At 52.4% G+C, this 56433-nt stretch carries 59 protein-coding genes and 2 tRNA genes (2 of these 61 cut by a window edge); 41 read left to right on the top strand and 20 right to left on the bottom strand.

The annotated features are described in order from the left end of the window. The 16 genes from BH714_RS08910 to BH714_RS08840 all read left to right on the top strand — a co-directional run. Window positions 1-794, top strand: the 3' portion of a protein-coding gene (locus BH714_RS08910) for a NarK family nitrate/nitrite MFS transporter (protein WP_020882361.1). 604 nt of this gene lie to the left of the window's left edge; only the last 794 of its 1398 coding nucleotides appear in the window; the start codon falls outside the window, past its left edge; it ends in the stop codon at window positions 792-794. Between the two features lie 381 nt (window positions 795-1175). Beyond that, window positions 1176-4919, top strand: a complete 3744-nt coding sequence (locus BH714_RS08905) for a nitrate reductase subunit alpha (protein WP_020882362.1) — start codon at window positions 1176-1178, stop codon at window positions 4917-4919. Continuing rightward, entirely contained in the window at window positions 4916-6451 is a 1536-nt protein-coding gene (narH, locus tag BH714_RS08900; RefSeq protein WP_040017699.1) for a nitrate reductase subunit beta, read from the top strand. Before BH714_RS08905 ends, narH begins: the two co-directional genes overlap by 4 nt. Beyond that, window positions 6448-7158: a nitrate reductase molybdenum cofactor assembly chaperone gene (gene narJ, locus BH714_RS08895; RefSeq protein WP_040017698.1), complete on the top strand. Its 711-nt coding sequence runs from the start codon at window positions 6448-6450 to the stop codon at window positions 7156-7158. The genes narH and narJ overlap by 4 nt, the downstream gene beginning before the upstream one ends. Then, a complete protein-coding gene (gene narI / locus BH714_RS08890; RefSeq protein WP_014170469.1) occupies window positions 7158-7835 on the top strand; it encodes a respiratory nitrate reductase subunit gamma in 678 nt (225 codons plus the stop codon). The genes narJ and narI overlap by 1 nt, the downstream gene beginning before the upstream one ends. 110 nt (window positions 7836-7945) lie before the next feature. Next, a complete protein-coding gene (locus BH714_RS08885; RefSeq protein WP_047356811.1) occupies window positions 7946-8953 on the top strand; it encodes a 3-oxoacyl-[acyl-carrier-protein] synthase III C-terminal domain-containing protein in 1008 nt (335 codons plus the stop codon). After that, complete coding sequence (locus tag BH714_RS08880; protein ID WP_040017697.1) at window positions 8950-9966, top strand: NAD-dependent epimerase/dehydratase family protein; 1017 nt, start codon at window positions 8950-8952, stop codon at window positions 9964-9966. The genes BH714_RS08885 and BH714_RS08880 overlap by 4 nt, the downstream gene beginning before the upstream one ends. Continuing rightward, entirely contained in the window at window positions 9944-10750 is an 807-nt protein-coding gene (locus BH714_RS08875; RefSeq protein ID WP_040017696.1) for an MBL fold metallo-hydrolase, read from the top strand. The genes BH714_RS08880 and BH714_RS08875 overlap by 23 nt, the downstream gene beginning before the upstream one ends. A gap of 8 nt (window positions 10751-10758) precedes the next feature. Next, entirely contained in the window at window positions 10759-12033 is a 1275-nt protein-coding gene (locus BH714_RS08870; protein WP_040019042.1) for a F390 synthetase-related protein, read from the top strand. Further along, window positions 12030-12647, top strand: a complete 618-nt coding sequence (locus tag BH714_RS08865; RefSeq protein WP_040017693.1) for a phosphatase PAP2 family protein — start codon at window positions 12030-12032, stop codon at window positions 12645-12647. The genes BH714_RS08870 and BH714_RS08865 overlap by 4 nt, the downstream gene beginning before the upstream one ends. Next, a complete protein-coding gene (locus BH714_RS08860; protein WP_040017692.1) occupies window positions 12640-13767 on the top strand; it encodes a sterol desaturase family protein in 1128 nt (375 codons plus the stop codon). Before BH714_RS08865 ends, BH714_RS08860 begins: the two co-directional genes overlap by 8 nt. After that, the gene (locus BH714_RS08855) at window positions 13754-14866 is read left to right on the top strand and encodes a fatty acid desaturase family protein (RefSeq protein ID WP_040017691.1); all 1113 of its coding nucleotides are present in this window, start codon (window positions 13754-13756) and stop codon (window positions 14864-14866) included. The genes BH714_RS08860 and BH714_RS08855 overlap by 14 nt, the downstream gene beginning before the upstream one ends. Beyond that, window positions 14857-15831, top strand: coding sequence for an NAD-dependent epimerase/dehydratase family protein (locus BH714_RS08850; protein ID WP_040017690.1), 975 nt, complete (start codon window positions 14857-14859; stop codon window positions 15829-15831). Before BH714_RS08855 ends, BH714_RS08850 begins: the two co-directional genes overlap by 10 nt. Further along, the gene (locus tag BH714_RS08845) at window positions 15825-16949 is read left to right on the top strand and encodes a glycosyltransferase (RefSeq protein ID WP_040017689.1); all 1125 of its coding nucleotides are present in this window, start codon (window positions 15825-15827) and stop codon (window positions 16947-16949) included. Before BH714_RS08850 ends, BH714_RS08845 begins: the two co-directional genes overlap by 7 nt. Next, the gene (locus BH714_RS23575; protein ID WP_165602356.1) at window positions 16946-17506 is read left to right on the top strand and encodes a hypothetical protein; all 561 of its coding nucleotides are present in this window, start codon (window positions 16946-16948) and stop codon (window positions 17504-17506) included. Before BH714_RS08845 ends, BH714_RS23575 begins: the two co-directional genes overlap by 4 nt. Window positions 17507-17514: 8 nt before the next feature. Then, window positions 17515-18705, top strand: a complete 1191-nt coding sequence (locus tag BH714_RS08840) for a glycosyltransferase family protein (protein WP_040019041.1) — start codon at window positions 17515-17517, stop codon at window positions 18703-18705. A gap of 17 nt (window positions 18706-18722) precedes the next feature. Here BH714_RS08840 and BH714_RS08835 read toward each other — a convergent pair whose 3' ends face one another. Next, the gene (locus BH714_RS08835; RefSeq protein ID WP_040017688.1) at window positions 18723-19619 is read right to left on the bottom strand and encodes a DMT family transporter; all 897 of its coding nucleotides are present in this window, start codon (window positions 19617-19619) and stop codon (window positions 18723-18725) included. Between the two features lie 107 nt (window positions 19620-19726). Between BH714_RS08835 and BH714_RS08830 the strand changes: the two genes are divergently transcribed. Next, window positions 19727-20170, top strand: coding sequence for an Lrp/AsnC family transcriptional regulator (locus tag BH714_RS08830; protein ID WP_014170457.1), 444 nt, complete (start codon window positions 19727-19729; stop codon window positions 20168-20170). Between the two features lie 61 nt (window positions 20171-20231). Here the strand turns inward: BH714_RS08830 and BH714_RS08825 are convergent. The 4 genes from BH714_RS08825 to BH714_RS08810 all read right to left on the bottom strand — a co-directional run bounded on the left by BH714_RS08825 (window position 20232) and on the right by BH714_RS08810 (window position 21943). After that, a tRNA-Tyr gene (locus BH714_RS08825) sits at window positions 20232-20316 on the bottom strand. A gap of 35 nt (window positions 20317-20351) precedes the next feature. Further along, window positions 20352-20436, bottom strand: a tRNA-Tyr gene (locus tag BH714_RS08820). Window positions 20437-20593: 157 nt separating this feature from the next. Further along, a complete protein-coding gene (purU, locus tag BH714_RS08815) occupies window positions 20594-21436 on the bottom strand; it encodes a formyltetrahydrofolate deformylase (RefSeq protein WP_014170456.1) in 843 nt (280 codons plus the stop codon). A 48-nt stretch (window positions 21437-21484) separates the two neighbouring features. Next, a complete protein-coding gene (locus BH714_RS08810) occupies window positions 21485-21943 on the bottom strand; it encodes a YchJ family protein (RefSeq protein WP_025203926.1) in 459 nt (152 codons plus the stop codon). 114 nt (window positions 21944-22057) lie between these two features. Between BH714_RS08810 and rssA the strand changes: the two genes are divergently transcribed. The 3 genes from rssA (at window position 22058) to galU (ending at window position 25174) form a co-directional block, all read left to right on the top strand. Next, on the top strand, window positions 22058-22960 hold the full coding sequence (gene rssA / locus BH714_RS08805; RefSeq protein ID WP_032669742.1) for a patatin-like phospholipase RssA: 903 nt from the start codon (window positions 22058-22060) through the stop codon (window positions 22958-22960). A 91-nt stretch (window positions 22961-23051) separates the two neighbouring features. Further along, window positions 23052-24065 (top strand): two-component system response regulator RssB, encoded by a 1014-nt coding sequence (gene rssB / locus BH714_RS08800; RefSeq protein ID WP_014170453.1) that lies wholly within the window; start codon window positions 23052-23054, stop codon window positions 24063-24065. A 200-nt stretch (window positions 24066-24265) separates the two neighbouring features. Then, complete coding sequence (gene galU / locus BH714_RS08795; RefSeq protein WP_014170452.1) at window positions 24266-25174, top strand: UTP--glucose-1-phosphate uridylyltransferase GalU; 909 nt, start codon at window positions 24266-24268, stop codon at window positions 25172-25174. A 200-nt stretch (window positions 25175-25374) separates the two neighbouring features. Here the strand turns inward: galU and hns are convergent, their stop codons facing one another. Beyond that, window positions 25375-25788 (bottom strand): histone-like nucleoid-structuring protein H-NS, encoded by a 414-nt coding sequence (hns, locus tag BH714_RS08790; protein ID WP_008502781.1) that lies wholly within the window; start codon window positions 25786-25788, stop codon window positions 25375-25377. A gap of 549 nt (window positions 25789-26337) precedes the next feature. Between hns and tdk the strand changes: the two genes are divergently transcribed. Beyond that, window positions 26338-26952 (top strand): thymidine kinase, encoded by a 615-nt coding sequence (tdk, locus tag BH714_RS08785; protein WP_032669745.1) that lies wholly within the window; start codon window positions 26338-26340, stop codon window positions 26950-26952. 65 nt (window positions 26953-27017) lie between these two features. Here the strand turns inward: tdk and adhE are convergent, their stop codons facing one another. After that, window positions 27018-29696, bottom strand: a complete 2679-nt coding sequence (adhE, locus tag BH714_RS08780) for a bifunctional acetaldehyde-CoA/alcohol dehydrogenase (protein WP_025203929.1) — start codon at window positions 29694-29696, stop codon at window positions 27018-27020. A gap of 479 nt (window positions 29697-30175) precedes the next feature. On the opposite strand from adhE, the gene BH714_RS08775 reads away from it, so the two are divergent. The 7 genes from BH714_RS08775 to BH714_RS08745 all read left to right on the top strand — a co-directional run bounded on the left by BH714_RS08775 (window position 30176) and on the right by BH714_RS08745 (window position 38064). Continuing rightward, window positions 30176-30823 carry a YchE family NAAT transporter gene (locus tag BH714_RS08775; RefSeq protein WP_014170449.1) on the top strand — a complete coding sequence of 216 codons (648 nt, stop codon included), beginning with the start codon at window positions 30176-30178 and terminating at the stop codon, window positions 30821-30823. A gap of 772 nt (window positions 30824-31595) precedes the next feature. After that, window positions 31596-33227 (top strand): oligopeptide ABC transporter substrate-binding protein OppA, encoded by a 1632-nt coding sequence (oppA, locus tag BH714_RS08770; RefSeq protein ID WP_020882381.1) that lies wholly within the window; start codon window positions 31596-31598, stop codon window positions 33225-33227. A gap of 83 nt (window positions 33228-33310) precedes the next feature. Next, window positions 33311-34231 (top strand): oligopeptide ABC transporter permease OppB, encoded by a 921-nt coding sequence (gene oppB, locus BH714_RS08765; protein WP_014170447.1) that lies wholly within the window; start codon window positions 33311-33313, stop codon window positions 34229-34231. Between the two features lie 14 nt (window positions 34232-34245). Then, entirely contained in the window at window positions 34246-35154 is a 909-nt protein-coding gene (gene oppC / locus BH714_RS08760; protein WP_014170446.1) for an oligopeptide ABC transporter permease OppC, read from the top strand. 11 nt (window positions 35155-35165) lie between these two features. Further along, on the top strand, window positions 35166-36179 hold the full coding sequence (oppD, locus tag BH714_RS08755) for an ABC transporter ATP-binding protein (RefSeq protein WP_014170445.1): 1014 nt from the start codon (window positions 35166-35168) through the stop codon (window positions 36177-36179). Beyond that, on the top strand, window positions 36176-37180 hold the full coding sequence (gene oppF, locus BH714_RS08750; protein WP_014170444.1) for a murein tripeptide/oligopeptide ABC transporter ATP-binding protein OppF: 1005 nt from the start codon (window positions 36176-36178) through the stop codon (window positions 37178-37180). The genes oppD and oppF overlap by 4 nt, the downstream gene beginning before the upstream one ends. A gap of 14 nt (window positions 37181-37194) precedes the next feature. Continuing rightward, window positions 37195-38064 (top strand): ion transporter, encoded by an 870-nt coding sequence (locus BH714_RS08745; RefSeq protein WP_044866074.1) that lies wholly within the window; start codon window positions 37195-37197, stop codon window positions 38062-38064. A gap of 31 nt (window positions 38065-38095) precedes the next feature. On the opposite strand, the gene BH714_RS08740 is transcribed toward BH714_RS08745, so the two are convergent. Together BH714_RS08740 and cls are read right to left on the bottom strand one after the other, a co-directional pair. Continuing rightward, window positions 38096-38425: an HI1450 family dsDNA-mimic protein gene (locus tag BH714_RS08740; protein WP_006810881.1), complete on the bottom strand. Its 330-nt coding sequence runs from the start codon at window positions 38423-38425 to the stop codon at window positions 38096-38098. A gap of 33 nt (window positions 38426-38458) precedes the next feature. Beyond that, entirely contained in the window at window positions 38459-39919 is a 1461-nt protein-coding gene (cls, locus tag BH714_RS08735; protein WP_014170441.1) for a cardiolipin synthase, read from the bottom strand. Between the two features lie 144 nt (window positions 39920-40063). On the opposite strand from cls, the gene BH714_RS24055 reads away from it, so the two are divergent. The 4 genes from BH714_RS24055 (at window position 40064) to leuE (ending at window position 41610) form a co-directional block, all read left to right on the top strand. Then, on the top strand, window positions 40064-40237 hold the full coding sequence (locus BH714_RS24055) for a YciY family protein (RefSeq protein WP_086463573.1): 174 nt from the start codon (window positions 40064-40066) through the stop codon (window positions 40235-40237). A 116-nt stretch (window positions 40238-40353) separates the two neighbouring features. Next, window positions 40354-40482: a KPN_01571 family protein gene (locus BH714_RS24490; RefSeq protein WP_014170440.1), complete on the top strand. Its 129-nt coding sequence runs from the start codon at window positions 40354-40356 to the stop codon at window positions 40480-40482. Window positions 40483-40494: 12 nt separating this feature from the next. Next, window positions 40495-40905 carry an Exc2 family lipoprotein gene (locus BH714_RS08730; RefSeq protein WP_025203932.1) on the top strand — a complete coding sequence of 137 codons (411 nt, stop codon included), beginning with the start codon at window positions 40495-40497 and terminating at the stop codon, window positions 40903-40905. Window positions 40906-40974: 69 nt separating this feature from the next. Beyond that, on the top strand, window positions 40975-41610 hold the full coding sequence (gene leuE / locus BH714_RS08725) for a leucine efflux protein LeuE (RefSeq protein ID WP_020882385.1): 636 nt from the start codon (window positions 40975-40977) through the stop codon (window positions 41608-41610). 35 nt (window positions 41611-41645) lie between these two features. Here leuE and BH714_RS08720 read toward each other — a convergent pair whose 3' ends face one another. After that, window positions 41646-41942, bottom strand: a complete 297-nt coding sequence (locus tag BH714_RS08720; protein ID WP_014170437.1) for a YciI family protein — start codon at window positions 41940-41942, stop codon at window positions 41646-41648. A 221-nt stretch (window positions 41943-42163) separates the two neighbouring features. On the opposite strand from BH714_RS08720, the gene tonB reads away from it, so the two are divergent. After that, entirely contained in the window at window positions 42164-42886 is a 723-nt protein-coding gene (gene tonB / locus BH714_RS08715; RefSeq protein ID WP_025203933.1) for a TonB system transport protein TonB, read from the top strand. A gap of 37 nt (window positions 42887-42923) precedes the next feature. On the opposite strand, the gene yciA is transcribed toward tonB, so the two are convergent. From yciA to BH714_RS08695, 4 genes are all read right to left on the bottom strand, one after another. Further along, complete coding sequence (gene yciA / locus BH714_RS08710) at window positions 42924-43319, bottom strand: acyl-CoA thioester hydrolase YciA (RefSeq protein WP_014170435.1); 396 nt, start codon at window positions 43317-43319, stop codon at window positions 42924-42926. Between the two features lie 104 nt (window positions 43320-43423). Beyond that, the gene (locus tag BH714_RS08705; RefSeq protein ID WP_020882387.1) at window positions 43424-43963 is read right to left on the bottom strand and encodes a septation protein A; all 540 of its coding nucleotides are present in this window, start codon (window positions 43961-43963) and stop codon (window positions 43424-43426) included. Window positions 43964-44015: 52 nt separating this feature from the next. Beyond that, window positions 44016-44759 (bottom strand): YciC family protein, encoded by a 744-nt coding sequence (locus BH714_RS08700; protein ID WP_020882388.1) that lies wholly within the window; start codon window positions 44757-44759, stop codon window positions 44016-44018. 25 nt (window positions 44760-44784) lie between these two features. Then, entirely contained in the window at window positions 44785-45189 is a 405-nt protein-coding gene (locus BH714_RS08695) for a YkgJ family cysteine cluster protein (protein WP_032680849.1), read from the bottom strand. Window positions 45190-45471: 282 nt separating this feature from the next. On the opposite strand from BH714_RS08695, the gene ompW reads away from it, so the two are divergent. After that, on the top strand, window positions 45472-46104 hold the full coding sequence (gene ompW / locus BH714_RS08690; protein WP_014170432.1) for an outer membrane protein OmpW: 633 nt from the start codon (window positions 45472-45474) through the stop codon (window positions 46102-46104). A gap of 541 nt (window positions 46105-46645) precedes the next feature. Next, window positions 46646-46984, top strand: a complete 339-nt coding sequence (locus tag BH714_RS23570) for an energy transducer TonB (protein WP_080765204.1) — start codon at window positions 46646-46648, stop codon at window positions 46982-46984. A gap of 29 nt (window positions 46985-47013) precedes the next feature. On the opposite strand, the gene uspF is transcribed toward BH714_RS23570, so the two are convergent. The 4 genes from uspF to BH714_RS08660 all read right to left on the bottom strand — a co-directional run bounded on the left by uspF (window position 47014) and on the right by BH714_RS08660 (window position 49758). Then, window positions 47014-47448, bottom strand: a complete 435-nt coding sequence (gene uspF, locus BH714_RS08675; RefSeq protein WP_014170429.1) for a universal stress protein UspF — start codon at window positions 47446-47448, stop codon at window positions 47014-47016. Window positions 47449-47590: 142 nt separating this feature from the next. Then, window positions 47591-47824 (bottom strand): sulfurtransferase-like selenium metabolism protein YedF, encoded by a 234-nt coding sequence (gene yedF, locus BH714_RS08670; RefSeq protein WP_014170428.1) that lies wholly within the window; start codon window positions 47822-47824, stop codon window positions 47591-47593. Then, entirely contained in the window at window positions 47821-49032 is a 1212-nt protein-coding gene (yedE, locus tag BH714_RS08665; RefSeq protein WP_014170427.1) for a selenium metabolism membrane protein YedE/FdhT, read from the bottom strand. The genes yedF and yedE overlap by 4 nt, the downstream gene beginning before the upstream one ends. A gap of 177 nt (window positions 49033-49209) precedes the next feature. Continuing rightward, the gene (locus BH714_RS08660) at window positions 49210-49758 is read right to left on the bottom strand and encodes a TetR/AcrR family transcriptional regulator (protein WP_032681991.1); all 549 of its coding nucleotides are present in this window, start codon (window positions 49756-49758) and stop codon (window positions 49210-49212) included. A 240-nt stretch (window positions 49759-49998) separates the two neighbouring features. Here BH714_RS08660 and BH714_RS08655 point away from each other — a divergent pair, with 240 nt between their 5' ends. The 4 genes from BH714_RS08655 (at window position 49999) to BH714_RS08640 (ending at window position 53126) form a co-directional block, all read left to right on the top strand. Next, on the top strand, window positions 49999-50778 hold the full coding sequence (locus BH714_RS08655) for an SDR family NAD(P)-dependent oxidoreductase (protein ID WP_040017685.1): 780 nt from the start codon (window positions 49999-50001) through the stop codon (window positions 50776-50778). Window positions 50779-50876: 98 nt separating this feature from the next. Beyond that, window positions 50877-51695, top strand: coding sequence for an oxidoreductase (locus tag BH714_RS08650; RefSeq protein WP_040017684.1), 819 nt, complete (start codon window positions 50877-50879; stop codon window positions 51693-51695). A gap of 4 nt (window positions 51696-51699) precedes the next feature. Continuing rightward, complete coding sequence (locus tag BH714_RS08645) at window positions 51700-52110, top strand: hypothetical protein (RefSeq protein WP_040017679.1); 411 nt, start codon at window positions 51700-51702, stop codon at window positions 52108-52110. After that, window positions 52107-53126, top strand: a complete 1020-nt coding sequence (locus tag BH714_RS08640; RefSeq protein WP_040017677.1) for an NADP-dependent oxidoreductase — start codon at window positions 52107-52109, stop codon at window positions 53124-53126. Before BH714_RS08645 ends, BH714_RS08640 begins: the two co-directional genes overlap by 4 nt. 87 nt (window positions 53127-53213) lie before the next feature. On the opposite strand, the gene attM is transcribed toward BH714_RS08640, so the two are convergent. Continuing rightward, window positions 53214-54005, bottom strand: a complete 792-nt coding sequence (attM, locus tag BH714_RS08635; protein WP_040017676.1) for an AttM family quorum-quenching N-acyl homoserine lactonase — start codon at window positions 54003-54005, stop codon at window positions 53214-53216. Window positions 54006-54166: 161 nt separating this feature from the next. On the opposite strand from attM, the gene BH714_RS08630 reads away from it, so the two are divergent. After that, window positions 54167-55066, top strand: a complete 900-nt coding sequence (locus BH714_RS08630; protein WP_040017675.1) for a LysR family transcriptional regulator — start codon at window positions 54167-54169, stop codon at window positions 55064-55066. 160 nt (window positions 55067-55226) lie between these two features. Here the strand turns inward: BH714_RS08630 and BH714_RS08625 are convergent, their stop codons facing one another. Continuing rightward, window positions 55227-56129 carry a LysR family transcriptional regulator gene (locus BH714_RS08625; RefSeq protein WP_040017674.1) on the bottom strand — a complete coding sequence of 301 codons (903 nt, stop codon included), beginning with the start codon at window positions 56127-56129 and terminating at the stop codon, window positions 55227-55229. 98 nt (window positions 56130-56227) lie between these two features. On the opposite strand from BH714_RS08625, the gene BH714_RS08620 reads away from it, so the two are divergent. Continuing rightward, on the top strand, window positions 56228-56433 hold the start of the coding sequence (locus BH714_RS08620; RefSeq protein ID WP_025203946.1) for an SDR family oxidoreductase. Its footprint extends 517 nt past the window's final position; 206 of the gene's 723 nt are visible here — the first part of the coding sequence; its start codon is at window positions 56228-56230; its stop codon lies beyond the right edge, outside the window.

Genomic DNA, 56433 nt, shown 5'->3' with positions numbered 1-56433 from the left:
TCGAGCAGGCGGATGGTTCTTCCCTGTACCTGCAGAATGCGGCGTGGATTTGGGTTCCGTTCCTGGTGGTCTTCACCCTGGCGGCATGGTTCTTTATGAACGATCTGTCGGCATCTAAGGCTTCGCTGAGCGAGCAGTTGCCGGTGCTGAAACGCGGGCACCTGTGGGTCATGGCGCTGCTTTATCTGGCAACCTTCGGGTCGTTTATCGGTTTCTCCGCAGGCTTTGCCATGCTGTCCAAAACACAGTTCCCGGAAGTGCAGATCCTGCAGTTTGCCTTCTTTGGTCCGTTCATCGGTGCCCTGGCGCGTTCACTGGGCGGGATGGTGTCTGACCGTCTGGGCGGAACACGCGTGACGCTGGTGAACTTTGTGATCATGGCTGTTTTCTGTGCGCTGCTGTTCCTGACGCTGCCCGCCAATGGCCAGGGTGGCAACTTTACCGCCTTCTTCGGCGTGTTTATGGTGCTGTTCCTGACGGCCGGTCTGGGTAGCGCATCGACCTTCCAGATGATTTCCGTTATCTTCCGTAAACTGACGATGGATCGCGTTAAAGCGCAGGGCGGAAGCGAAGAGCAGGCCATGCGTGAAGCCGCGACGGATACGGCTGCTGCACTGGGCTTTATCTCTGCCATCGGCGCAATTGGCGGTTTCTTTATTCCGAAAGCGTTCGGTATCTCTCTGGACCTGACCGGCTCTCCGGCAGGAGCAATGAAAGTCTTCCTCGTTTTCTATATCGCCTGCGTAGTGATTACGTGGCTGGTATATGGCCGTAATACCAAAAAAAATAAGTAAGTGTGATTATCCGTTTGCGCGGCCTTCGGGCCGCGTTTTTTTATTACTACAGTAGTTACAACATACTGATGGCGTTTGAGGAACAATGCCTGCGGGTAACACTGTGATCGCCATCGCTTTACAGGGCGTTCTACCCCTTAATACCTGAGATGTTAAATTTAGCCCTGCTTTTTGTACGATAAATTATAAATATCATTATAAATCAATAGATTATAAAAATTAAAAATCTACCGCTTTGGTGGTATCCGATCTAATACCCCACCTGAAACTCCCTCTCCGCCTTGATCGTTATCAATTCTCGCCATCTATCAGAGCGTTACCTTCGCTGCAAATCAGCAATGTCGATTTAGAGAGCCACAGGCTCCACACAGGAGATACCCGATGAGCAAATTTTTGGACCGGTTTCGCTACTTCAAACAGAAGGGTGAAACTTTTGCCGATGGGCACGGCCAGGTTCTGGAGACCAACCGGGACTGGGAAGACGGTTACCGTCAGCGCTGGCAGCATGACAAAGTCGTCCGTTCGACCCACGGCGTGAACTGCACTGGCTCATGTAGCTGGAAGATTTTCGTTAAAAACGGCCTGGTGACATGGGAAATGCAGCAGACCGACTATCCGCGTACCCGTCCGGATATGCCAAACCACGAACCTCGTGGCTGCCCGCGTGGTGCAAGCTACTCCTGGTATCTGTACAGCGCCAACCGTCTGAAATACCCTCTGATGCGCAAACGCCTGATGAAAATGTGGCGTGAGGCGAAAGTGCTGCACAGCGATCCGGTTGATGCCTGGGCATCCATTATCGAAGATGCCGACAAAGCAAAAAGCTTTAAGCAGGCGCGCGGTCGCGGTGGTTTTGTTCGTTCTTCCTGGAAAGAGGTCAACGAACTGATTGCCGCTTCAAACGTTTATACTGTCAAAACCTACGGACCGGACCGCGTCGCGGGCTTCTCGCCTATCCCGGCGATGTCGATGGTCTCTTACGCCTCAGGTGCTCGTTATCTGTCGCTTATCGGCGGAACCTGTCTGAGCTTCTACGACTGGTACTGCGACCTGCCGCCAGCCTCTCCGCAGACCTGGGGCGAGCAGACCGACGTGCCGGAATCCGCTGACTGGTACAACTCCAGCTACATTATTGCCTGGGGCTCTAACGTTCCACAGACCCGTACGCCGGATGCCCACTTCTTCACGGAAGTGCGTTACAAAGGCACCAAAACCGTTGCGGTGACCCCGGACTATGCGGAAATTGCCAAGCTGTGCGACCTGTGGCTGGCCCCTAAACAGGGTACCGACTCCGCGATGGCGCTGGCGATGGGCCACGTGATGCTGCGTGAGTTCCACCTCGATAAACCCAGCCAGTACTTTACTGACTATGTCCGTCGCTATACCGACATGCCGATGCTGGTCATGCTGGAAGAGCGTGATGGCTACTATGCAGCGGGCCGCACACTGCGTGCCGCCGATCTGGTGGATGCGCTGGGTCAGGAAAACAATCCTGAGTGGAAAACGGTCGCCTATAACAATAACGGCGAGCTGGTGGCACCCAACGGCTCTATCGGTTTCCGCTGGGGCGAGAAGGGCAAGTGGAACCTCGAGCAGCGTAACGGTACCACCGGTGAAGAGACTGAACTGCGTCTGAGCATGCTGGGTAGCCAGGACGAAATTGCTGATGTGGGCTTCCCGTACTTCGGCGGCGAAGGGTCCGAGCATTTCAACAAAGTTGAGCTGCAGAACATCCTGATGCATAAGCTGCCGGTCAAACGTCTGCAGCTGGCGGATGGGTCGACGGCGCTGGTGACCACCGTGTATGACCTGACGCTGGCCAACTACGGCCTGGAGCGCGGCCTGAATGATGAAAACTGCGCAACCAGCTACGACGACATCAAAGCGTATACCCCGGCCTGGGCAGAGCAGATCACCGGCGTGCCGCGTGGACACATCACCCGTATCGCCCGTGAATTCGCTGAAAATGCTGACAAGACGCATGGCCGTTCAATGATCATTGTTGGTGCCGGTCTGAACCACTGGTATCACCTTGATATGAACTATCGTGGCCTGATCAACATGCTGATCTTCTGCGGTTGTGTGGGTCAAAGCGGCGGCGGCTGGGCGCACTATGTCGGCCAGGAAAAACTGCGTCCGCAGACGGGCTGGCAGCCACTGGCGTTTGCCCTCGACTGGCAGCGTCCGGCGCGTCATATGAACAGTACGTCTTACTTCTACAACCACTCCAGCCAGTGGCGCTATGAGACGGTAACGGCCCAGGAACTGCTGTCGCCAATGGCGGATAAATCCCGCTACAGCGGCCACCTGATCGACTTCAACGTCCGCGCTGAACGCATGGGCTGGCTGCCGTCTGCACCTCAGTTAGGGACTAACCCGCTGCGCATTGCCGACGAGGCGAAGAAAGCGGGCATGACCCCGGCGGATTACACCGTCAAGGCACTGAAAGAAGGCACCATTCGCTTTGCGGCCGAGCAGCCTGAAAACGGCAAAAACCATCCGCGTAACCTGTTTATCTGGCGCTCTAACCTGCTGGGCTCCTCCGGTAAAGGCCACGAGTACATGCTGAAATATCTGCTGGGTACTGAAAACGGTATTCAGGGGAAAGATCTGGGCAAGCAGGGCGGCGTGAAACCAGAAGAAGTGGAGTGGAAAGACAACGGTCTGGACGGCAAGCTGGATCTGGTGGTGACGCTGGACTTCCGTTTGTCCAGTACCTGCCTGTATTCCGATATCGTGCTGCCAACCGCTACCTGGTATGAAAAAGACGACATGAATACCTCGGATATGCATCCGTTTATTCATCCGCTGTCTGCAGCCGTTGACCCGGCGTGGGAATCCAAAAGCGACTGGGATATCTACAAAGATATCGCGAAGAAATTCTCCGAAGTGTGCGTAGGACATCTGGGCAAAGAGACCGATGTGGTGACCCTGCCGATTCAGCACGACTCTGCAGCCGAACTGGCGCAGCCGCTGGACGTGAAGGACTGGAAAAAAGGCGAGTGTGACCTGATCCCGGGCGTGACAGCGCCGCACATTATTCCCGTTGAACGTGACTACCCGGCAACGTACGAACGCTTTACCTCTATCGGCCCGCTGATGGAAAAAATCGGTAACGGGGGTAAAGGGATTGCGTGGAATACCCAGAGCGAAATGGACCTGCTGCGTAAGCTCAATTACACCAAAGCGGACGGCCCGGCCAAAGGCCAGCCAATGCTGAACACGGCCATTGATGCTGCAGAAATGATCCTGACTCTGGCACCGGAAACCAACGGTCACGTGGCGGTGAAAGCATGGGCGGCACTGAGTGAGTTTACCGGTCGCGATCATACCCATCTGGCGACGAATAAAGAGGAAGAGAAGATCCGCTTCCGCGATATTCAGGCTCAACCGCGCAAAATTATCTCCAGCCCGACCTGGTCTGGCCTGGAAGATGAACACGTCTCCTACAATGCTGGCTACACCAACGTTCACGAACTGATCCCATGGCGTACCCTGTCCGGTCGTCAGTCCCTGTATCAGGATCACCAGTGGATGCGCGACTTCGGTGAGAGCCTGCTGGTTTATCGTCCGCCAATCGATACCCGCTCCGTGAAAGCGGTAATGGGTACGAAATCGAACGGTAACCCGGAGAAGGCGCTGAACTTCCTGACGCCGCACCAGAAGTGGGGCATTCACTCCACCTACAGCGACAACCTGCTGATGCTGACGTTGTCCCGCGGTGGCCCGATTGTGTGGATGAGCGAGACGGACGCCAAAGATCTGGGCATTGAAGATAACGACTGGATCGAAGTGTTCAACAGCAACGGTGCGCTGACGGCGCGTGCGGTTGTCAGTCAGCGTGTCCCGGCCGGGATGACCATGATGTACCACGCGCAGGAACGTATCGTTAACCTGCCGGGTTCTGAAATCACCGAGCAGCGCGGCGGCATTCACAACTCCGTGACCCGTATTACGCCAAAACCGACGCACATGATCGGCGGCTATGCGCAGCTAGCCTACGGCTTTAACTACTACGGCACGGTAGGATCTAACCGCGATGAGTTCGTGGTGGTACGTAAGATGAAGAATATTAACTGGTTAGACGGCGAAGGTAATGACCAGGTACAGGAGAGCGTAAAATGAAAATTCGTTCACAAGTCGGCATGGTGCTGAATCTGGATAAATGCATCGGCTGTCATACCTGCTCAGTCACCTGTAAAAACGTCTGGACCAGCCGCGAAGGGATGGAGTACGCGTGGTTCAATAACGTGGAAAGTAAACCCGGCACCGGCTTCCCGACCGACTGGGAAAACCAGGAGAAATGGAAGGGCGGCTGGATCCGTAAAATCAACGGTAAACTGCAGCCGCGCATGGGTAACCGTGCGATGCTGCTCGGTAAAATCTTCGCCAACCCGCATCTGCCTGGCATCGATGATTACTACGAGCCGTTTGATTACGACTACCAGAACCTGCACAACGCGCCGGAAAGCAAACATCAGCCGATCGCACGTCCACGCTCGCTCATTACCGGACAGCGTATGGATAAGATCACCAGCGGTCCAAACTGGGAAGAGATTCTGGGCGGCGAGTTCGAAAAACGCGCCAAAGACCAGAACTTCGAGAACATGCAGAAGGCGATGTACGGCCAGTTCGAAAACACCTTCATGATGTATTTGCCGCGTCTGTGCGAGCACTGCCTTAACCCGGCGTGCGTGGCGACCTGTCCGAGCGGAGCCATCTATAAGCGTGAAGAAGATGGCATTGTGCTGATCGACCAGGACAAGTGCCGCGGCTGGCGTATGTGTATTACCGGTTGCCCGTACAAAAAAATCTACTTCAACTGGAAGAGCGGCAAGTCTGAGAAGTGCATCTTCTGCTATCCGCGTATTGAAGCCGGTATGCCAACCGTCTGCTCTGAGAGCTGCGTGGGCCGTATTCGTTACCTCGGCGTGCTGCTGTACGACGCGGACGCGATTGAAAATGCAGCCAGCACCGAGAACGAGAAAGATCTCTATCAGCGTCAGCTGGACGTCTTCCTCGATCCTAACGATCCGAAAGTGATTGAGCAGGCGCTGAAAGACGGCGTTCCGCAGAGCGTGATTGACGCTGCGCAGCAGTCTCCGGTGTACAAAATGGCGATGGACTGGAAGCTGGCGCTGCCGCTGCATCCGGAATACCGCACGCTGCCGATGGTCTGGTACGTGCCGCCGCTGTCTCCGATCCAGTCTGCTGCGGATGCGGGTGAGCTGGGCAGCAACGGCATTCTGCCAGACGTGGAAAGCCTGCGTATCCCGGTTCAGTATCTGGCAAACCTGTTAACCGCAGGGGATACCCAGCCGGTCCTGCTGGCGCTGAAACGTATGCTGGCGATGCGCCACTACAAACGCGCTGAAACCGTTGACGGTGTTAACGATACCCGTGCACTGGAAGCGGTAGGTCTGACCGAAGCCCAGGCGCAGGAGATGTACCGTTACCTGGCGATTGCCAATTACGAAGACCGTTTCGTGGTGCCGAGCAGCCACCGAGAACTGGCTCGCGAAGCCTTCCCGGAGAAAAATGGCTGTGGCTTTACCTTTGGCGATGGATGCCACGGTTCAGACACGAAATTCAATCTCTTCAACAGCCGCCGCATTGATGCCCTGGATGTGACGAGCAAAACGGAGCCGCACCAATGATTGAACTTGTCATTGTTTCGCGTCTGCTCGAGTACCCGGATGCTGCGCTTGCGCAGCATCAGCAGGAGCTCTTTGATGCACTCGCGTCATCTGAAAATCTTGAGAAAGAGGATGCCCAGACACTGGCCGTTTTCCTCCGGGACCTGTTAGCGCGCGATTTACTGGATGCGCAGGCGGATTACAGCCAGCTGTTTGACCGCGGACGCGCGACGTCGCTGCTGCTGTTCGAACATGTTCACGGTGAGTCACGTGACCGCGGTCAGGCGATGGTTGACCTGATGGGACAGTACGAGCAACACGGCCTGCAGCTCGACAGCCGCGAGCTGCCGGACCACCTGCCGCTCTATCTTGAGTATCTGGCGCAGTTGCCTAAAGAGGAGGCGCTGGGGGGGCTGCAGGACATCGCGCCGATCCTGGCGCTGCTCGGCGCACGACTTCAGCAGCGCGAGAGCCGTTACGCGGTGCTGTTCGACCTGCTGGTGAAGCTCGCCAACGCATCGGTCGACAGTGAAAAAGTTGCGGAGAAGATCGCCGATGAAGCCCGCGATGATACGCCACAGGCGCTGGATGCGGTCTGGGAGGAGGAGCAGGTGAAATTCATGGCTGACCAGAACTGCGGTGAGTCTGAAATCTCCGCTCACCAACGTCGTTTTGCCGGAGCCGTTGCCCCGCAATATTTGAATATCTCTAACGGAGGACAGCAATAATGCACTTCCTGAACATGTTCTTCTTTGACATTTACCCGTATATCGCGGGCACCGTGTTCCTGGTGGGAAGCTGGCTGCGTTATGACTACGGCCAGTACACCTGGCGTGCTGCCTCCAGCCAGATGCTCGATCGCAAAGGGATGAACCTGGCTTCTAACCTGTTCCACATCGGGATCCTGGGGATTTTTGCGGGTCACTTCCTCGGAATGCTGACGCCGCACTGGATGTATGAGTCATTCCTGCCGATTGAGGTGAAGCAGAAAATGGCGATGATTGCCGGCGGTGCCTGCGGCGTGATGACGCTGGTGGGCGGTTTACTGCTGCTCAAACGCCGTCTGTTCAGCCCGCGTGTTCGCGCGACTACCACCGGCGCGGACATTCTGATTTTGTCCCTGCTGATGGTGCAGTGTGCGCTGGGTCTGCTGACCATTCCGTTCTCGGCTCAGCATATGGATGGCAGCGAAATGATGAAGCTGGTCGGCTGGGCGCAGTCTGTGGTGACTTTCCACGGTGGTGCGTCTGAGCACCTTGACGGTGTGGCGTTTATCTTCCGCGTGCACCTGGTGCTCGGGATGACGCTGTTTGTGCTGTTCCCGTTCTCTCGTCTGGTGCATATCTGGAGTGCACCGGTGGAGTATCTGACGCGCAAATATCAGATTGTTCGCGCCCGTCGCTAATTCACTGAAAACCGACACGGGAGCAGGACGCTCCCGTTAATTTCAGATTGTGTAAAGAAGGGGCTCCTATATTATTAGCGGTTGGATTAGCTAGTGAAGGGAGCACTGGTGTGGGTCAATCAACAGAGCCGGAAATTTCGGCCGCAATAAAAATTATCTCAACAGGCATTGCCTTGCCTGCTGAAAGACTGACATCCAGCGATCTGGATTCATGGTTAGGAAAACCGCCTGGCTACGTTGAAAAACGGTCCGGTATTCTTACCCGCTACCACGCTTCTCACACCGCCAGCCAGGCCGGGCTGGCCGCACAGGCGCTACATAACGCGCTACATGCCGGAACGATATCACCTGATTCCATAGACCTGTTGATTTGTGCATCGGCTATTGCCATACAAGCGCTTCCCTGCAGTGCGGTTCATATTATCAAGGCGGCGGGTATGCCCGCGGGTATGGCGGGGTTTGATATTAACAGCAGCTGTGTCAGCTTTATTTCCGCTTTAGAAGTTGCTGCAGGTTTATTGAATACAGGCGCATACCGTCGCATCGCCATTGTTTCAGCTGATTTAGCATCGCGCGGCATTGACTGGAGCCACGAAGAGTCTTCGTTGATTTTCGGTGATGGTGCGGCGTGTGCGATCGTGGAGCGTGGTGACGGCAACAGCGGGATTATAACAAGCCTGATCGAGATGTACCCGGATGGCAGCGAACTCTGTGAAATCCGTGCGGGAGGAACGCGTCGCAACCCCAGAGCGGGCATGAGCGACAGTGATTTTATGTTCCATATGCAGGGTAAGGCGCTGTTCCGGTATGCCTCTTCGCTGATTGATGACTACTTCGCGCGGCTGCTGGGAAAATGCGGTCTGCAACTGTCGGATATCGGTACCGTCATTCCGCATCAGGCCAGCCATCTTTCTCTTGAACACATGCGTAAGCGGCTGGGCGTCCCTGAATCCATCTTAATTGATGTTTACCGTCACTACGGCAACCAGGTGGCCGCCTCCATCCCTACGGCGCTGCATGAAGCGGTAACCCATGGTCGTTTCACGCCGGGAAAACCCGCGATGCTTATTGGTACTGCAGCAGGCCTGACGCTGGCTGGCATGGTACTTATGCCATGAAGATCCTGGTGACAGGGGCAACCAGCGGGCTGGGGCGTAACGCTGTCCACTATTTGCTGGAACGTGGCTTTAGCGTAGTGGCGACGGGGCGTAATCAGGTCGAAGGTGCACATTTAAAGCATGTGGGCGCGACGTTTATCCCTCTCGACTTGTCCCTGGCGTCTCTGGACCAATGCGCCAGGCTCATGGAGGGGTGCTATGCCGTGTGGCACTGCGCAGCGAAATCTTCTCCCTGGGGAGGGAGGGACGCTTTCTGGCAGGCTAACGTCATTGCAACAAAAAAACTGGCGATGGCTGCGGGCACCGCGGGCATTCCGCGTTTTGTCCACATTTCTACCCCTGCGGTCTACTTCGATTTTCAACATCACTACGATCTTCCGGAAACCTACCTGGCGAACACATTTTCCAGCCACTATGCCAGCAGCAAACGTGCAGCCGAACGCATCATTGAAGATGCGGTGGCAAACTTCAGCGCGACAACGTTCATCATTTTGCGCCCGCGTGGGCTTTTCGGTCCCCATGATAAGGTGATCGTTCCTCGCCTGCTGCGTCAGCTCCATCAGGACGGAGGGGTACTGCTCCTGCCCAGGGGAGGAGAAGCGCTTCTGGATTTGACCTTCGTACAAAACGTGGTCTTTGCTATGGAACGTGCAACCTTGGGCCAGCCTCTTTATTCCGGCAGCATCTATAACGTGACCAATCACCAGCCGCAGCGGCTGGTTGATATGCTTGACGCGTTGCTGCGTCAGCAACTGGGGTTACGCTACCAGATCCGGTCAATTCCCTGGCCGGTGGTGTCACTGGCCGCGCGTGGCATGGAATTAGTCGGAAAGTGCATCAATAAGGAACCTCCCGTCACCCGTTACAGTGCGGGAACGGTTTGTTTCGATATGACGCTGAGCGCTAAAAAAGCCGTAGAGGAGTTGGGCTATACCCCTCGCTTTTCAATGGCAGAAGGCATCGCGCTAACGGGAGAATGGCTGAGGACGAATGGCAAAGATTACCGCGTTTGAAACAGGATATTGCACCCATATCGGCTGCATGGCTCTAAAAGGCGCTGGTCTCAGGGTGTGCAAATTTCCCGCTCGAGCCTGGCTCCTGGAGGTCGGTTCACACCGATGGCTATGGGATACCGGCTATTCCTCCTGGTTTGAACACTACACGCGCTCGGGCATTTTTCGCATTTACCGGCAAGTCACGCCGGTCTATTTCGACCCCAAACAGTCCCTGGCTCAACAGCTTTACGCACAAGGCCTGGTCGGGGGCGATATCGATGCGATTATCTTGTCGCACTTCCATGCCGATCACGTCGCAGGGTTGCGTGATTTCCCCGATGTTAGCTGTATTTGTTCTGGTGAGGGCTGGCAGCAGGTGAGAGCGCTGAGAGGATTTGCCGCCCTGCGTCAGGCATTTGTGCCAGGACTTTTCCCCTCCGGGTTTGAGTCGTCATTGCGCTTCATTGAAGGTTTCGAAACCCTGAGGCTGCCCGAGGCGCTTGCTCCGTTTGAGCGGGGCTATGTTTTGCCGGACAGTCAGGGCGAAATTATTTTGATCCCGCTTGCAGGCCATGCGGCCGGACACTTCGGGGCATTCGTCCTGACAGAGGACGGCTGGACACTTTTGGCCGCAGATGCGGCCTGGTCTCCTGACAATTACCGGGAGATGCGCGGTCCTTCACGGCTTGCCAGTCTGGTGATGTCCGATCCCTCTGCTTATTACCAGACGCTCCGGCAACTCAATCAACTCTGGAAAAACGGTAAAGTGGATATTCGTCTGTGTCATGAGGGCGATTTGTGAACCTCATTATGTTGATGTGGCGCTATTTCTGCACCCGCAGACGGCGTTTTACCGAACGTGAAAAACTGGAGAGATGGCAGGAAAAAAAACTGCATCGCTTCAGGCGGAACGTGTTATCGAAAAGCCCATGGTTTCAGCGATTTCGCGCGGTGCCGTTCGGACAGTGGCCGCTGATGGACAAGGCGTTGATGATGACGCATTTCGATGAAATGAACACTGAAGGTCTTAAGCGTGACGCGCTGATGGCCTGCGCGCTGAAAAGTGAACAGAGCCGGGACTTCAGTCCGAAAATAGGCCGATTTAGCGTGGGCCTGTCATCAGGTACTTCCGGCAGACGTGGGTTATTTGTTGTCAGTCCGAAGGAGCAGCAAATTTGGGCTGCAGGTATGCTTGCCAGGGCCTTACCGGACGGTCTTTTTGCCCGGGAACGGGTTGCACTGTTTCTGAGGGCAAATAATAACCTTTACCAGAGTGTGAGCAGCCGCTGGTTGAGCCTGGAATTTTACGATTTACTGGCGCCGTTTCAGCCGCAATTGCGCCATGTAGAACAGTTTTCTCCGACGATCATTGTTGCCCCCGCACAGGTATTACGTGCGCTGGCGCTGGCGGTACTGGACGGAACGCTGCAGCTGAATGTCAAAAAGGTGATTTCTGTCGCCGAAGTTCTGGAGGAACAGGACAGGGCACTTATCCACCAGGTATTTGGTAGCGTGGGTGAAATCTACCAGGCAACAGAGGGTTTTTTAGCTTCAACCTGTTCTTTTGGGACGTTACATCTGAACGAGGAATTTATTCACGTTGAGCCCCACTGGCTGGATGAGAAGCGCTTTACGCCTGTTATCACCGATTTCACCCGCAGCACGCAGCCCATCGTCCGTTACCGCCTTGATGACATACTGGTTGCCCGCGAGGCGCGGTGCTCGTGTGGAAGTGCGGCGCGCGCGATTGAGCGTATTGAGGGTCGACAGGACGATCAACTCCTTCTCCCGGATAGCACGGGCAAACCGCAGGTTATTTTTGCCGACCCCTGCAGCCGCGTGCTGGCCGTCACGCTCCCACTTACCGCAGACTATCGCCTGGTACAAACAGAAGCAGAGAGACTGTGTCTTACCGCGGATTGTGACGCAGCAATACTTCCTCACTGCCGCGACGCGCTGAATGAGCTGTTTACGTTACAGGGAATAGACACTTCCCGGCTGGTATGGGTGCTGCAGTCCCGAAGCGTATCACCGAACTTTGACGCAAAACGACGGCGCATAGTCCGTGAATGGGGAAAAGAATGAGTGAATTTCTGCAACGCCTCAAGCAGATGCTAGTGGGGTGGGGGTCGGTCGGGGTCGTTTATTCGCTTTGCGACAGGTTACAGGGTGAAGGTTATCGTTTAACCCCACTACGGGTTGACGCGTTAATTCCCTTTTCGCCTGATGCGGTGTGGCTCTACTTGTCCTTTTTCTTGATTGTCCCGTTGGGATATTTATTAACGCCGTATGACCGAGTGCGGTGGCTTGCCCGGTCCATGCAATTTTCGGCGCTGGGGGCAGGCATCATATATCTGTTATGGCCGACCACCATGGTGCATCCCACGCTGGCAGGAGAGGGTGTTTCTTCCAGAGTCTTGGGGTGGCTGGTCTCTGTCGATTCCCGTCAAAATTGCTTTCCCTCTTTGCACGCTGCGCTGACGGCACTCGCCGTCTGGGCGATAGCGGCAGGGCGTTTACGCTGGATGGCGGTTGCAAGCGTCATCTGGGCGTGTGCTATTGCTTACTCTATCCTTCAGCTGAGAAGGCATCTGTTTATTGATTTAATGGCGGGTGTTTTGCTGGCAGGGGCCAGTGTATGGCTGGCAGGGCATCTGGACGTGCGCAGACAAAAATATAAAGGAATACCCGGTGAGTGAACTCCTGTTTCCCGTTCTTTTTATGCTGTTTTTCGTGTGTGCTGAGGCCTGTATTCTTCAGTTCACACGGCGGCAGAATATTGACTGGCTCGATATCATTTTCAATCTCAATTCCGGGCACATTATGCTGTGGTTTTTCCGGTGCCTGGAGGTGCTTTGCTACGGATTTGTGCTGGAACACTTTAGCCTGAATCTTTTTGAGGGATGGCCTGCCGTCGGGGTATGGCTCTTTACATTGTTAGCATGGGACGTTGGTTTCTACTGGCTTCATCGTCTCCATCACCAGCTTCGGCTACTGTGGGCTGTTCACGTTGTTCACCATCAGGGGGAGAACTATAACCTGTCGCTGGGGGTGCGAAATTCCTGGTACTCGTCATTAACGTCAATCCCTTTCTTTTTGGTGTTAGCGCTGGCTGGCGTACCGCTGAGTGTCTTTCTGGCGGTTTCCATCGTGCATTACAGCATTCAGTTTTTTAACCATAACGCATTAACGCCAACGCTGGGGTGGCTAGAAAAGGTATTTGTTACCCCGACACATCATCGCGTTCATCACCTTAATAATAAGCGCTATGCCGATACCAACTACGGTGGCACCTTTATTTTCTGGGATAAATTATTCGGTACGTTCTGCGAGATGCCCTCGCAGGAGAAGTCGACCTATGGGGTAAAAGGCAGGAAGCCATCGTTAAACCCGATGCAGGAAAGTAATCTTCCTTTTTTGCAAATGGCAGGTATTTTTAAAACGGTTCGCCTCCGACATCGCCAGTTTGACTGTTCGATATTAATGACAGGTGTCGGGGCTATTCTGTTGTTTGCGCTTGTTCTGGGCTACATCCAGCGCTACGGATACAGCATAGATAACGTGGGTGCTGCGCAGTCCCTGTTGTTTATATTGCTGGCAGCTGGCTCTGTCGCATTGGGTGGGATCAGCGAGGGGCAGCGCTGGGGAGTGATGATGTGGTGTCTGGTCACGCTCTCTTTACCGCTGCTTTTCTTGGGTTATTGGGGCTGGAATCACGTCTATTGGGTTGCAGTTATGGCGGCACTGGCCGCACACGGTATTGCACTCACCTATGGCCTTGGGCGCAGAACAAAAAGGGGGATAAGTGAACCAGTTTAATCCTGACAAGCGGTTGACCTTTCCCGCCGATCCCCCCGGGCTGGTTGCAGCACTTCACAGCGAAACACGCGCGTTGTTAACAGAACGGGGCGATCATCGCTATGCAGATGGCCGAATGCTGGTTAAAACAGTGATGCTGGCTGGTGGTTGTATTGGAAGTTATGCGTTAGCGCTTCATCAGAGTGACCTGCCCCTGTATTTTTCATGGTATTTTGCCGCCATCGTTTTCGCGATGTTGCTGACCGTGAACGTCGTGCATGATGCGTCTCATAATGCCTTTCTGAAAGGTAAAAAAGCTAACGCGTGGGTAAACCGTATTGTCGCTATCCCACTCGGCCTGGATCCCGATTGCTGGCGCGTTCGCCATGTCAGATTTCATCATGGATTCACCAACATAGAATGTTACGATCCGGACACCGCAGAAAATGGTCTTATGCGCCAGACGCCCTGGCAGCGCTGGCGCCCCTTTATGCGGGCGCAGCGCTACTACTGGCCGTTGGTCGCCGCATTAACCTTCCCCTGGTATATCTGGATTGTTGACTGGCTCGACAGAGGGGGATATACACCGGTGACGCCTCATCTGGCGCAGCAGGGTATTATCGGCTGGACGTTTTTTTTGACGGGTAAAGCCTTGCACGCAGCGTTCAGCCTCGTGTTACCCATGTGGTTGTTGGCCGACAGATTTAGCGCCGGTTCAATTTTGCTGACCTATATGCTCTGTCAGATGATCTCTTCTCTGATATTCGTCATGCTCGTCATCGGGACGCACTGGGCAAAGGGCAGCGCTCAGCTCCCCCCTGACGGGGGTAAAATGGCTCAAGGCAGGCTTTCCCATACCTTTGCAACGACCTTTGACTGGTCGACACGGCCCGCGTTCATGGGTTACTGGCTGGGTGGCCTCAATCTTCATCTGACTCACCATCTTTTCCCGCACTGGAGTCATCGCCATTATCCTCAGTTGAGCCGAATCATCGAGGATGTCGCCGCGCGAGAAGGGCTGGATTATCGACGGCTCACCCTCGCCGATTTAATGTCTCTCCAGCAGCGTTTTCTCAGGCGCATGGGTGAACGCCCTGAGCGACACGGAGAATGGCCGTGAAGATTATGGTAACCGGAGCATCGGGTTTCATTGGCGGGGCTTTTATCCGGCGTTTTGCCGATACTGACGGCGTTTCGCTGTGCGGCGTCGGGCGCCGTGAACATGTCGCGTTGCCCGCATCAGTTGAGTATTACGCACTTGGGTTAGACCAGCTTCATACGCTAGATGTCGTACCCGATGTGGTTATTCACGCGGCAGGAAGGACTTCGCCCTGGGGTCGTGAGCACGATTATTACCGGGATAACGTTGAGACGACCCGGCATGTTATCGATTTTTGCCGTCATCGTGGCTTTCCACGACTCATATTTATTTCAAGCGCGGCGGTTTATTACCGTTTTGCGCACCAGCCAGGACTGCGTGAATGTGATGCTATCGGCCCCGAATTTAGCAGCCAATATGGGCGCACAAAACGTCAGGCAGAGTGCCTTGTTGAGACGTATCAGGGTGAGAAAACCATTTTTCGCCCTTGTGCCGTATTTGGTGAAGGCGATCGCTTGCTCTTACCGCCTCTGTTGGCTGCGGCTAAAAAAGGAAAGCTGCCCTCTATCCTTAGCCGCGGTGTAAAAGTGCAGGCCGACATTATGCACGTCGATGTGCTAGGGGATTACCTGATGCGTGCCGTGAAACGCAGTCATCTCCGCCCGTGTTATAACATCTCCGCCAGTCAATCTGTCGAAATCCATCGGCTGTTATGTGACGTCTTGCAGCAGTTGGGTTTGCCTCAACCGCATAAAACCGTGCGCCTGGGAACAGCGATGTGTTTTGCTGGCATACTTGAGAGGCTGTGGCGCTGGCTGCCGTTGCCGGGAGAACCCCCGATTACCCGTTTTGGCGTTGCCGTCTTTGGCTATACTAACACCCTGAATGTTACGCGTATGCTGGATGACTTTGGTCCACCATCAATGGATTTTGACGTCAGCCTGCGTACGTTTTTAGAACAACTCAAGGAAGAGCGCCTGTGTTAATTATCGCAATAGCATGGCTGGCCATTCTGCTTTTCAAAGTCTGTATCACGCAGAAAATGCTTACAGCCACAAGGGATAACATCTCTCGCTCTTTCAGCGACATTACGGTCATGCAACCCATACTCAGCGGTGATCCTGCGTTAGAGACGGTGTTGGCCGCGAGTCTTCAAAATTTGCCTGGCGCAACGTTTCTTTGGCTGACTGACGTGGACGACGCGGAGGCCGCAAGGGTAACGCAGCGGTTGCAGACGCGTTACCCTCAGAGCGCTATTCATATCTGCGCATACCCTGAAGCGCCGGAAGGGATAAATCCAAAGTTATATAAGCTTGAGCAAGGAAGAAAGCAGGTTAAGACCCTGACGGTCCTGATTTTAGATGACGATGCGGTACTGACGGCGACATCGCTAAACACGATGCTTGCCGCGCTTGATGATCATTCGCTTGTCACCGCGCTGCCCTGGTATGTGGCTACCGACAACTTACCGTCGCGACTGCTGGCACAATTTGTTAATGATAACTCAGCGCTGACGTATCTGCCGTTGCTGCCTTTTGTCAGACCGTTAACGCTAAATGGCATGTGCTACCTGTTACCTTTACGTGTGCTGGAAAACGTGGGGGGATTTTCGCCCATCCTTCGACATCTGACCGATGATCTCGCGCTGGCAACGCTTCTTACTCAGCAAGGGGTAAACATCGTACAGTCTGTCGCGCCTGTGAGCGTACAAACCAGCGTACCTGACGTCAGACGGTATTTTCGTCAGATGCACCGCTGGTTTTTGTTCGCCACATTGTTGATGCGTGAGAAGCCTGCTGGTACGAATCTGGCAATCTTTCTTCTTCAGGGTTTACATCCGTTACTGCTTTGGGCGATGGTGGTGCTCGCATTCAATGGGGGGATAAATTGCGTGTTACTGGCGGTGGTCCTTCTCGTTCGCCACGTTGCCTTGCGCCGTATACAGCGTTTAGTGTCAGAGACTATTTCCGCAAGGCCGGTGATGTCGGTGTTATCAGAGCTGTTGCAGCCTGTGCATTTAATCCATGCCTTGTTCAACCGGAATATTCACTGGCGTTCGCGTCGCTATCGCGTTTTCAGTAATGACCGCTTCAGCTCATTGTGACCGGCATGCGACTTAACATCGCTTTTATCACGGGAAGAAGCCGTCCCGGCAACCTTGCGCTCAGCCCGGTGCAGAGTTTGTTCCTCCAGTCTTTGCTGACGGAGGGGGCCATGCCTGTCACTGAAAATTTCCCCTGGATACCTCAAACCCAGCCATGGTGTGATACGGGTTTATTGCGTGCAAGTTGCAGCAATGCGCGGGACTACCTCACTTCTCGCAGGGCAGCGTTTGGCGAGCGCTATCGAAACATTGCGATCGCGTTGCTGGAATCGGCGGATCACACGCTGTTACTTTCCGGAAGCTGTGGATTGGAACTCTTTAATAATCTTCACCTGCCGTCCTCAGTCCTGTCTCGCGTGAGTATTTTTGCTTACGGCCCCGTGGCTCGTCAGCGTCCTGACTGCCATCATCTTTTGGTTCAGGGGCAGCAAGACTGGATTTCTCGCCTTTGGTTTCACCAGGCGGACGAGCGCATACCCTGCGGTCATATGGACTATCTCTCGCAGCCGGAGCTGGTCTGTTTATGTCAGCGATTTATAAATCAAATACGGAAATAGAGTCTGATATGCAACGCTTGTTTGATCTGATTCCTGACAACGTCACGCGAATTGATTTGTTGGCCCCGCCATTTTCCGGACATTTGCATCCCGTGCTGGCAATGGGGAGGGCGCTTTCAGCGCATTATCAGGTCCGGATTATCAGTACTCGCGGTGCCAGCGCGCGGATTGCGGCGTCCGGACTGCAAGGGCTTATTCTTGACGGCGATTTCGATACACCGTTAGTGTCTATCGCCAATCCAAAATATGCCGTCAAGACGCATCCTGTGAGGCTTTATCGTCAGTTTCGTTCAGTCGTAGGCCTGCTTAAGGGTTTTGCTGACGAACTGGAGAGGGCGTGGCATCGGGAAGGCGTGCCGGATTTGGCCATCGCCGACTTTACACTTCCCGTCGTGGGGCCTGTCTGTACCCGGATGAATGTTCTCTGGTGGAGTAGCTTGCCGTCGCCCTGCGTTCTTGAAGCACCGGACGGCCCACCCGCTTATTGTGGTGGGCTGATGCCGGCCATCACCGCGTGGGAACGGATAAGCCACCTGCTCCACAGGAAAAAAGTCAGGTTGTTCAAGAGTCTTGTTTTTTGGTTTTTTCGCGGTGTGATTCGTCAGACGGGCATAACCCGGCTATATCGGCCTGACGGCAGTGAAACGGCATATTCACCCTCGCACATTCTCGCTCTGGGCGAAAAAGAGATGGAATTTGAGCGGACCTGGCCTGAATCGGTAGCCTTTATTGGACCTGCGCTGTACACACCGCCTGCAGATGGAGAGAAACCGACCTTCATTGAAGGAAAGCGGCATGTCCTGATTACGCTGGGTACACATCTGGACTGGCATAAAGATGACGTAGCGAAAGCGGCAACAGCTCTGGCGAAAACGATGCCAGACTGGGTGTTCCATTTCACGGATGGCAGCCTGGAAAGTGCGGAATGTGAACGGGCAGGGAATTTCTTACGTATGCATTGGGTTGATTATGATGCCTGGTTATCTCGTTACGATGTCGTGATACACCACGGCGGGGCGGGGATTATGTGGCACTGTATTCAAAAAGGGATCCCGGCTCTGGTGTACCCGGTTGACTACGATCAGTTCGATCATGCTGCCCGGGTCGAGTTTTTCAGAAAAGGTATCTGGCTGCGCGGCGGACTCAGGCAACTTGAACAGGCTCGTGAACATCTCCTCACGTTAATCCGCAAGGATTAGTCTGTTCGCCCCAGACGCTAATTTGCTGATTTGATCCCAACCCCGCACTCGCGGGGTTTTTTCTCGCCCCAGCCCAGGTTATTACCTGCCGCCGCAAACAGTATCAATGCACCACCTGCCAGTTGCGTAATATTCAGCGAGTGTCCGAACACCACGTTATCGACAATTATGGCCACCACGGGATAGATAAAAGACAGAGAACCGGTAACGGGCGTCGGGAGCTTCTGGATCGCGCTATACAGCAACTGATACATGATCCCGGTATGGACGACACCTAACGTCAGTAAAATCGGCCAGGGGAAATCAGCTGAAAATGCCGGCTGGTGGGCGAAGGGCAACAGCATGACCACGCCGGTCAGTACCTGAATAAAGGCGATATGCTGGGGCGCAACTGATTTCAGTCTGCGGGCGATTATGGCTGTCAGTGCGTAGAAGAAAGCGGCCCCCATCGCCAGACCGATTCCTGCGAGCCAGCCTTTGCCCTGTGCGCCATTCAGCTCACTGGAGAGCAGGATGATCACGCCGCCAAAGGCGAGAACGAGCCAACCCCATTTCACCAGGCTCACGCGTTCTCCTAAAAACATCCCCATCAACACCAGCATAAACGGCTGAGTGTTATAGACCACGGTAGAAAGGCCGATTGAAATACGTTCATAAGCCGCGAACAGCAGCAACCAGTTCACCACTAACGCAACACCGCCCAGAATTGCCAGCAGTAGCGTGACACGGGTGAGCGGACTAAATGGTTTTCGACTTATTCGGATGAAAATAAAAAGGGCCATCGCCCCGATCAGGCATCGCCAGAAAACCACTTCCGTCACCGGCAGGCCGGAAAGCAGAACAAACGCGCCAATCGAGCCGGAAATTAACATCGCCAGGCTCATCTGCCAGACGCCTTTTTGTACATCACCCATTGTTCACCTCCTGATTAATGACGATATTGTCGAATACCGCTGTCGGGAATAACATGGCTGTTATAAGGTGAAAGACAGTGATGGCTTTTTTAAATTAGGTAAAAACGATGGAAAACCTTCTCGATGATATCGATCGCCAAATCCTGGCCTGTCTGGTTGAGGATGCGCGCATGTCGCTAAAGGTACTCAGCGGACGTATTGGACTGACATCTCCCAGTACAGCAGAGCGTCTGAAAAGACTGGAAGAGCGCGGGGTGATTGAAGGGTATGGCGCTCGCGTCAATCTGACGGCGTTGGGGTATACGTTGCAGGCGCTGGTGCGGGTTCGTCCTTTACCGGGGTTGCTGCAAAAGGTAGATAAGTACATTCAGGCCATGCCGGAATGTATTGAGAGCGATAAAGTCACCGGTGAAGACTGCTTTGTTATCAGGCTGGTTGTGCGGTCGATTGAGCAACTGGATGCGTTGCTTGATGGTCTGGCGGAACATGCTCAGTGTAATACGTCGATCGTGAAAAGTTCACCGGTGAAGCGCCGGTTGCCACCGATGTGATCGTCTGTTGCTATGCATGACACATCGTTTGAAAAACATCACTGGATTGGCTTTGAGATGATGGTGGTGGGGGAAGGATTCGAACCTTCGAAGTCGATGACGGCAGATTTACAGTCTGCTCCCTTTGGCCGCTCGGGAACCCCACCAGGGGTAATTCAAATTTTGAGGTAATGCTGAGAGATGGTGGTGGGGGAAGGATTCGAACCTTCGAAGTCGATGACGGCAGATTTACAGTCTGCTCCCTTTGGCCGCTCGGGAACCCCACCACGGGGTAATGCTATTTACTGGCCTGCTTCCTGCTGGAAGCGGGGCGCATCATATCAAATGAGACGCCCCTGTAAAGCGTTACCACAATAAAAATAAACTGGTTGCCTGAATTTTACGCGTTAAGCTGTAAAGCTAACCAGTTCATTTTCTTGTCGATTAAAGAATAATCGTTCTGTTACCGTAAACGAACACACGTTGCGCCAGCACCTGATAGAGCGCACGACTGAGTACGTTCTTCTCTACGTCACGCCCGGCGCGCATCATATCTTCTGCGGTATAGGTGTGATCCACGTGAATCACGTCCTGCATAATGATTGGGCCTTCGTCCAGGTTGTCATTCACGTAGTGCGCGGTGGCGCCGATGATTTTCACACCGCGTTCGTACGCCTGGTGATAAGGACGTGCACCGATAAAGGCTGGCAGGAATGAGTGATGGATGTTGATGATCTTGTTCGGGAAACGCGCCACGAAGGATGGGGTCAGCACACGCATGTATTTCGCCAGTACCACGTAATCCGGGTTATGCGCTTCGATAGCATTGGCCATCAGGTTGTCATGTTCTTCACGGGTATGGCCTTCATGGCTGACCAGCTCAAACGGAATATCAAAACGTTCAACCAGCGTGCGCAGCGTCTCGTGGTTACCGATAACGGCAGCGATTTCAACATCAAGGCCACCGTAGTTTGCTTTCATCAACAGATCGCCAAGACAGTGGGCTTCTTTCGTCACAAGAATAACAACGCGACGACGGCCAGCGGGGGTCAGTTCACGCACGGAGCCTTCAGGCAGCGCGCTGTCGAGATCGGCAAGCAGGGTGGTGTCGTTGAAAATCCCTTCGAGTTCGGTACGCATAAAGAAGCGTCCGGTACGGTGGTCAACGAACTCGTTGTTCTGCACGATATTCAGTTCATGCTTGTAACAAATGTTGGTAATTCGTGCGATCAGCCCTTTTTGATCGGGACAGATGGTGCGCAGAACTTTACGTTGTAGTGATTGCATCGCCGGGAAATCCTGTTTGAGTATTTGCGAAGTCTGGGTTGTCAGGCATTACTGCCCGCAACACTTTTTAAATTTTTTACCTGAACCACAAGGGCAGGGATCGTTACGACCAAACTGTGGGCGCGTTCCGTCAATATAATACCATTGCCCGCTTTCCTTTAAGAACCGGGAACGTTCGATAATGGCACCGGGCTTATTGCGTTCGATAAAGCGGGCAACGAAGCTGACATAACCTTCATCAGCATCACTTCCCGTTGACGATTCATAGACGGTAAGGCCGAGCCATTGGGTATTAGCAAACCCGGCTTCAATATCCTGTCTGAAATCGGCAGCGTGGCAGGATGGGTGCCAGGTTTTAATCAGGTAGTCTGCGTCTTTGATCACAAAAGCAGTATACCGTGAACGCATGAGGTGTGACGGGTCTGGTGCAACCTGATCGCCAGACAGATATCGCTGACAACATAGGCTATACTCCAGAGCGCTACCACAAGGGCAGAGTTGAGACACGATTCTCTTCCTGGAACAAAAAATAAGGGCGTTAAACGCTTCGGGTAGCACCATGTTAACTGAGCAGTTGCGTTGATGCTATGTCAGGAATCCAGGGGACGTAAAACAGGGCTAATGAGAAAGGTTAAAATTGGACTGGCGCTGGGCTCAGGTGCAGCCCGGGGATGGTCGCACATCGGCGTGATAAATGCCTTAAAGCAGATGGGCATTGACGTTGATATTGTTGCAGGGTGTTCAATCGGATCGCTTGTGGGGTCCGCATACGCGTGTGGAAAGCTTCCGGAACTTGAAACCTGGGTACGCTCCTTCAGTTACTGGGACGTATTGCGCCTGATGGATCTCTCGTGGCAGCGCGGTGGGTTGCTGCGCGGTGAACGGGTCTTTAACCAGTTCCGTCAGATTATGCCTCTCGATGACTTCAGTCATTGTCAGTTACCCTTCGGTGCCGTTGCGACGAACCTCAGTACCGGCCGCGAACTCTGGCTTACCGAAGGGGATATCCATCTTGCCGTTCGCGCGTCCTGCAGCATGCCGGGCTTAATGGCCCCTGTTCCACACAACGGTTACTGGCTTGTCGACGGAGGTGTTGTTAACCCGGTCCCCATTTCCCTGACCCGCGCTATGGGTGCCGATATCGTTATTGCTGTGGATTTACAGCACGACGCTCATCTGATGCAACAAGACCTGATGCCAGTCAATCTTCAGAGTGAAGATGCCGAGGGCGAAAAACTGGCCTGGCATGAGCGTCTGCGCGGACGTCTCGGGCGGATGGCCGCCCGGCGTGCGGTAACGGCACCCACGGCGATTGAAATTATGACGACCTCAATCCAGGTCCTGGAGAACCGCCTCAAGCGCAACCGCATGGCTGGCGACCCGCCGGATATTCTGCTTCAGCCGTATTGTCCGCAAATTTCTACCCTTGATTTCCATCGGGCTGAGGCCGCCATCGCAGCGGGCTCGTTAGCCGTCGAAAAGAAAATAGATGAGTTGCTGCCTTTTGTGCGAACAGCACGTTAAGCACCTTTTTTTGACTACTTCAGCAAAATCTGACAGGCGACAGTGCCGATAGCATGCCACTATGTAGTTACTGTCAGCCAGGGGAGGAACCATGACGAAGCCATTGGCCGGAAAACACATTTTGATTGTTGAAGACGAGCCCGTTTTCCGATCGCTACTGGATTCGTGGTTATCATCACTGGGGGCAAACACTTCACTGGCTGACGATGGCATCGACGCGCTGGAAAAAATGGTCAATATCACGCCTGATCTGATGATTTGTGACCTTGAGATGCCACGGATGAATGGACTGAAGCTGGTCGAACATCTGCGCAATGAAGCCAACCAGATGCCGATACTGGTGATTTCCGCCACAGAGAACATGGCGGATATAGCCAAAGCCTTGCGTCTGGGGGTTCAGGATATTCTGCTTAAACCGGTTAAAGATCTTAACCGACTTCGTGAAACCGTCTTAGCCTGTCTTTATCCCAATATGTTTAATTCCCGGGTTGAGGAAGAGGAACGCCTTTTCCAGGACTGGGACGCCTTAGTGAGTAATCCCCCTGCGGCGGCGAAACTGTTGCAAGAACTTCAACCGCCGGTGCAACAAAATATTTCTCACTGTCGTGTGAATTATCGCCAGCTGGTGGCCGCTGACCAGCCAGGGCTGGTGCTCGATATTGCGCCATTATCGGATTCGGACCTTGCATTTTATTGTCTTGATGTCACCCGGGCAGGGGATAATGGTGTATTAGCCGCGTTATTACTTCGTGCGCTATTTAACGGGTTGCTGCAGGAACAACTCTCCCATCAGGGACAGCGGCTTCCCGAGTTAGGCAGTTTACTCAAACAGGTAAACCAGCTTTTCCGTCAGGCCAATTTACCCGGACAGTTTCCGCTGTTGGTAGGTTATTACCACAGCGGTTTGAAAAATCTTATCCTCGTTTCCGCGGGGCTTAATGCCTCGCTGAATACCGGGGAACATCATATTCAGGTCAGTAACGGTGTCCCGCTTGGAACATTGGGTACGGCTTATCTTAATCAAATTAGCCATCGCTGTTCCTCCTGGCAGTGCCAAATTTGGGGTGCCGGGGGACGGCTACGCTTAATGTTGTCCACGGAATAAGCAGTTGGATCTTAATTTTAAGATTGCTTTACCTGTGATTTATGGGGAGTGCTACTATCGCTGCCCGGAATCATGCGTATTTGTCCTAATTGATCGGCAACGCGTTCTTTTCAGACCCGGACTGCGGGATGAGGCTGATATACTTAACGCGTTATTTATTGCATAAAAGTTCAAAACTTGAACAGCTCAGGAGAATTTGAATGGCTGCCCTAAATTCGAAAGTCAGAAAGGCCGTCATCCCGGTAGCGGGATTGGGGACCAGGATGTTACCAGCAACTAAGGCGATTCCTAAAGAGATGCTGCCTCTGGTTGATAAGCCATTAATTCAGTATGTCGTTAACGAATGTATCGCGGCCGGCATTACTGAAATTGTGCTGGTTACACATTCATCAAAAAACTCTATCGAAAACCATTTCGATACAAGTTTTGAACTCGAAGCCATGCTGGAAAAACGTGTTAAGCGCCAGCTGCTGGAAGAAGTTCAGTCTATTTGCCCGCCACACGTCACCATTATGCAGGTGCGTCAGGGTCTGGCTAAAGGTCTGGGTCACGCAGTCATGTGTGCGCATCCCGTTGTAGGTGATGAGCCTGTTGCGGTGATCCTGCCTGACGTTATTCTGGACGAATATGAATCAGATCTTTCTCAGGACAATCTTGCTGAGATGATCAAACGCTTCGATGAAACAGGCAGCAGCCAGATCATGGTTGAACCTGTGGATGACGTTACCGCTTACGGTGTTGTTGACTGCAAAGGCGTTAACCTTGAACCGGGTGAGAGCGTGCCGATGATTGGCGTGGTTGAGAAGCCTAAGGCCGACGTAGCGCCTTCTAATCTGGCGGTTGTAGGTCGTTATGTCCTGAGTGCTGAAATCTGGCCTCTGCTGGCGAAAACGCCTCCAGGAGCGGGTGATGAAATCCAGCTTACCGATGCCATTGATATGCTGATCGAGAAAGAGACCGTTGAAGCTTACCATATGAAAGGTAAGAGCCATGACTGCGGTAATAAGCTCGGTTATATGCAGGCGTTTGTAGAATATGGCATTCGCCACAATACGCTCGGTGAAGAATTTAAAGCCTGGCTCAAAGAGAGCGCGGGTATTAAGAAATAACTCAGGCTTCATTTGATCTGAACCGGTGAGGCTCTGCCCACCGGTTTTTTTATGCCCATAACACACCGTCATCACGTCCGATTGTAAGGCAAGCTAAATAGCCAAATAACGCTTTATGACAGAGTGTAAGGGGATGTTTGCGGTAAATTGCGGGTAAAAAAAATCCCGCATTACGCGGGATTTTTCTGGAAGCGAGATGATTAATCCTTGATCAGGAAGTCATCCAGCTGTTTACCTTGCTCGTCCATTGCTTTCTTGATAACAGCAGGAGTACGACCCTGGCCGGTCCAGGTTTTAGTTTCGCCGTTCTCGTCAACATAGCTATATTTAGCAGGACGAGCAGCGCGTTTTGCTTTAGTACCGGTTTTAGCTGCAGCCATGCTGTTCAGCAATTCATTTGGATCGATACCATCAGCAATCAGCATTTCACGATATTGCTGCAGTTTACGAGTACGCTCTTCGATTTCAGCAGCAGCAGCGCTTTCTTCTTCGCGACGTTCATTAACTACAACTTCTAATTTTTCCAGCATTTCTTCAAGCGTTTCGAGGGTACATTCTCTTGCCTGCGCACGAAGAGTACGGATGTTGTTCAGAATTTTAAGTGCTTCGCTCATTGTAGTAATCTCAAACTTATAATGGGGGGTGGTTTGTTGTCCTAATAATAGAGCGATAAATTCAGTTGTGCAATAGCTGGGAATGTAAGGAATTCAAAAAATAGTGAATATTGCCGCTATTATTAATTACGCTAACTTAAATTTCATAACCCGCCAGTCTCGCTTGTTATCACGTAAAGTGGCTTAACGCAGTCGATTGCATCTTTTTTTTGTGACATTTGCCTCAGGAATTATAGTTGCGGCGGATAAATATCAGCCTTTTGTATTAGTTTACACCGGGTATGTTAAGGCAGAAATAGTTAATAAATAGTGAATTTTAATGAACGATGATTCCACTATAAAATGAAGTGTTATGTTTGGCTGACCCTATAACATATTGGCTGGGCTGGATGCGTTTACTTCATGTTTTAACGCATTATTTTTGCAAAACGCCGGCGGTAAACCCCGCGCTGAACCGCATAGTCTGTGCGTCGTATCGCTGATAACCAGACAAAATATGGTACAATGAATCATCGGTAATATTACACATTGATTAGGGTTTTACGGCCAATGGCACAACTTTATTTCTACTATTCGGCAATGAATGCCGGGAAATCGACAGCGCTACTGCAATCCTCATACAATTACCAGGAACGTGGGATGCGTACCGTTGTTTATACGGCTGAAATTGACGACCGCTTTGGTGCAGGGAAGGTGAGTTCCAGAATAGGCCTCTCATCGCCTGCAAGGCTGTTTAACCCGCAAACTGACCTGCTGGAGGATATCCGCGCAGCGCATGCTTCACAGCCTATCCATTGTGTTCTGGTTGATGAAAGCCAGTTTCTGACGCGTGAGCAAGTTCATGCGCTTTCAGAGGTTGTCGATGAGCTTGATATTCCCGTTCTGTGCTATGGACTGCGCACTGACTTTCGCGGCGAGCTTTTTGCCGGCAGCCAGTATTTACTTGCGTGGTCGGATAAACTCGTTGAACTTAAAACCATCTGTTTTTGCGGCCGTAAAGCCAGCATGGTGCTTCGCCTCGACCAGGCCGGAAAACCCTATGCTGATGGCGAGCAGGTGGTGATAGGTGGCAATGAGCGCTACGTATCAGTGTGCCGTAAGCATTATAAGGAAGCGTTGATTGTCGGCTCACTGACGGCGCTTCAGCCTGACAACCGCAAATAATCCTTCACAGTAAAATGCAGACATAAAAAAACCCGCCAGAGGCGGGTTTTTTATCAGGCTGTCAGTTACGCGTTTTTCTTCGCTTTCTTGTCAGCTTTAATGACAGGTGCGTCTACTTTCACAGCAACAGTGTCATTTTCTTTGAACTCGCGGCCGTAGAAGGTATCCAGCAGGATCTGTTTCAGCTCAGAGATCAGCGGGTAGCGTGGGTTAGCACCGGTACACTGGTCATCGAATGCATCTTCAGACAGCTTATCAACATGCGCGAGGAAGTCAGCTTCCTGAACGCCCGCTTCACGGATAGATTTAGGAATACCCAGCTCAGCTTTAAGGCTTTCCAGCCATGCAAGCAGTTTCTCAATCTTCGCCGCAGTACGGTCGCCCGGTGCGCTCAGACCCAGGTGGTCTGCGATTTCAGCGTAACGACGACGTGCCTGTGGACGGTCGTACTGGCTGAAAGCAGTCTGCTTGGTTGGGTTGTCGTTCGCGTTATAACGGATAACGTTGCTGATCAACAGGGCGTTCGCCAGACCGTGAGGAATGTGGAACTGTGAACCCAGTTTGTGTGCCATTGAGTGGCAAACACCCAGGAAGGCGTTAGCAAACGCGATACCGGCGATGGTTGCTGCACTGTGAACACGTTCACGGGCAACCGGGTTTTTAGACCCTTCATTATAAGACGCTGGCAGGTTTTCTTTCAGCAGTTTCAGAGCCTGCAGAGCCTGACCGTCAGAGAACTCAGAAGCCAGGACGGAAACGTAAGCTTCCAGGGCGTGAGTCACTGCATCCAGACCACCGAACGCACAGAGTGATTTCGGCATTTCCATGACCAGGTTGGCATCAACGATAGCCATATCTGGCGTCAGCGCGTAGTCAGCCAGTGGGTATTTCTGACCGGTTGCATCGTCGGTTACAACGGCAAACGGCGTGACTTCTGAACCTGTACCGGAAGTGGTAGTAACGGCGATCATTTTCGCTTTTACGCCCATTTTCGGGAATTTGTAGATACGTTTACGGATGTCCATAAAGCGCAGCGCCAGTTCTTCGAAGTGTGTTTCTGGGTGCTCGTACATAACCCACATGATTTTCGCGGCGTCCATTGGGGAACCACCACCCAGTGCGATGATCACATCGGGTTTGAAGGAGTTCGCCAGTTCAGCACCTTTACGCACTACGGTCAGGGTTGGGTCAGCTTCAACTTCAAAGAACACTTCAGTTTCAACGCCAGCCGCTTTAAGAACAGAAGTGATCTGGTCTGCGTAGCCGTTGTTGAACAGGAAACGGTCAGTCACGATGAGCGCACGTTTGTGGCCATCAGTAATCACTTCATCCAGCGCGATTGGCAGAGAGCCACGGCGGAAGTAGATAGATTTCGGAAGTTTGTGCCACAACATGTTTTCAGCTCGCTTAGCAACGGTTTTCTTGTTGATCAGGTGTTTTGGACCAACGTTTTCAGAGATGGAGTTACCACCCCAGGAACCACAACCCAGAGTCAGGGAAGGTGCGAGTTTGAAGTTGTACAGGTCACCGATACCACCCTGAGAAGCCGGGGTGTTAATCAGGATGCGCGCAGTTTTCATCATCTGACCGAAGTGAGCAACGCGCTCTGGCTGGTTATCCTGGTCGGTGTACAGGCAAGAGGTATGACCGATACCCCCCATTGCAACCAGTTTCTCCGCTTTTACTACCGCGTCTTCGAAATCTTTCGCACGGTACATAGCAAGCGTAGGCGAGAGTTTTTCGTGAGCGAACGGTTCGCTTTCGTCGACAACTTTAACTTCGCCGATCAGAATCTTGGTGGTTGCCGGAACGGTAAAGCCGGCGAGTTCAGCGATTTTATAGGCTGGCTGACCAACGATGGCGGCGTTCAGCGCGCCGTTTTTCAGAATGATATCCTGAACGGCTTTCAGCTCTTTGCCCTGCAGCATGTAGCCGCCGTGGCTGGCGAAACGTTCGCGAACTGCATCATAGACGGAGTCTACAACAACAACGGACTGTTCAGACGCACAGATAACACCGTTGTCGAAGGTTTTAGACATCAGTACAGATGCAACAGCACGTTTAATATCGGCCGTTTCGTCGATAACAACAGGCGTGTTACCCGCACCTACACCGATAGCCGGTTTACCGGAGCTGTATGCTGCTTTAACCATGCCAGGACCACCGGTTGCCAGGATCAGGTTAATGTCCGGGTGGTGCATCAGGGCGTTAGACAGTTCAACAGACGGTTGGTCGATCCAGCCGATCAGATCTTTTGGCGCACCCGCAGCGATAGCAGCCTGCAGCACGATATCCGCTGCTTTGTTGGTGGCATCTTTAGCACGTGGGTGAGGGGAGAAGATGATTGCGTTACGGGTCTTCAGACTGATCAGCGATTTGAAGATGGCAGTAGACGTTGGGTTAGTCGTTGGAACGATACCGCAAATAATACCGATAGGTTCAGCAATGGTGATGGTACCGAAGGTATGATCTTCAGCCAGGACGCCGCAAGTCTTCTCATCTTTATAGGCGTTATAGATATACTCTGAAGCAAAGTGGTTTTTGATCACTTTATCTTCAACGATACCCATGCCGGATTCAGCAACGGCCATTTTAGCGAGAGGGATTCGAGCATCTGCAGCAGCCAGAGCGGCCGCGCGGAAGATTTTATCAACCTGTTCTTGGGTGAAATTGGCGTATTCACGCTGGGCTTTTTTCACGCGCTCGACGAGTGCGTTCAGTTCAGCGATATTAGTAACAGCCATAATGCTCTCCTGATAATGTTTAAACTCTTTTAGTAAACCAGCGCTCGATACGTCTGACAGTATAGACAGAGCCACTACGACTTGCGTTAGATAAAGTAAAACAAAGAGTTACTTTATGCTCTGGCGCGCTAACTTACTAAAAGAGCCTTACCTTAACATCATCCCTTTGTGACAGGTGACCTTCCTGGGGGGCGTAATCAAGATTACTCACTTCTGAGTACGAAAATCATGATCTGCGTCAATTTTTCCCCAAGCTGATACCTTTCAGCAGGGTTATTTATTGTAGATATTTCCAGTGTTAAATAATTAAGTAACTATTGGAAGTGATGCTATCACTGATTCTACATCTGTTTAACATCCTGAAAGGATAACGTTTAGGCACAGATTTCTGGTGAAGTATGCTCATAAAAAGCGTATCTTCAGCGCGATTTTTCATGACAAAGTGTCAGTCCCGGGCATGTGCATAAGCGGAGCAAAACGTGATCCAAACGCTCTTTGATTTTCCAACGTATTTTAAATTTTTTATTGGTCTGTTTGCCCTGGTCAACCCGGTAGGGATCATCCCTGTCTTCATTAGTATGACCAGTTACCAGACGGCGGCGGCCAGGAACAAAACCAACCTCACCGCTAACCTGTCAGTGGCCATTATCTTGCTCACCTCGCTTTTCCTGGGTGATGCCATTCTCCAGCTGTTCGGCATTTCAATTGATTCTTTCCGCATCGCAGGTGGCATCCTGGTGGTGACCATTGCCATGTCGATGATCAGCGGTAAGCTGGGTGAGGATAAGCAGAACAAACAGGAGAAATCAGAAACCGCCATTCGCGAAAGTATCGGCGTGGTCCCGCTTGCGTTGCCTTTAATGGCAGGGCCTGGTGCGATCAGTTCCACCATTGTCTGGGGGACACGTTACCATAGCCTGATGCACCTGATTGGTTTTTCTGTCGCCATCGCTATCTTCGCACTGTGTTGTTGGGGTGTTTTCCGCATGGCACCCTGGCTGGTGCGCTGGCTGGGGCAAACGGGCATCAACGTCATTACGCGTATTATGGGCCTGTTGTTGATGGCGTTAGGCATCGAATTTATTGTCACCGGTATTAAAAGCATTTTCCCCGGCTTACTGCACTAATATTTCAAATGAAAGAACGGGGCCTGAGGCTCCGTTTTTTTACGTGATTATCAGCAAATCATATAACTAAAGTTGAAATGCTCACATATCATAATAAATTCTACTAATAATCCGCTTTTCTTATATTTCAATAAGTTATCAATTTGCCTCGTGCCTCTCTGCGCATAAAACCTTCAATCGATCTGTTATTTTACTCACATGATACTCTGGGGCTTGCTGAGTCATAACCGAAATGATATTAGTAATTTCAACGTTCCCCTAGAGGAATGTGCTAAATAATAATCAGTTGTTAAATTTTTGTACAAAACCACTCGATGATAGCGCAGCGACGCGCTTGTAGAGAATGTTTTCTCTATCATATTGAATACCAATGTTTTTATGCGGTATTTGATGTCAGGCAGGGCTGCCCCCCGAGATACGGCACTCACCGTAAAAGAGAATTGCTTAACAAATTTGCAAAATGTATTGGCGCGCGTTTACGCCATTTGATACTTTCCGGCCTAATATTTTGCAGCATAAAACAAGCAGATGAGAATTATTTTCATATAGTCCTCTTCTCAGATATCCAGCGCAGGCCTCAGACAGGGGAGACCTGTGAAGAATCGACGCAAGACGGCCATACGAGCGGTCAGTAATAAAAAAGTCGGTGATAGCAAGAAGTAAAAAGAAGAACCTGACAGCAGCAAAAAAAACTCCTGCGCTGTACAGGCCCCAACAGGGGATTACACAGCTGGCGAAGGCCAGTAATTATAATGAGTGGAGTACCAACACAATGTCCATCATCACAAAAAAAAATCTGGTAGCGGCGGGGATTTTAACTGCGCTAATCGCGGGCAACGCTGCAATGGCTGCGGACGTTCCTGCAGGCGTTCAACTGGCTGAGAAACAGACGCTGGTTCGTAACAACGGTGCGGAAGTTCAGTCACTTGACCCGCACAAAATTGAAGGTGTTCCGGAGTCTAACGTCAACCGCGACCTGTTCGAAGGCTTGCTGGTGACCGACGTAGACGGCCACCCGGCACCGGGTGTGGCGGAAAAATGGGAAAATAAAGATTTCAAAGTCTGGACCTTCCATCTGCGTAAAGATGCGAAATGGTCCGACGGTACGCCGGTTACCGCCGAAGATTTCGTGTATAGCTGGCAGCGTCTGGCGAATCCAACCACCGCCTCTCCGTATGCGAGCTACCTGCAATATGGCCACATCGCCAATATTGATGACATCATCGCCGGTAAAAAACCGGTCACCGACCTGGGTGTGAAAGCGATTGATGCCAATACCTTTGAAGTGACGTTGAGCGAGCCTGTTCCGTACTTCTACAAATTACTGGTTCACCCGTCCGTTTCCCCGGTACCAAAATCCGCGGTGGAAAAATTTGGTGAAAAATGGACTCAGCCTGCCAATATCGTGACCAACGGTGCATATAAACTGAAAGACTGGGTGGTCAACGAACGTATGGTTCTGGAGCGTAACCCGCAGTACTGGGATAACGCGAAAACCGTCATTAATCAGGTAACCTACCTGCCAATCTCTTCTGAAGTTACTGACGTTAACCGTTACCGCAGCGGCGAAATCGACATGACCTATAACAACATGCCGATTGAACTGTTCCAGAAGCTGAAAAAAGAGATCCCGAAAGAAGTGCATGTTGATCCGTATCTCTGCACTTACTACTACGAAATCAACAACCAGAAAGCACCATTCACTGATGTGCGCGTGCGTACAGCGCTGAAGCTGGCACTGGATCGCGATATTATCGTGAACAAAGTGAAAAACCAGGGCGACCTGCCGGCATACAGCTATACCCCTCCTTATACCGACGGTATGAAACTGGTTGAGCCTGAGTGGTTCAAGTGGTCACAGGAAAAACGTAACGAAGAAGCGAAAAAACTGCTGGCTGAAGCCGGTTATACCGCTGACAAGCCGCTGACGTTTAACCTGCTGTACAACACGTCTGACCTGCATAAAAAACTGGCTATCGCCGTCGCGTCTATCTGGAAGAAAAACCTGGGCGTGAACGTGAAGCTGGAAAACCAGGAGTGGAAAACCTTCCTGGATACCCGCCATCAGGGGACGTTCGACGTGGCGCGTGCCGGCTGGTGTGCGGACTATAACGAACCAACATCCTTCCTGAACACCATGCTGAGTGACAGTTCGAATAACACCGCGCACTATAAGAGCCCGGCATTCGATAAGATCATTACTGATACGCTGAAAGTCACAGATGATGCGCAGCGCGCTGATCTGTACGCGAAATCAGAAGAGCAGCTCGATAAAGACTCTGCAATTGTACCGGTCTATTACTACGTTAACGCCCGCCTGGTGAAACCGTGGGTAGGGGGTTATACCGGTAAAGACCCGTTGGATAATATTTCCGTTAAGAATCTTTATATTATCAAGCATTAATGGCAATACGTGGGGCAGGCCTGGCTTGCCCCACTGTGTCTACTTTGTAACATTCATCAGGCACACGCCAGAAGGTACGGGCAATGTTGAAATTTATCCTGCGTCGCTGCTTAGAAGCGATACCAACGTTATTTATTCTAATTACGATTTCCTTCTTTATGATGCGTCTCGCGCCGGGAAGTCCATTTACCGGTGAACGTACGCTGCCACCGGAAGTGATGGCCAATATCGAAGCGAAGTATCATTTAAACGATCCTATCTCCACGCAGTACTTCAACTATCTGAAGCAACTGGCGCACGGTGATTTTGGGCCGTCATTCAAATACAAAGACTATTCCGTTAACGACCTGGTGGCGTCCAGCTTCCCTGTCTCGGCGAAACTGGGTGCTGCAGCATTCATCCTTGCCGTCGTTCTCGGCGTCACCGCGGGCGTTATTGCCGCGCTCAAACAAAATACCAAATGGGATTATACCGTAATGGGGGTGGCGATGACCGGGGTGGTTATACCCAGCTTCGTTGTCGCGCCATTACTGGTGATGATATTTGCCATTACGCTGAAATGGCTGCCCGGGGGCGGCTGGAACGGTGGGGCGCTGAAGTTCATGATTTTGCCAATGGTGGCTCTCTCCCTGGCTTATATCGCCAGTATCGCGCGTATCACCCGCGGTTCCATGATTGAAGTCCTGCACTCGAACTTCATCCGCACCGCGCGTGCGAAAGGGCTGCCGATGCGCCGGATTATATTCCGCCATGCACTCAAGCCTGCGCTCCTGCCCGTGCTCTCCTACCTGGGGCCGGCATTCGTTGGGATCATCACCGGCTCAATGGTTATCGAAACCATCTACGGTCTGCCGGGCATTGGTCAGCTGTTCGTTAATGGCGCGCTGAACCGCGACTATTCACTGGTACTGAGCCTGACAATCCTCGTCGGCGCACTGACCATTTTGTTTAACGCTATCGTCGATGTGCTGTATGCCGTTATCGACCCGAAAATCCGTTACTGATACTGGAGCACGCCATGATGTTGAGTAAGAAAAACAGCGAGGCGCTGGAAAACTTCAGTGAAAAACTGGAAGTAGAAGGTCGTAGCCTCTGGCAAGACGCCCGTCGTCGCTTTATGCATAACCGCGCCGCGGTCGCCAGTCTGGTTGTTCTGGTGCTCATCGCGCTGTTTGTCACCCTGGCGCCGATTCTGTCGCAATTTACCTATTTCGACACCGACTGGGGCATGATGTCCAGCGCACCCGATATGACGTCCGGGCACTATTTTGGTACGGATTCCTCAGGGCGCGACCTGCTGGTGCGTGTCGCTATCGGTGGCCGCATTTCGCTGATGGTCGGTATTGCGGCCGCCCTGGTGGCGGTGATCGTGGGTACGCTTTACGGCTCACTCTCAGGCTACCTTGGCGGTAAAGTGGACTCCGTCATGATGCGTATGCTGGAAATCTTAAACTCCTTCCCGTTCATGTTCTTCGTTATCCTGCTGGTGACCTTCTTTGGCCAGAATATCCTGTTGATCTTCGTGGCAATCGGGATGGTGTCCTGGCTGGATATGGCGCGAATCGTTCGTGGTCAGACGCTGAGTCTTAAGCGTAAAGAGTTTATCGAAGCGGCGCAGGTGGGCGGTGTCTCCACCGGTAATATTGTGGTTCGCCATATCGTTCCTAACGTGCTCGGCGTGGTGGTGGTATATGCCTCGCTGCTGGTACCAAGCATGATCTTGTTTGAATCTTTCCTGAGCTTCCTGGGTCTGGGTACACAAGAGCCACTGAGCAGCTGGGGCGCGCTTCTGAGTGATGGTGCAAACTCAATGGAAGTCTCACCGTGGTTGCTTCTGTACCCGGCGGGCTTCCTGGTCGTCACCCTGTTTTGTTTCAACTTTATCGGCGATGGCCTGCGTGATGCCCTCGACCCGAAAGACCGTTAAGGAGCGCCGTCATGACGATTATTGAAACGGCCACTGCGCCACAGGCGCAACAGCAGGGTAACCTTCTGCTGGACGTAAAAGACCTCCGCGTGACCTTTAAAACGCCGGATGGCGATGTGACCGCCGTGAACGATCTCAACTTCAACCTGCGTGCGGGTGAAACGCTGGGGATCGTGGGCGAGTCGGGTTCCGGTAAATCCCAAACCGCCTTTGCGTTGATGGGGCTGCTGGCGTCTAACGGTGTCATTGGCGGTTCCGCCAAATTCAACGGGCGTGAGATCCTCAACCTGCCGGAATACGAGCTGAACAAGCTGCGCGCTGAGCAGATTTCGATGATATTCCAGGACCCGATGACCTCGCTGAACCCGTATATGCGTGTCGGCGAGCAACTGATGGAAGTGCTGATGCTGCACAAAGGCCTGGGCAAAGCGGAAGCCTTTGAGGAGTCCGTCAAAATGCTCGACGCGGTGAAAATGCCGGAAGCGCGCAAGCGTATGCGCATGTTCCCGCATGAGTTCTCCGGCGGTATGCGTCAGCGTGTCATGATTGCGATGGCGCTGATGTGCCGGCCAAAACTGCTGATTGCCGATGAACCGACTACCGCGCTTGATGTGACCGTCCAGGCACAGATCATGACGCTGCTGAACGAGCTTAAGCGTGAGTTCAACACCGCGATTATCATGATCACTCACGATCTGGGCGTAGTGGCCGGTATCTGTGACAAGGTACTGGTGATGTATGCAGGCCGCACCATGGAATATGGTAAGGCGCGCGACGTGTTCTACCAGCCTGCACACCCTTACTCCATTGGTCTGCTGAATGCGGTGCCACGCCTCGATGCAGAAGGGGAATCCCTGCTGACCATTCCTGGCAACCCGCCAAACCTGCTGCGTCTGCCGAAAGGCTGTCCGTTCCAGCCACGCTGCCCGCACGCGATGGAAATCTGCAATACCGCGCCGCCGCTGGAAGAGTTTGCACCAGGCCGTCTGCGCGCCTGCTTTAAGCCGCAGGAGGATCTGGTATGAACGCATTAGATGAAAAAAGAAATGTCCTGCTCGAAATTGCTGACCTTAAGGTGCATTTCGACATTAAAGACGGAAAACAGTGGTTCTGGCAGCCGCCGAAAACCCTGAAAGCGGTCGATGGCGTAACGCTTCGTCTGTATGAAGGGGAAACTCTGGGGGTGGTGGGTGAGTCCGGTTGCGGTAAATCCACATTTGCGCGTGCCATCATAGGCCTCGTGAAAGCCACCGACGGCAAAGTTGCCTGGCTGGGTAAAGATCTGCTGGGCATGAAGCCAGACGAGTGGCGCGATGTGCGTAGCGACATCCAGATGATTTTCCAGGATCCGCTGGCCTCATTGAACCCGCGTATGACCATCGGGGAGATCATTGCTGAGCCACTGCGGACCTATCATCCGAAGATGCCGCGTCAGGAAGTACGCGACCGTGTGAAGGCAATGATGATGAAAGTGGGCTTGTTGCCTAACCTCGTCAACCGTTACCCGCACGAATTCTCCGGTGGTCAGTGCCAGCGTATCGGTATCGCCCGCGCCTTGATCCTTGAGCCGAAGCTGATTATCTGTGACGAGCCCGTCTCGGCGCTGGACGTCTCTATTCAGGCGCAGGTGGTTAACCTGCTGCAGAAACTGCAACGTGAAATGGGGCTGTCGCTGATTTTCATTGCGCATGATCTCGCGGTGGTGAAACACATTTCTGACCGCGTACTGGTGATGTATCTTGGCCATGCGGTGGAATTAGGGACTTACGATGAGGTGTACCATAACCCATTGCACCCATATACCCGGGCACTGATGTCTGCGGTACCGATTCCCGATCCGGATCTGGAAAAAAATAAAACCATCCAGCTTCTGGAAGGTGAATTACCGTCCCCGATTAACCCGCCGTCCGGTTGTGTATTCCGTACGCGATGCCCGATGGCCGGGCCGGAATGTGCAAAAACGCGTCCGGTTCTGGAGGGCAGTTTCCGACATGCGGTTTCCTGCCTGAAAGTAGACCCGTTATAATCGCAAGGGCTGACATGATGTCAGCCCTTATTATTTGCGAGGTTAACGTGTCGCGATTATTCACCTCCGTCCGTCGGCGGCTCTATCATCTTTTATTCGATCCTGAAACGGTAACCGGACGGCGTTTTGAAGCCCTCTGCGCCCTGTTTGCGCTGCTCAGCGTGGTGATCATTTTTATCGAATCGGGCGTCGGAACGCAGTATCACCTGACGCTGGAAGAATGGCATCTCTTTGTCTGGCTGGAGCTGGTCATTACGCTGGTCTTTACCGCTGAATATTTCCTGCGGGTATTCTGTTGGCCTAACCCGGCCAAATATGTCTTCAGCTTCTGGGGATTTATTGATTTAGCCACGATCCTGCCGCTCTATGTCATGTGGCTATGGCCAGAAATCAGTCTGAGCTATGTTTTTGCCTGGCGAGCGATGCGCGTTATTCGGGTGTTACGCATTCTTAAACTGCTGCGGTTTATGCCGTCATTGCGGATATTTTGGAGTGCCATCGTCAGCGCGCGGCATCAGCTGATCCTGTTTTATTCATTTATTGCCATCGTCATGGTGATATTCGGCGCGCTGATGTATTTGATAGAAGGGCCGAAGAATGGCTTCTCAACGCTGAATGCTTCTGTTTATTGGGCGATTGTGACCGTCACAACCGTTGGCTATGGTGATATAGCCCCTCACACTCCGCTGGGACGGATTGTCGCCTCGGTACTGATTCTGATTGGTTATTCGGTGATTGCGGTCCCGACAGGGCTCATTACTACGCACATGAGCAGCGCCTTTCAGAACCGTAAGGCGCAACGAAAATGCCCGAAATGTCACCAGGGTGAACATGAACACAGCGCGCGGTTTTGTAATCAGTGCGGAAGTGAGTTACCGGATTAAATAAAAAAGGCTGCAATCGCAGCCTTTTTTATTATTCGCGCCAGAGAATATGACACAGCTTGTGGTCTTTCTCGCGACACAGCAGGACGCGGGCGAAGATGTCGTTAATTTCACCGCCATCTTCATCGGCCAGGCCAATCACCACTTCGGCAAAGAAGTCAGGATTGAGGTCGAAATCCACATGTTCAGCCCAGTCTTCAGAAGGGTCGAACAACTCGGCGCCCCCGCGCTCTTCAAACTGGAGATTAAAGAGGATCACGTCTGCGGGATCGAGGTTATCAACCGCCAGTTCGAGAAAAATGTCATAGGCCTGTTCGAGCGTTTCGTCTTCGGTCAGGCGATTGTTCAGATCCATTTCCATGATGACTACCTGTTTAACATCGTTGGGCACGTTTTACAGCAACGGACTAAAGAAGTAAAACAGTCGTTCGGTAATTCTCTGCCACAGCGGGCGTTTAACCCACAGTCTGGCATCCAGCAGTCGCGAGCGGGAGATATAATCATCCTGGACCGCGGCCAGATCGCCGCCAAAGCCGGCATCATCGATCACCAGTGTGATTTCAAAGTTCAGCCACAGACTGCGCATATCCAGGTTAACCGTACCCACCAGACTTAACTCGCCGTCGACAAGCACGCTCTTGGTATGGAGTAATCCGCCTTCAAACTGGTAGATTTTCACCCCCGCAGCCAGCAGTTCACTGAAAAATGCCCGGCTGGCCCAGCCCACCAGAAGCGAGTCATTTTTGCGTGGCAAGATGATACTCACATCGACACCGCGCTGTGCCGCGGTACAGATGGCGTGCAGCAGGTCATCGCTGGGAACAAAGTAGGGGGTGGTCATGATCAAATATTCACGCGCTGCGTAAGTGGCCGTCAGCAACGCCTGATGGATCAGGTCCTCCGGGAAGCCCGGTCCGGAAGCGATAGTATGGATGGTGTGCCCGCTGGCCTCTTCAAATGGCATGATATTGCCATCCGGTGGTGGCGGCAGGATACGTTTCCCGGTTTCTATCTCCCAGTCGCAGGAATAAACGATACCCATCGAGGTGGCAATGGGCCCCTCCATTCTCGCCATCAGGTCTACCCACTGCCCGACACCCGAGTCCTGCTTGAAGAACCGCGGGTCAACCATGTTCATGCTGCCGGTATAGGCAATATAGTTGTCGATCATGATCATTTTACGGTGCTGGCGAAGGTCCATCCGGCGCAGAAACACACGCAAGAGATTGACCTTCAGCGCCTCAACCACTTCAATACCGGCATTACGCATCATGCCCGCCCAGGGGCTACGAAAGAAGGCGACGCTGCCAGCGGAGTCCAGCAACAGGCGGCAATGAATGCCCCGACGCGCAGCGGCCATCAGCGATTCAGCAACCTGATCGGCCATGCCGCCAGGCTGCCAGATATAGAACACCATCTCGATATTATGGCGAGCCAGTTGAATATCGCGGATGAGGGCCTGCATGACGTCATCCGAGGAGGTCAGCAACTGGAGCTGGTTGCCCTTAACGCCGCCAATACCCTGACGGAGTTCGCACAGCTTAAACAGCGAGGAGGCAACACTGCTGTTCTCCTCGGCAAAGATATGTTTGCAGGCTTTGAGATCGTTGAGCCATTTGGCGGTTGAAGGCCACATGGCGCGGGCACGCTCGGCACGGCGTTTACCCAGATGAAGCTCACCGAAAGAGAGATAGGCAATAATCCCCACCAGCGGCAGGATGTAGATTATCAGCAGCCAGGCCATGGCAGAGGGTACGGCTCTGCGCTTCATCAGGATGCGCAAAGTCACACCCGCGATTAACAGCCAGTATCCCAGAATGACCAGCCAACTCACCACGGTGTAGAAGGTTGTCATAGGTAAAAAAATCCTTTTGAAAGCGTATTGTTATGAGTGTACGCATCAGGAATCATCTGGCAAATAAAAACGCCAGTTAAAAGCGCTGGTTTGCTGCGGGGTTGGGTTTATAATGGGGTTTCTGTTAGAGAAAGAGTTGTAAACATGAAGCGCAGTAGAACAGAAGTAGGGCGCTGGCGCATGTTGCGACAGGTGAGTCGTCGCAAGGCTCGTTGGCTGGAAGCACAATCCCGCCGCAATATGCGTATACACGCCATCAGAAAATGTGGAATGACCAGACACCGTAACGCGTTGCTGTTCGCTACACAGGTTATCTGAGAACCATCAGGGCACCGTTAAGGTGCCCACTGATTTTCAGGCTATCATTTTTCGCAGTCTCTCCCCCGATTCATTCCGCGATATACTCCGCCCTCTTAATCTTATGCATTTCAAAGATGAATCCTTATCTCTGGGTATTTATTGTGCTGCTTGCGCTGGATGCGATCAGGGAAAACGCAGGATTATCGTCATTATCCGCGTTGATTAATTTACTGCTCAGCGGGATATCGCACTGGATAAACTAAAAAGGAAAAGAGATGAACGGAAAAGTGGTTGCAGCCCTTCTTGGGATTGCCGTGTTGAGCGGTTGTGCCAGCAGTAAAACGTCACCGGAAAGGCATGCTTATTATTTCGTGTCGCATAAAACCAATTTTACTGGCGGCAATTTTACGTCAAGTGTATCGCAAAATTATCGTCTGAATGTTCCTCAGTTCCGTGAGCTGTATGAGCAGGGGAAAACCGATCGCGCTGCAGGACGCACACTGTCTGAGGCAAACCAGTACGCCCAAAGCATTCGCGATCAACTGAAGAATCAGGCGAAAACGGAGCATGCTTTCGACGGTAATACCGCGGATAAATGGACGTCTCAAATGGAAGAGAAGGACGCCGTTTTATTTGGCAACGAACTGGCTGCGACTTATCTTGATGGCTATAACGGCGTACAATAGCGTCTGATTTTGGGGATATCGTATTTGCAGCGATATTCCCGTCGTTTTTTTTAGCAAAAGGAGGGAGAGGTGTTTGCGGAGTTTGGTGTACTTAATTTCTGGACCTATGTTGTAGGGGCATTTTTTATCGTGCTGGTGCCTGGACCGAACACATTGTTTGTACTGAAAACCGGTATTGGGCACGGTGTTAAAAAAGGGTATCTCGCCGCCACTGGCGTATTTATCGGTGATGCAGTGCTGATGTTTCTGGCCTGGGCGGGCGTCGCAGCATTAATCCAGACGACCCCGGTTCTGTTTAATATTGTGCGCTACCTCGGTGCTTTTTATCTCCTGTGGCTCGGCGGCAAAATGCTCTGGTCAGTCATCACCCGTCAGAAGAATACCCATGAGAGCGGAACCGAGCCTGCGAGCATGATCATGAAACGCTCGCTGGTGCTGAGCCTGACGAATCCAAAGGCTATTTTGTTCTATGTCTCGTTCTTTGTGCAGTTCATCGATGTGAATGCGAAAAACACGGGCACGTCTTTCCTGATCCTCGCGACCACGCTGGAGCTGATTAGCTTTATGTATATGAGCTTCCTGATCTTCTCTGGTGCGTTTGTCACGCGTTATCTGAAAACCAAAAAGAAACTGGCAAAGCTGGGGAACGGGCTGATTGGGCTGCTGTTTGTCGGATTTGCGGCGCGCTTAGCGTCACTGCACTAAAGAGATGAGTGGCTCCTTTTGGAGCCACTTTTGCATCAAAACACTTTCTTGTACGGGCGAACCGTCACCTTCGCATAGACACCTGCGGCAACGTACGGGTCTGCATCAGCCCAGGCCTGAGCCGCTTCCAGGGATTCAAACTCGGCGATCACCGTGGAGCCCGCGAAACCGGCAGCGCCAGGGTCATTGCTGTCTACCGCAGGCATTGGACCCGCGGTCAGTAATCTACCTTCATCCTGGAGCAGTTGTAAACGCGCCAGATGGGCAGGGCGAACGGACTGGCGTTTTTCGAGGGAATCAGCGACATCTTCAGAGTAAATCACGTAAAGCACGGTGAAGCTCCTTAACCATTAAAAGTGTCAGTAACGTTATGTGAAAGGACAACTGACTGCAATGTAAAGATAAAAACAATGTTAAAACCCTGATCTGAATGCGCCTTTTTTGGCCTCTCTTGCGCTTAAATTGCGCCAGGACAAAGTGTCTTATTGAATATGATTGCTATTTGCATTTAAAATCAGTGTTCGGTTTTTTAACGTTGATGATTATGACTTCGATGACCCTTGATTTACCTCGCCGCTTTCCCTGGCCGACGCTGCTTTCTGTCGTTATTCACGGTGCTGTCGTGGCGGGTTTGCTTTATACCTCGGTTCATCAGGTTGTTGAAATGCCAGCGCCCGCACAGCCTATTTCTGTGACGATGGTATCGCCAGCGGATCTCGAACCACCGCAGGTTGCGCCTCCGCCGCCACAGCCCGTCGCCGAACCGGAACCCGAACCTGAACCGGTGCCGGAACCGCCAAAAGAAGCTCCGGTGGTGATCCACAAACCCGAGCCGAAGCCGAAACCTAAGCCGAAGCCAAAACCGGTGAAGAAGGTAGAAGAACGTCCAAAACGCGAAACGCGTCCGGTTGAACCCCGCGCCACGCAGACGGTAGAAAACGCAGCACCTTCGCGTCCGGTGATGAATAACACCACGACGACAGCCAAACCGACAGTCACCGCACCCGCGGGACCGCGTGCGGTCAGCCGTAATCAGCCGCAGTATCCGGCTCGTGCTCAGGCATTACGTATTGAGGGCCGTGTACGGGTGAAATTCGATGTTACGCCGGAAGGGCGTGTTGAGAACGTGGAAATACTGTCCGCGCAGCCGTCTAATATGTTCGAGAGAGAAGTGAAAACGGCGATGCGCAGATGGCGTTATGAAGCCGGTAAACCGGGCAACGGACTGATCGTGAATATTGTATTCCGCCTGAATGGCGGGGCACAGATGGAATAAAAAAAGCCTCCGCAAGGAGGCTTTTTTTACCGGGCAATCAGGCCTGAGGAAGCGGTCGGGGTTTACCTTCGTTGTCCACGGCCACATAAATAAACAGCGCTTCTGTTGCTTTATAACGCTGTCCAATGGGTTCGGACGAGACCTTTTTCACCCACACTTCGATGTTAATGGAGATGGAGGTATTGCCACGTTTTACGCAACGCGCGTAACAGCAAACCACATCACCCACTGCAACCGGGCGCAGGAAGGTCATGCCATCCACTCTCACCGTCACTACCCGGCCATGTGCAATCTCTTTTGCCAGAATAGCGCCGCCCATATCCATTTGCGACATCAGCCAGCCGCCAAAAATATCGCCATTGGCATTGGTGTCAGCGGGCATTGCCAGTGTGCGTAAAACCAGTTCGCCCTGAGGGGCGTTATTTGTTGTCATTGTTTTAACTCGTAACTGAAGACTTCAGGCGGGATGCTACTATGATTTCAGGCTGGAGAGAATAGACCAGAACGCCTGCTGCACACGTTCTGGTCGGTGAACGATCAGTGCTGGTCGTCCTGTGGCATGTGGCGATAGATATAAACGCCACTTAACAGCGTGAAGATGAGCGTCAGAGCCGTCAGGCCAAAGACCTTGAAGTTGACCCAGATATTCTGCGGCAGCCAGAAAGCAATATAGATATTGGCAAGACCACAGAGAATAAAGAAGATCGCCCAGGCGATATTCAGTCGGGACCACACTTCCTGAGGCAGCGTCAGCTCTTTGCCCAGCATGCGCTGGATCAGCGGCTTCTTCATCACCCACTGGCTAATCAGTAACGCACCCGCAAACAGAGCGTAAATTACCGTGACTTTCCATTTGATGAATTCATCGTTGTGGAAGAACAGGGTGAGTCCACCAAACACCGCGACCAGGACGAAGGTCACCAGCGCCATTTTTTCAACTTTACGGTAGCGAACCCAGCTATAGATCAGCACAACCGCTGTGGCCACGATCAGTGCAGTCGTGGCGGCATAAATGTCATACAGCTTGTAGAAAGCGAAAAAGACCACGAGCGGTAAAAAATCAAGAAACTGCTTCATTCTGTGATTCCATCTTCTGTGTAGGGCCGGGCTGACGTTCCCGGCCACAGGATTACTGACGAATTAACATATACAGGCGGAACAGATAGACCAGCAGTACCGCTGAAATGAGGTTGCTCAGCGTATTTGCCACCACCGCGCCAACATTTGGCGTGAGTACCGCAAAATTCGGGGCAAACAGCAGCAGGAGCGTTTTCGCCAACAGCCAGCCGATAACAGCCGGTGCCACCAGGCGTATATTTGCCCAGGCGAGCCGGATGCTGCTGCGCATCGCGGTAAAGATCCCCAGTTTATCCTGCACGACCATTACCGGCGCGAAAGAGAGCACGATAGCCAGTAATACACCCGGCACGACGACCAGCATAATCCCCATTTGCACCAGCATGGTGGTTAAAAAGATGAGGATAAACAGCTTCGGTAATACCGGCGCGCTGGCACCAATCGCCCGCAGGGCGCTGACGCGCTGACCGGCGGAAACCAGCTGAATCATCAGCAGAACGCCACCTGCCAGAATCGCATTGCCGATAAGACCAGAGAATGTCGAAGCAGCGGAAGCCCGCAGCAGGATTTGTTGCTGCTCCGGCGTCATGTTTTGTACCAGTTCAAACAACCCCACGCTATCTGCAAGGTTGTCGCCCTGGCTCAGGCTGGCAATCTGTTCGTCACTTGGCGAGAACGCATGACCAAGCACCACTGTAATGAAGGCGCATAGCAACGCGATCAGTAAAAAGGTTAAGAACTGATTGCGGAAAAAGTTTCCCGTGTCACGGTAGACAGACTTCGCCGTGATAGACATGCACTCTCCTTGAGTATTGCAGGTGTTAATTAGCCGGCAATTGTACACCGGATAACACTGTCGTGGCAGCATCAAGGCTTGTATGGAAAAGCATATCTTTGTAAAGCGGCGGTAATCCAAAGCGCGCACGGGCACGATTACAGGCTTCATTGACCTGCCCATCCTCACCTGACATGGAAAATTCCCGGCACGGGCTGGGGCGGTGCTCGTAGATAGAGCACCGGGTGGACACCCCAGGTTCACCTTGAAGCGCAGCGCATCGGCACGGTTTTTGGTTGGTGCCGCTCATGCAGCGCAGAAAAGGCGTTAACGGTTCAGTGAGATGAACCGGAACGGTACCGCCGCCATCGCTGGCTTCGGCCCAGTAGAAAGAGACTCGAAAATACGCACAACAGGCTCCGCACGTCATGCACGGGTTAACATCACTCATGGCACACCTGCAAAAGAAGAACGCATCAAATCAACTTGTGAGAGCGCTAAATTATCCAGCCGCGAGAGGAAGAGCAAGAGGGTGAAAAGAGAAAATTTTGTAACGCCGAAATGCCAGAAATTGACCTGACGACAACTTATCGCTTTACGGTGTGTCACCAAAAATTAACCCAGATCAATGAATGTTAACTTACTGGTTTTAATGTGATCTGTAGCAGATCACTTATTACTCATTTGTGAGTATATTCTCCTCCGCGACTAAAACCACAACGATGGAGCGGATATGAAAAAATTAGCGGTGGCAGCCCTTGTATTAAGCAGTCTCTCTGGCGGCGCGTATGCGCATGAAGCAGGTGAATTCTTTATTCGTGCCGGTTCGGCAACGGTGCGTCCAACAGAAGGCTCTGATAGCGTTCTGGGTATGGGCGGTTTTAACGTCAGCAACAATACCCAGCTCGGTTTGACCTTTACGTATATGGCGACGGAGAACATTGGTGTTGAGCTTCTGGCAGCAACGCCATTCCGTCATCGCGTCGGTTTAGGGCCAACCGGGGATATCGCGACGGTGCACCATTTACCGCCAACACTGATGGCGCAGTGGTACTTTGGTGATGCTAACAGTAAGGTGCGTCCGTATATTGGCGCAGGGGTGAACTACACCACCTTCTTCGACGAGAAATTTAACGATACCGGTAAAGAAGCCGGGCTTACCGATCTCAGCCTGAAAGACTCGTGGGGTGTTGCGGGGCAGGTGGGGCTGGATTATCTGATTAACCGTGACTGGTTAATTAACGCCTCGGTCTGGTACATGGACATTGATACCGACGTTCGCTTTAAAGCGGGCGGTGAACAGCAAAGTATCAGCACTCGCCTCGATCCGTGGGTGTTTATGTTCTCCGCGGGTTATCGTTTCTGATTTATCCCCTGAGACTGGCCTGGTTATGGCCAGTCTCAGGGGGCGATTAAAGTTGCCCCTCCATATTCCAGCGAGCTGAACTCATCTCATCAAATACATGCTGAACCGTAAACGGCGGAAATACTGCCCGTTTAGCCGCGTCAGCCAACGCCTGACCATAACCTATTCACACCATTCCTAAAGTCGAGGTGCAGGTTGCACCGCTTACCGCTTCATGCGTGAGGCCCGGTCAGGGCGGCGTCCAGTGATTGCTCAATGGCGCAGGCCTGTGGCCCTGGATATTGTTATCCGAGACTTTACCGGAATGCTTATAAGTACAGGCATCGGGGGCACGTTGTTTGTGACAGCGTTTAGGGGTAAGGGGAACACATCCGGCAAGCACAGCAGTAATACACACTGACGGAAGAATTTGATTCATGAGAAAGTCCATTTATGAAAGTTATTCCGCAAGCAGGCTATCGGAGTTGGGAGGAGATTAATGCCAGATGCCGCAATATACTGTTCTCGAAAAGCGAGACGTTAAATTTTACAGGACATAATATTGAAAAGAATAATTATTGCGGCTGCGGTTACGCTCATTTCTGGCTGCCATCAACAGCCCATGCAACCTGAACCGGCGCAGAAACCGTGCAATGGAATAACGAATAAGCCTTTCCCTGCCATGCCCGTAAAGGCACAGGCGCTGGGCATTGAGGGTAACGTTGTTTTCTCTTTTTCTGTGGGCGACGATGGTCATCCATACGATATACGTATTGTCTCTGCACAGCCTGAAGGGGTGTTTGAACGCGAAACGCTGCGTGCCGTGCAAATATGGTGTTTATCACCGAATAAAAGCCGTCAAACAGAAACGGTCACTTTCACAGTAGATAAGCCCCGATAGCCCGGGGCTTATCTTTCCTCGCAGGCACGCTAACGCACCACCAGCACCGGGCATTTAGCGTGGCGCACGACGACCGCAGCGTTAGAGCCTAACAGATAGGTCGAAATATCAGGTCGATGAGACGCAATAATTATCAGGTCTGCATTGATACTCTCAGCCAGTTTCAGGATCTGATCTTTAGGCGTGCCAGAAATGGCGTGGGTCTGAATGCGGTCGGCCGGTAAATTGAACTGCGTAACGATCTCATTCAATTTCGCCAGCGCCTCCTGCTGCATTTCTTCCAGTTTTGGCATCTCAACGGAATAGGCCAGACCAAGAGAGGAATAGTAGGGGAAAGAAGGAACGACAGTCAGAAAATGCACTTTGCCGTTACTGATTGCTGCGTTCGCCTGAACATAGGGAATCACCTGTTCGGTCAGGCGACGCTCTGAAATATCGACAGGAACGAGAATTGACGCAAACATGCCACACCTCCTGTTTGTTTTTTATCCACTTTAAGTGTAGTTCCGGGGGAGAACAGAGGGCTGCATTTACCGCCAAAGTGGGACGTAAGGCGGATTTTTGGGGCAGGAAAGACGCCCCGGTTAAGGAGCGTCTGTGGCGGGATTATTTCTGTATCAAATAACGAATGGTTGGCCCATCCTGTTGAATGTCCAGCACGGTGTAACCGTGGTTTTTAGCATCCAGAGGAATGTTGTTGATGGACTGCGGGCAGTCGCTTACCACCTCCAGAATTTCCCCTTTCCTGAGCTGAGGCAGGGCTTCCAGCGTAGCGACAGCGGGATAAGGGCAGGGTTCGCCCACCATATCCAGACGATAGTCAGGCACGATCTCTTTCATGCGGCATTCTCCTGCGTTTCATTTTTGACAGCAGCACGGCGGAAGAACCGTTTCTCCTGCGCAATCACCAGTAAAAAAGCGACCAGCAGCAGGGCGTACGTCACTAACAGGCCACCGAGCGGGCCGAACGTGCTGAGCAGGTTGACCTTATCCCAGTTTGTCGCGAGGACAGGAGAAAGGGAATCCCAGTAGTACGCAAGAAGAGTTGACCCGAGCACGTTCCCCAGGCCAACCCACCAGTAATGTACCTGACCTTCAACGGCGCGGTACATCCAACCGGTTTCACAACCGCCAGCCAGCACAATCCCGAAGCCAAACAGCAGGCCGCCAATCACCGCATTCGGGCCGGCCCACATGATTTTCGGTTCAACACCTAACTGAACATAGCTGAAGATGCCGATAGCACTCACCGCCATCCCGGCAATAATCGCTTTTGCCATCATTGTTCGCCCGGTGATCCACATATCGCGAAACGCTGAAGTAAAGCAGATCTGCGCGCGTTCAATAAGCAAACCAAAGCCCACGCCAAACAGCATTGCCAGACCCAGTTTAGGTTGATTGAGCGCTGTACACAGTGCCCATGCCACCATGGCGAAAAAGACCAGCATCCCCAGGCGGAAACGACGGTGTGCCTGAGCCGGTTTTTGCGTCAGCGGCGATGCGGCGCTGACCTTAACCATCCTGACGGGAATACGGAACAGCGGCAAAAGGGTAAATTTTGCGCCAAAGTAAGAACCGATGGCGGTAGCGACGGCAAAGAACCAGGCATGTAGCGAAAACTGTGGGATACCGGTAAAGAAGGCGGCAAGGTTACAGCCCATCGCCAGGCGCGCACCGAAACCGGCAATCATGCCGCCGATGACCGCCTGTACGATGCGGATCCGACTTTTTGGCATTCTCAGCTTAACGTTGTTTGCCCACAGCGCGGCGGCAAAACAGCCGCCGAACATGCCGATGATCATCATCCCGTCGATGCGAGTCAGCGGAGTGCCTTCCAGATGAATGAGCTTAAAGTAACCCCACTCTTCAGCATGCACACCGGCAAGCTGCAGCAGCTGTCCACCCCAGCGGGTAAACTCGCCGGTTACAGCCCAGAACGTACCGGTAATGCCGAAATAGTAAGTAGACAGGATCCCCGCTGCGATAACGGCGGGTACAGGTGACCAGAACTTAACCAGGTAAGTCTGTTTGAAGTATTGCCATGACATGAGTAAGCCTCTGAACTCAGAAGGTATATTTGGATTTAACGGGCTGGAATATATAACTTTTTTTCTTTCTCCAAAACCTCTCCAAAACTTTTCTCAAAAATACCTACCTTTTTTATGACCTCCGTCATCAAATCTTCCTGATATCTTCTGGCAATCACTCACCCGGCTGCAAAATATTCACTCTTTTCGCGGCTCCTCACGCAGAATACGCGAGCGGCAGACATCCAGAATTTCGTCAGCGAGTGCAGAATTATCCGGGCAGGCACGGGACAACACCAGAGCCCCGACAAGATGTGCAAAGGTGTCTATCAGGTCAGCACGTGAGACATTTTCGTCGCTTAACATTGCCAGCTGGCGTTCAACCCCGGCTGCAAATGTCTCTTTGATGGACTCGGACTGACGGGCGGTGTCGGTGCCCAGGGCTGACATCACACAACCCCTGGCCATATCATCGCGATGCTGTCGGGAGAGGTAATATTCAATGAATTTTTCTCGGTCCACACCCGCCAGGTTTTCCGCGGCGTGTACAAAACCACAGTTCATGGCTTCTGACATCAGGTCGGCCTTTGAACCAAAGTGCTTATAAAACCCGCCGTGGGTTAAACCCGCCGCAGACATCAGCTCCGCCACGCCCACGCCGTCATAGCCGCGCTCACGAAAAAGTTCTGATGCCGTTTCAACAATGCGCATCCGGTTTTCCCGAACCTGCTCTTTTGACACTTTCATGCGTTCCCGCCCCCTTACAAAACAAGGCTCAATTATACATTGATGATGATCATAATCAAACTAGTTGACTTTATAGATTATGATCATCATCATTAAATCCATGTTCCCGACGGTGCTTCGCAGAGGTATGCGCGCTCCGTCAGTCTGACTGAGATCAGCAAAGAGAGCCTGACATATCCCCGGATTTACCTGCATCGAACAGTGCAGATTCTGTTCAACATTTAATAAAGAAGATCACATATGACGAAAACTTCAGTTCTCATTACAGGCGCATCGACGGGTATTGGTGCTGTTTATGCGCAAAGATTTGCGAACCGTGGACATGACCTGGTTCTGGTTGCCCGCGATAAAACAAAATTAGACGCACTCGCCGAGCGTCTGCGACAGGAGAAGGGCGTTTCTGTAGATGTACTGCCAGCCGATCTCACTCAGGCAGCGGATTTAGCGACGGTGGAAGCTCGTCTTCGTGATGACGAAAAAATAGGGGTGCTGATTAACAACGCGGGCATGGCACAGTCGGGCAATTTTACCGGCCAGACGCCTGAGGCAATTGAGCGTCTTATCGCCCTGAACGTCACTGCGCTGACGAGGCTTGCGAGTGCCGCGGCGCCACGGTTTGTCAAAACCGGAGAAGGCGCAATCGTCAATATCAGCTCCGTCGTTGGGCTCGCCCCGGAATTTGCCATGACGGTTTACGGTGCCACCAAAGCCTTTGTGCTTTTCCTGTCGCAGGGATTGCATATTGAGCTGTCCTCCGCGGGCGTTTACGTCCAGGCAGTACTTCCGGCCGGCACTTACACCGAAATCTGGGAGCGTGCAGGTATTGATATCAGTAAGGCGCCCGAGATGATGGAAGTGGGTCAGTTAGTTGACGCAGCCCTGGCCGGCTTTGATCGTCGCGAACTCGTCACCATCCCTCCTTTACAAAATGCTGCCCACTGGGATGACCTGGAGAAGGCGCGTCAGGCTCTGCTGGCGGATATCAATCAGGCTAAAGCGGCAGAACGGTACACAGTGTAGTCACGGGGATTTGGCATAACCCTATGCCGCGTTGTTTCCCTGCAGCGTGTTGTTGCGCTGCAGGGTGAGCAGGACTCCATCAAGAGAGCGTAGTGAGAATGACAAAAAAACGTGTAGCACTGGTGACCGGAGCTTCTTCGGGGATCGGTGAGGCGTCGGCTAAAAAACTGCTGGCCGCGGGGTATACGGTCTATGGCACCAGCCGGCGCGGTGCGCAGGCAGGTACACATCCCTTTGCGTTATTAACGCTTGATGTGACGGACGATGCGTCCGTGAGCGCCGCCATTGAGGCGTTACTGCACCTGGAAGGGCGGATAGATTTGCTGGTGAATAATGCGGGCTTTGGGGTTGCTCCTGCGGCCGCGGAAGAAAGTTCGATTGATCAGGCCAGGCGTATTTTCGACACCAACTTTCTTGGCCTGGTCAGAATGACGCGGGCAGTGATCCCGCACATGCGCCGTCAGGGCAGTGGCCGCATCATCAACATTGGTTCGATATTAGGGATTGTCCCGCTACCGTACGTGGCACTGTATGCAGCCAGTAAGCATGCGGTTGAAGGGTATACGGGCGCGCTGGACCATGAACTGCGCACACAGGGTATCAGGGTTTCCGTGATCGAGCCGGCCTATACAAAGACACAGTTCGACGTAAACAATGTAGAACCTGACGCGAAGCTAGAAGAATATGAACCGCTCCGGGCTAAGCTGAACAACGTCGTCAGCAAGGCAATGGACGAGGCGGAACGTCCGGAAGTGGTGGCTGATGTGGTGGTAAAGGCTGCCCAGGCTTTACGGCCTAAGGTGCGTTATACGGCGGGCACGCTGGCGGGGAAACTGAATTTCATTCGCCGCTTTGCGCCTGCTTCACTTCTGGACAAGGTAGTACGCAACAGTCTTCAGCTTGACGCGAAAGAATAAGAATATGAAATTTTCTCAACTGGCTATTCTGACTGCCGGGTTGTTTTTCATCCTGGCGGCGATATGGATGTTCTGCCCGCAACTGCTGTTAACGCAGTGGGGAATCACGCCATCACCAGGAACTGATGTGCTCGGCCATCGCTTTGCCGCCCTGTACGCGGGCCTGGGGGTGATGTGTTTATTCGCCAGACACGCAGAGCCCTCGCTGGCACGCTATGCCCTGGCAGCAGGGATCGGTACGTTATGTTTGATTTTAGCCGTGTCCGGCGTTGTTGAGTGGTATGCAGGACACGTTAATGGGCAGATCGTTATTGCAGTATTTATCGAGCTATTCCTGGGTATCGCTTTTTTACTCAGCAACAGCGTTGGTAAGAAACACGCCACCGGCAAACCCGGCAGAGTAAAAGACAAATGAATAAGAAGACGATGAAAGCATTTACGTTTAAACGCTATGGTAAATCCCCTGAACTGGGATTCGACGACGTAGATTTTCCGTCCCCTGGTGATGATGAAATTCTGGTCAAAGTGTATGCAGTAGGTCTGAACCCGATCGATAACATGATCCCGACCGGCATGTTCAAACGTGTTCTGCATTTCAGTCTCCCCGCGACGTTGGGCAGTGACGTGTCCGGCGTTGTCGTTGCCACAGGACGTCGCGTGACGCGTTTCAAAGCAGGCGATGAGGTGTTTGCCAGTATTTTTGACAGGGGAACGGGTTCGCTTGCTGAATTTGTGCGGGTGCCAGAAAACCTTGCAGCGTTAAAACCCGCCACCCTGGATTTCGTACAGGCAGCGTCGCTTCCGATGGTCAGTCTCACCTCCTGGCAAGCGCTGACGGAACGCGCGAAGCTGCGAGCGGGGCAGAAAGTATTTATCCCGGCCGGCTCCGGTGGAATTGGCAGTTTTGCTATCCAACTGGCAAAACACCTTGGCGCAACGGTAGGGACGACAACCAGCACCGCCAACATTGACTGGGTGAGCCGCCTTGGTGCAGATGAGGTGGTTGACTATAAAAAGCAGGAATTCGAAAAAGTGCTGAGCGGCTACGATATTGTCCTCGGGACTATCAGAGGTGACGCGATTGAGAAATCCACCCAAATCCTTAAACCGGGAGGGAAGATAGTTTCCCTGATCGGGCCGTTAGATACGGCTTTCGCACGGGAAAGACACCTCAATGTTTTCCTGCGTTTTGTATTAGGGCTGTTGAGCCGCAAAATCATGCGACTGTCAAAAAAACGAGGATTAACCTATTCGTTTCTCTTTGTCCGCCCTGATGGCAGCCAGCTTAGCCAAATCGCTGAACTCATGGACGCTCAACGCATCAAGCCTGTTATCGACAACGTTTTCCCCTTTGCCGAAACTGGCGACGCCTTCACCTATCTGGCTCGCGGGCATGCAAAGGGGAAAGTGGTGGTTAAAATTCATGAGTGATAGCAACGAAGGCTTGCCTTTGCGCTAAGCATAAATGACCAGAGTTATCGCCTCAGGGAAGAGGTATAGTCACTATCACCGTTCGTATCAGTTATAGCCTTCCGTCTTCATCGCATAATGCGGCCAGATATCAGGATCGTGCCCGGGAATAATTTCCGCATTATGCATCTGGGTAACCACTCTTAGTTTTGCCACCGATCGTGCCACCTCACTGGCCGATGTCATCAAGCCAGGCAGGGCTTTATCCTGAAAATGGTCAAGCGTATAGGCAGCATCTATCGCCAGGGTGAACGATTTTCCACTCGGCAGGGAGACGACAAAAGATTGATGACCCGGGGAGTGGCCTGGCGTGTAAATGATTTTCAGAACGCCGTCGCCATACAGATCAAAACCGTCATCAGCATCTCCTGCCAGAAACTGCCATATGAGACCTTCGCGATGAAAATCTTTCCGACAGTAGGCCCCGGCGGTAAACCAGTCCGGTGAAAAGGCATAGTCATACTCAGCACGCTGCACAAGATGAGTGGCTTCAGGAAAGCGGCCAATCGCGCCGGTATGGTCAGAGTGGAGGTGGGAGAGTAAAACATAACGCACCGATTCTGGCCTTATTCCGAGCTTCGCCAGTTGTCTTCTACAGCCCTGGTTTGTATCCATGATGGGTTGATACTGGTCAACAGTCGGTCCCCAGTAGGCGCGGGGATCCTTCAGCCCTTCCACCGCAAGACCACCGTCAATAACAACATTCCCCTGCGGATGCGTCAGTAAAAACCAGGGGACAGGTATAATGTAGTCGGCGCCTTCACCCTGATTCATCCTGATATCGTGATATTTACAACGCTGATAGCCCGACTGGAACATATAAAGCCTGATATCTGACATGCTTCTTTTCCCGTAAAAAATGAAATCTTCTGTACGCCATAGCTACAACAGCCGTGGACGCACAGATTTTCATTAACAGAAGGGCCTGGCAGTAGAGGGGCGGGACCACTTTCATTTATCGGTTTTACCAATATAATCGGTGAATGGATTTACTTACGGCAATGCGTATTTTCATTCGGGTGGTTGAGCGCGGAAGCATGTCTGCCGCTGCGCGCGATCTCGGCATCGGACAGCCGGCGGTCAGTGAAAGGATAGAGCGTCTGGAAGCTCATCTTAATACCCGCCTGCTGCGACGTCACACGCGCCGAATGTCTCTCACCAATAGCGGGACGCTGTTCTATGAACGGAGCAAAAGCGCCGTTGCAGCGGCTGACCATGCGCTGGCAATCGCGGATAATGGTGAGGCAATTAGTGGAACCCTGCGCATTGCCGCACCCTATGGTGCCGGGGAAGAGTTACTTATGCCCGCCCTGCTTAAATTGCAATTGGCCTATCCGGGCATAAACATAGATCTGGTGCTCAGTGACAGAGTGACGGACCCGGTCACCGAAGGTGTGGATATCTCGCTACGTCTTGGTGAGGCGGGGGAAGGATATTATGTTGCCCGCCCGTTGGGGAAAATTGAGCGGTTGCTGGTGGCCTCTCCCGAATATTTGCAGCGTTATGATATGCCCCGTACACCGGGTGAGCTCGCCCGACATGCGTTTGCTCGTGTTTCGGGCCTGTTTATGAATAACCATGTGACGCTGATCGCGCCTGACAACGCGTTACTCACCGTCCCTGTGAGAATAACATTCACTTCCAGCCACTGGCGGCCGTTACGTACTGTGCTTCTGGCAGGAAGGGCAATCGGGGTATTGCAGTCTCCGGTTTGCCGACAGGAGATTGCCGACGGGCATCTCGTACCTGTGTTACCCGACTACCTTGTTCCTTCATTCCCTGCATATTTACTTTATCCCCCGGCTAATATCATCTCCGCTGAAACACGAGCATGTGTCGCTTTCCTTGAAAACGAACTTCGCACAAGCCTTACGCGTTCGGTAACAAAAGGGCAGCCATAGTTCTCAAGCTGGAATACGAGGCTGTTAAATAAACGGTTGAACAAAATTTCTTGCCTGCCTGAGGTACACCCGGTTAATGGCTTGCCCAGTCGAGCATGCGTCATTCGCTGCCTCGGCACGGCAACTCTCCGGCAGCTAAATATTCTGCGCGGGTTTGAAACTACTGCAGTGACGTCTTCCCCCACTGCCTGACGTGTTCAATCAGAGCCCGCAGCTTGGGGGCCATATTTCGACGTTGCGGGAAGTACAGATAAAACCCAGGAAAAGACGGAAGAAAATCATCCAGTAATGAAACAAGCTGTCCTTTTTCAATAAATGGCCTGAATGTTTCATAGGTTGCAAAGGTAATTCCTCCCCCCGCAAGCGCGAGCCTGAGCATGAGACGGAGATCGTTGGTGGTGATATGCGGTTCAACCGCCACGTCGAAAGGTATTCCCGCTTCCTCAAATTCCCAGCGATAGGGCGCGACGTCTGGCGATGGGCGCCAGCCGATACAGCGATGGCGGATAAGCTCTCGCGGATGGCGCGGTGCGCTGTGGGCCGCCAGATACGTTGGTGATGCCACCACCACTTCCCGTTGCTGTCCCGTCAGAGGGACAGCAATCATGTCTTTTTCGATCACGTCACCGAGCCTTACGCCGGCATCATAGCCCGCTGCCACGATATCAAATTCGTCATCCGTCACGACGATATCGATGGTGACGGCAGGGTTAGCGGCTGCAAATGACGCGAGCAGAGGGCCTGAAAGAAATTCTTCTGCAATTGAGGTGACAGCAATTTTCAGATGTCCTCGCGGCCCGTTGTCAGAGAGAACGTCTTCGCACGCCGCGTCAATCGTTGATAGCGGTATGGACAACGATTTTCGCAGCCGTTCTCCCGCTTCAGTCAGGTTTACCGAACGTGTGGTGCGCATGACAAGCAGGGTCCCGAACGTATCCTCCAGGCGTCTGATCCCCTGGCTGACCGCCGATCGCGTCACGCCAAGACGTTCGGCGGCAGCGCTGAAGCTATGTTCCTCTGCGACAGCCAGAAACAGAGGTAAAAGATTAAGGTCAATTTTCATTGTTTAGGATTGCTAACCAGTGTGTACACCAGTGGTAGGATACACGAAACAATCCCCTCGTTCTATTATCCCTCTGAACTCAACTGAAGGAGTAAATCATGGATAAAGTCATCTTGATCACCGGTGCATCCAGCGGTATCGGAGAGGGTATTGCACGAGAGCTTGGCAATGCAGGCGCGAAGTTGTTACTTGGGGCACGCAGGAAAGATCGTATTGAAGCTATCGCTGCAGAAATTCGCAGTACAGGCGGGCATGCGGAAGCCTGCGAGCTGGATGTCACAACTCGCCAGTCGATGTCTGATTT

Source organism: Enterobacter ludwigii, from assembly GCF_001750725.1.
GTDB classification, from domain to species: domain Bacteria; phylum Pseudomonadota; class Gammaproteobacteria; order Enterobacterales; family Enterobacteriaceae; genus Enterobacter; species Enterobacter ludwigii.
The sequence above is the reverse complement of the archived record's forward strand: the minus strand, read 5'-3'. Positions and strand labels throughout refer to the sequence as shown.

Excerpts from the sequence above, each read along its gene's own strand:
- BH714_RS08905 (WP_020882362.1), top strand. The coding sequence starts at position 1,176 with ATGAGCAAATTTTTGGACCGGTTTCGCTACTTCAAACAGAAGGGTGAA.
- narH (WP_040017699.1), top strand. The coding sequence starts at position 4,916 with ATGAAAATTCGTTCACAAGTCGGCATGGTGCTGAATCTGGATAAATGC.
- narJ (WP_040017698.1), top strand. The coding sequence starts at position 6,448 with ATGATTGAACTTGTCATTGTTTCGCGTCTGCTCGAGTACCCGGATGCT.
- narI (WP_014170469.1), top strand. The coding sequence starts at position 7,158 with ATGCACTTCCTGAACATGTTCTTCTTTGACATTTACCCGTATATCGCG.
- BH714_RS08880 (WP_040017697.1), top strand. The coding sequence starts at position 8,950 with ATGAAGATCCTGGTGACAGGGGCAACCAGCGGGCTGGGGCGTAACGCT.
- BH714_RS08875 (WP_040017696.1), top strand. The coding sequence starts at position 9,944 with ATGGCAAAGATTACCGCGTTTGAAACAGGATATTGCACCCATATCGGC.
- BH714_RS08870 (WP_040019042.1), top strand. The coding sequence starts at position 10,759 with ATGTTGATGTGGCGCTATTTCTGCACCCGCAGACGGCGTTTTACCGAA.
- BH714_RS08865 (WP_040017693.1), top strand. The coding sequence starts at position 12,030 with ATGAGTGAATTTCTGCAACGCCTCAAGCAGATGCTAGTGGGGTGGGGG.
- BH714_RS08850 (WP_040017690.1), top strand. The coding sequence starts at position 14,857 with ATGGCCGTGAAGATTATGGTAACCGGAGCATCGGGTTTCATTGGCGGG.
- BH714_RS08840 (WP_040019041.1), top strand. The coding sequence starts at position 17,515 with ATGCAACGCTTGTTTGATCTGATTCCTGACAACGTCACGCGAATTGAT.
- BH714_RS08835 (WP_040017688.1), bottom strand. The coding sequence starts at position 19,619 with ATGGGTGATGTACAAAAAGGCGTCTGGCAGATGAGCCTGGCGATGTTA.
- BH714_RS08830 (WP_014170457.1), top strand. The coding sequence starts at position 19,727 with ATGGAAAACCTTCTCGATGATATCGATCGCCAAATCCTGGCCTGTCTG.
- purU (WP_014170456.1), bottom strand. The coding sequence starts at position 21,436 with ATGCAATCACTACAACGTAAAGTTCTGCGCACCATCTGTCCCGATCAA.
- rssA (WP_032669742.1), top strand. The coding sequence starts at position 22,058 with ATGAGAAAGGTTAAAATTGGACTGGCGCTGGGCTCAGGTGCAGCCCGG.
- rssB (WP_014170453.1), top strand. The coding sequence starts at position 23,052 with ATGACGAAGCCATTGGCCGGAAAACACATTTTGATTGTTGAAGACGAG.
- galU (WP_014170452.1), top strand. The coding sequence starts at position 24,266 with ATGGCTGCCCTAAATTCGAAAGTCAGAAAGGCCGTCATCCCGGTAGCG.
- hns (WP_008502781.1), bottom strand. The coding sequence starts at position 25,788 with ATGAGCGAAGCACTTAAAATTCTGAACAACATCCGTACTCTTCGTGCG.
- tdk (WP_032669745.1), top strand. The coding sequence starts at position 26,338 with ATGGCACAACTTTATTTCTACTATTCGGCAATGAATGCCGGGAAATCG.
- adhE (WP_025203929.1), bottom strand. The coding sequence starts at position 29,696 with ATGGCTGTTACTAATATCGCTGAACTGAACGCACTCGTCGAGCGCGTG.
- oppA (WP_020882381.1), top strand. The coding sequence starts at position 31,596 with ATGTCCATCATCACAAAAAAAAATCTGGTAGCGGCGGGGATTTTAACT.
- oppB (WP_014170447.1), top strand. The coding sequence starts at position 33,311 with ATGTTGAAATTTATCCTGCGTCGCTGCTTAGAAGCGATACCAACGTTA.
- oppC (WP_014170446.1), top strand. The coding sequence starts at position 34,246 with ATGATGTTGAGTAAGAAAAACAGCGAGGCGCTGGAAAACTTCAGTGAA.
- oppD (WP_014170445.1), top strand. The coding sequence starts at position 35,166 with ATGACGATTATTGAAACGGCCACTGCGCCACAGGCGCAACAGCAGGGT.
- oppF (WP_014170444.1), top strand. The coding sequence starts at position 36,176 with ATGAACGCATTAGATGAAAAAAGAAATGTCCTGCTCGAAATTGCTGAC.
- BH714_RS08745 (WP_044866074.1), top strand. The coding sequence starts at position 37,195 with ATGATGTCAGCCCTTATTATTTGCGAGGTTAACGTGTCGCGATTATTC.
- BH714_RS08740 (WP_006810881.1), bottom strand. The coding sequence starts at position 38,425 with ATGGAAATGGATCTGAACAATCGCCTGACCGAAGACGAAACGCTCGAA.
- cls (WP_014170441.1), bottom strand. The coding sequence starts at position 39,919 with ATGACAACCTTCTACACCGTGGTGAGTTGGCTGGTCATTCTGGGATAC.
- BH714_RS24055 (WP_086463573.1), top strand. The coding sequence starts at position 40,064 with ATGAAGCGCAGTAGAACAGAAGTAGGGCGCTGGCGCATGTTGCGACAG.
- BH714_RS24490 (WP_014170440.1), top strand. The coding sequence starts at position 40,354 with ATGAATCCTTATCTCTGGGTATTTATTGTGCTGCTTGCGCTGGATGCG.
- BH714_RS08730 (WP_025203932.1), top strand. The coding sequence starts at position 40,495 with ATGAACGGAAAAGTGGTTGCAGCCCTTCTTGGGATTGCCGTGTTGAGC.
- tonB (WP_025203933.1), top strand. The coding sequence starts at position 42,164 with ATGACCCTTGATTTACCTCGCCGCTTTCCCTGGCCGACGCTGCTTTCT.
- yciA (WP_014170435.1), bottom strand. The coding sequence starts at position 43,319 with ATGACAACAAATAACGCCCCTCAGGGCGAACTGGTTTTACGCACACTG.
- BH714_RS08705 (WP_020882387.1), bottom strand. The coding sequence starts at position 43,963 with ATGAAGCAGTTTCTTGATTTTTTACCGCTCGTGGTCTTTTTCGCTTTC.
- BH714_RS08700 (WP_020882388.1), bottom strand. The coding sequence starts at position 44,759 with ATGTCTATCACGGCGAAGTCTGTCTACCGTGACACGGGAAACTTTTTC.
- BH714_RS08695 (WP_032680849.1), bottom strand. The coding sequence starts at position 45,189 with ATGAGTGATGTTAACCCGTGCATGACGTGCGGAGCCTGTTGTGCGTAT.
- ompW (WP_014170432.1), top strand. The coding sequence starts at position 45,472 with ATGAAAAAATTAGCGGTGGCAGCCCTTGTATTAAGCAGTCTCTCTGGC.
- uspF (WP_014170429.1), bottom strand. The coding sequence starts at position 47,448 with ATGTTTGCGTCAATTCTCGTTCCTGTCGATATTTCAGAGCGTCGCCTG.
- yedF (WP_014170428.1), bottom strand. The coding sequence starts at position 47,824 with ATGAAAGAGATCGTGCCTGACTATCGTCTGGATATGGTGGGCGAACCC.
- yedE (WP_014170427.1), bottom strand. The coding sequence starts at position 49,032 with ATGTCATGGCAATACTTCAAACAGACTTACCTGGTTAAGTTCTGGTCA.
- BH714_RS08660 (WP_032681991.1), bottom strand. The coding sequence starts at position 49,758 with ATGAAAGTGTCAAAAGAGCAGGTTCGGGAAAACCGGATGCGCATTGTT.
- BH714_RS08655 (WP_040017685.1), top strand. The coding sequence starts at position 49,999 with ATGACGAAAACTTCAGTTCTCATTACAGGCGCATCGACGGGTATTGGT.
- BH714_RS08650 (WP_040017684.1), top strand. The coding sequence starts at position 50,877 with ATGACAAAAAAACGTGTAGCACTGGTGACCGGAGCTTCTTCGGGGATC.
- BH714_RS08645 (WP_040017679.1), top strand. The coding sequence starts at position 51,700 with ATGAAATTTTCTCAACTGGCTATTCTGACTGCCGGGTTGTTTTTCATC.
- BH714_RS08640 (WP_040017677.1), top strand. The coding sequence starts at position 52,107 with ATGAATAAGAAGACGATGAAAGCATTTACGTTTAAACGCTATGGTAAA.
- attM (WP_040017676.1), bottom strand. The coding sequence starts at position 54,005 with ATGTCAGATATCAGGCTTTATATGTTCCAGTCGGGCTATCAGCGTTGT.
- BH714_RS08630 (WP_040017675.1), top strand. The coding sequence starts at position 54,167 with ATGCGTATTTTCATTCGGGTGGTTGAGCGCGGAAGCATGTCTGCCGCT.
- BH714_RS08625 (WP_040017674.1), bottom strand. The coding sequence starts at position 56,129 with ATGAAAATTGACCTTAATCTTTTACCTCTGTTTCTGGCTGTCGCAGAG.